Origin of the sequence: Sterolibacterium denitrificans (assembly GCF_900174485.1) — a bacterium.
Classification (GTDB): domain Bacteria; phylum Pseudomonadota; class Gammaproteobacteria; order Burkholderiales; family Rhodocyclaceae; genus Sterolibacterium; species Sterolibacterium denitrificans.
Genome location: NZ_LT837803.1, coordinates 1503305 through 1557557 on the forward strand (window position 1 = coordinate 1503305; position 54253 = coordinate 1557557).

General features: G+C 62.6%; 61 protein-coding genes (1 of these 61 only partly in view). 32 read left to right on the plus strand and 29 right to left on the minus strand.

Going from position 1 to position 54253, the window contains the following annotated elements; all coding sequences use genetic code 11:
- The 4 genes from SDENCHOL_RS06895 to SDENCHOL_RS06910 form a co-directional block, all read left to right on the plus strand.
- Nucleotides 1-1329: methyl-accepting chemotaxis protein (locus SDENCHOL_RS06895; RefSeq protein WP_231912931.1), on the plus strand; the 1329-nt coding region annotated here is incomplete at its 5' end.
- Between the two features lie 228 nt (nt 1330-1557).
- Nucleotides 1558-2022: a MarR family winged helix-turn-helix transcriptional regulator gene (locus SDENCHOL_RS06900; RefSeq protein WP_154716553.1), complete on the plus strand. Its 465-nt coding sequence runs from the start codon at nt 1558-1560 to the stop codon at nt 2020-2022.
- A gap of 138 nt (nt 2023-2160) precedes the next feature.
- On the plus strand, nt 2161-3363 hold the full coding sequence (locus SDENCHOL_RS06905; protein WP_197706870.1) for an HlyD family efflux transporter periplasmic adaptor subunit: 1203 nt from the start codon (nt 2161-2163) through the stop codon (nt 3361-3363).
- Nucleotides 3364-3399: 36 nt separating this feature from the next.
- Nucleotides 3400-4980: a DHA2 family efflux MFS transporter permease subunit gene (locus SDENCHOL_RS06910; RefSeq protein WP_154716554.1), complete on the plus strand. Its 1581-nt coding sequence runs from the start codon at nt 3400-3402 to the stop codon at nt 4978-4980.
- A gap of 18 nt (nt 4981-4998) precedes the next feature.
- On the opposite strand, the gene SDENCHOL_RS06915 is transcribed toward SDENCHOL_RS06910, so the two are convergent.
- From SDENCHOL_RS06915 to SDENCHOL_RS06995, 18 genes are all read right to left on the minus strand, one after another.
- Nucleotides 4999-5451, minus strand: a complete 453-nt coding sequence (locus SDENCHOL_RS06915) for a lysozyme inhibitor LprI family protein (protein WP_154716555.1) — start codon at nt 5449-5451, stop codon at nt 4999-5001.
- 158 nt (nt 5452-5609) lie between these two features.
- Nucleotides 5610-6137 carry a hypothetical protein gene (locus SDENCHOL_RS06920; RefSeq protein ID WP_154716556.1) on the minus strand — a complete coding sequence of 176 codons (528 nt, stop codon included), beginning with the start codon at nt 6135-6137 and terminating at the stop codon, nt 5610-5612.
- Nucleotides 6138-6158: 21 nt separating this feature from the next.
- Nucleotides 6159-6977 (minus strand): type II secretion system protein N, encoded by an 819-nt coding sequence (gspN, locus tag SDENCHOL_RS06925; protein WP_154716557.1) that lies wholly within the window; start codon nt 6975-6977, stop codon nt 6159-6161.
- 65 nt (nt 6978-7042) lie between these two features.
- Nucleotides 7043-7546 (minus strand): type II secretion system protein GspM, encoded by a 504-nt coding sequence (gene gspM / locus SDENCHOL_RS06930; RefSeq protein ID WP_154716558.1) that lies wholly within the window; start codon nt 7544-7546, stop codon nt 7043-7045.
- Entirely contained in the window at nt 7543-8847 is a 1305-nt protein-coding gene (gene gspL / locus SDENCHOL_RS06935; RefSeq protein WP_154716559.1) for a type II secretion system protein GspL, read from the minus strand. The genes gspM and gspL overlap by 4 nt, the downstream gene beginning before the upstream one ends.
- Before the next feature lie 46 nt (nt 8848-8893).
- Nucleotides 8894-9838 carry a type II secretion system minor pseudopilin GspK gene (gene gspK / locus SDENCHOL_RS06940; protein ID WP_154716560.1) on the minus strand — a complete coding sequence of 315 codons (945 nt, stop codon included), beginning with the start codon at nt 9836-9838 and terminating at the stop codon, nt 8894-8896.
- Nucleotides 9835-10602, minus strand: coding sequence for a type II secretion system protein GspJ (locus tag SDENCHOL_RS06945; protein WP_172955017.1), 768 nt, complete (start codon nt 10600-10602; stop codon nt 9835-9837). Before SDENCHOL_RS06945 ends, gspK begins: the two co-directional genes overlap by 4 nt.
- Nucleotides 10603-10638: 36 nt before the next feature.
- A complete protein-coding gene (gene gspI, locus SDENCHOL_RS06950; protein ID WP_154716562.1) occupies nt 10639-11073 on the minus strand; it encodes a type II secretion system minor pseudopilin GspI in 435 nt (144 codons plus the stop codon).
- Nucleotides 11070-11567 carry a type II secretion system protein gene (locus SDENCHOL_RS06955; protein WP_154716563.1) on the minus strand — a complete coding sequence of 166 codons (498 nt, stop codon included), beginning with the start codon at nt 11565-11567 and terminating at the stop codon, nt 11070-11072. Before SDENCHOL_RS06955 ends, gspI begins: the two co-directional genes overlap by 4 nt.
- Nucleotides 11568-11601: 34 nt before the next feature.
- Nucleotides 11602-12039, minus strand: coding sequence for a type II secretion system major pseudopilin GspG (gspG, locus tag SDENCHOL_RS14150; RefSeq protein WP_172955019.1), 438 nt, complete (start codon nt 12037-12039; stop codon nt 11602-11604).
- Between the two features lie 30 nt (nt 12040-12069).
- Entirely contained in the window at nt 12070-13323 is a 1254-nt protein-coding gene (gene gspF, locus SDENCHOL_RS06960; protein ID WP_172955020.1) for a type II secretion system inner membrane protein GspF, read from the minus strand.
- 25 nt (nt 13324-13348) lie between these two features.
- Nucleotides 13349-14866 (minus strand): type II secretion system ATPase GspE, encoded by a 1518-nt coding sequence (gspE, locus tag SDENCHOL_RS06965; RefSeq protein ID WP_154716564.1) that lies wholly within the window; start codon nt 14864-14866, stop codon nt 13349-13351.
- A complete protein-coding gene (gspD, locus tag SDENCHOL_RS06970) occupies nt 14863-17001 on the minus strand; it encodes a type II secretion system secretin GspD (RefSeq protein ID WP_154716565.1) in 2139 nt (712 codons plus the stop codon). Before gspD ends, gspE begins: the two co-directional genes overlap by 4 nt.
- A gap of 43 nt (nt 17002-17044) precedes the next feature.
- Entirely contained in the window at nt 17045-17503 is a 459-nt protein-coding gene (locus SDENCHOL_RS06975) for a type II secretion system protein N (protein ID WP_172955021.1), read from the minus strand.
- A 194-nt stretch (nt 17504-17697) separates the two neighbouring features.
- Nucleotides 17698-19191 carry an apolipoprotein N-acyltransferase gene (gene lnt, locus SDENCHOL_RS06980; protein WP_154716567.1) on the minus strand — a complete coding sequence of 498 codons (1494 nt, stop codon included), beginning with the start codon at nt 19189-19191 and terminating at the stop codon, nt 17698-17700.
- Nucleotides 19184-20020 (minus strand): HlyC/CorC family transporter, encoded by an 837-nt coding sequence (locus tag SDENCHOL_RS06985; RefSeq protein WP_154716568.1) that lies wholly within the window; start codon nt 20018-20020, stop codon nt 19184-19186. The genes lnt and SDENCHOL_RS06985 overlap by 8 nt, the downstream gene beginning before the upstream one ends.
- Nucleotides 20021-20044: 24 nt before the next feature.
- Nucleotides 20045-20587, minus strand: a complete 543-nt coding sequence (ybeY, locus tag SDENCHOL_RS06990) for an rRNA maturation RNase YbeY (protein WP_154716569.1) — start codon at nt 20585-20587, stop codon at nt 20045-20047.
- Nucleotides 20559-21545, minus strand: a complete 987-nt coding sequence (locus SDENCHOL_RS06995; protein WP_154716570.1) for a PhoH family protein — start codon at nt 21543-21545, stop codon at nt 20559-20561. Before SDENCHOL_RS06995 ends, ybeY begins: the two co-directional genes overlap by 29 nt.
- Nucleotides 21546-21743: 198 nt before the next feature.
- Between SDENCHOL_RS06995 and SDENCHOL_RS07000 the strand changes: the two genes are divergently transcribed.
- From SDENCHOL_RS07000 to SDENCHOL_RS07025, 6 genes are all read left to right on the plus strand, one after another.
- Nucleotides 21744-23171 carry an OmpP1/FadL family transporter gene (locus SDENCHOL_RS07000; protein WP_154716571.1) on the plus strand — a complete coding sequence of 476 codons (1428 nt, stop codon included), beginning with the start codon at nt 21744-21746 and terminating at the stop codon, nt 23169-23171.
- Between the two features lie 235 nt (nt 23172-23406).
- Nucleotides 23407-25200, plus strand: a complete 1794-nt coding sequence (gene aceK / locus SDENCHOL_RS07005; RefSeq protein WP_231912932.1) for a bifunctional isocitrate dehydrogenase kinase/phosphatase — start codon at nt 23407-23409, stop codon at nt 25198-25200.
- The gene (locus tag SDENCHOL_RS07010; RefSeq protein WP_154716573.1) at nt 25197-25784 is read left to right on the plus strand and encodes a pseudouridine synthase; all 588 of its coding nucleotides are present in this window, start codon (nt 25197-25199) and stop codon (nt 25782-25784) included. The genes aceK and SDENCHOL_RS07010 overlap by 4 nt, the downstream gene beginning before the upstream one ends.
- Nucleotides 25785-25926: 142 nt before the next feature.
- Nucleotides 25927-26328, plus strand: coding sequence for a DUF192 domain-containing protein (locus tag SDENCHOL_RS07015; RefSeq protein WP_231912933.1), 402 nt, complete (start codon nt 25927-25929; stop codon nt 26326-26328).
- A 255-nt stretch (nt 26329-26583) separates the two neighbouring features.
- Nucleotides 26584-27054, plus strand: coding sequence for a CBS domain-containing protein (locus tag SDENCHOL_RS07020; protein ID WP_154716575.1), 471 nt, complete (start codon nt 26584-26586; stop codon nt 27052-27054).
- A gap of 169 nt (nt 27055-27223) precedes the next feature.
- Complete coding sequence (locus tag SDENCHOL_RS07025) at nt 27224-27616, plus strand: hypothetical protein (protein WP_154716576.1); 393 nt, start codon at nt 27224-27226, stop codon at nt 27614-27616.
- A 34-nt stretch (nt 27617-27650) separates the two neighbouring features.
- Here SDENCHOL_RS07025 and SDENCHOL_RS07030 read toward each other — a convergent pair whose 3' ends face one another.
- The 5 genes from SDENCHOL_RS07030 to SDENCHOL_RS07050 all read right to left on the minus strand — a co-directional run bounded on the left by SDENCHOL_RS07030 (nt 27651) and on the right by SDENCHOL_RS07050 (nt 30662).
- Nucleotides 27651-28292, minus strand: coding sequence for a hypothetical protein (locus tag SDENCHOL_RS07030; protein ID WP_154716577.1), 642 nt, complete (start codon nt 28290-28292; stop codon nt 27651-27653).
- 35 nt (nt 28293-28327) lie between these two features.
- Complete coding sequence (locus SDENCHOL_RS07035; RefSeq protein WP_154716578.1) at nt 28328-29443, minus strand: hypothetical protein; 1116 nt, start codon at nt 29441-29443, stop codon at nt 28328-28330.
- A 16-nt stretch (nt 29444-29459) separates the two neighbouring features.
- Nucleotides 29460-29741 carry a DUF2249 domain-containing protein gene (locus tag SDENCHOL_RS07040; protein WP_154716579.1) on the minus strand — a complete coding sequence of 94 codons (282 nt, stop codon included), beginning with the start codon at nt 29739-29741 and terminating at the stop codon, nt 29460-29462.
- 34 nt (nt 29742-29775) lie between these two features.
- Nucleotides 29776-30123: a metal-sulfur cluster assembly factor gene (locus SDENCHOL_RS07045; protein WP_154716580.1), complete on the minus strand. Its 348-nt coding sequence runs from the start codon at nt 30121-30123 to the stop codon at nt 29776-29778.
- A 104-nt stretch (nt 30124-30227) separates the two neighbouring features.
- Nucleotides 30228-30662, minus strand: coding sequence for an RrF2 family transcriptional regulator (locus SDENCHOL_RS07050; RefSeq protein WP_154716581.1), 435 nt, complete (start codon nt 30660-30662; stop codon nt 30228-30230).
- Between the two features lie 113 nt (nt 30663-30775).
- Between SDENCHOL_RS07050 and SDENCHOL_RS07055 the strand changes: the two genes are divergently transcribed.
- Genes SDENCHOL_RS07055 through SDENCHOL_RS07070 form a run of 4 tightly spaced genes read left to right on the plus strand, consistent with a single transcriptional unit; the run spans nt 30776 to nt 32809 of the window.
- Nucleotides 30776-31075, plus strand: coding sequence for a DUF2249 domain-containing protein (locus tag SDENCHOL_RS07055; RefSeq protein ID WP_154716582.1), 300 nt, complete (start codon nt 30776-30778; stop codon nt 31073-31075).
- 19 nt (nt 31076-31094) lie between these two features.
- Nucleotides 31095-31925, plus strand: a complete 831-nt coding sequence (locus SDENCHOL_RS07060; protein WP_154716583.1) for a ferredoxin--NADP reductase — start codon at nt 31095-31097, stop codon at nt 31923-31925.
- Nucleotides 31926-31963: 38 nt separating this feature from the next.
- Nucleotides 31964-32437, plus strand: a complete 474-nt coding sequence (locus SDENCHOL_RS07065; RefSeq protein ID WP_154716584.1) for a hemerythrin domain-containing protein — start codon at nt 31964-31966, stop codon at nt 32435-32437.
- A gap of 39 nt (nt 32438-32476) precedes the next feature.
- Complete coding sequence (locus SDENCHOL_RS07070) at nt 32477-32809, plus strand: cupin domain-containing protein (RefSeq protein ID WP_154716585.1); 333 nt, start codon at nt 32477-32479, stop codon at nt 32807-32809.
- Nucleotides 32810-32821: 12 nt separating this feature from the next.
- Here SDENCHOL_RS07070 and SDENCHOL_RS07075 read toward each other — a convergent pair whose 3' ends face one another.
- Nucleotides 32822-34015: a trans-sulfuration enzyme family protein gene (locus SDENCHOL_RS07075; RefSeq protein ID WP_154716586.1), complete on the minus strand. Its 1194-nt coding sequence runs from the start codon at nt 34013-34015 to the stop codon at nt 32822-32824.
- Between the two features lie 86 nt (nt 34016-34101).
- On the minus strand, nt 34102-34665 hold the full coding sequence (locus tag SDENCHOL_RS07080) for a Yip1 family protein (protein WP_154716587.1): 564 nt from the start codon (nt 34663-34665) through the stop codon (nt 34102-34104).
- Between the two features lie 139 nt (nt 34666-34804).
- Here SDENCHOL_RS07080 and SDENCHOL_RS07085 point away from each other — a divergent pair, with 139 nt between their 5' ends.
- The 3 genes from SDENCHOL_RS07085 to SDENCHOL_RS07095 are packed head-to-tail and all read left to right on the plus strand — an operon-like array spanning nt 34805 to nt 35746.
- Nucleotides 34805-35221 carry a MarR family winged helix-turn-helix transcriptional regulator gene (locus SDENCHOL_RS07085; protein WP_154716588.1) on the plus strand — a complete coding sequence of 139 codons (417 nt, stop codon included), beginning with the start codon at nt 34805-34807 and terminating at the stop codon, nt 35219-35221.
- A gap of 26 nt (nt 35222-35247) precedes the next feature.
- Nucleotides 35248-35493: a hypothetical protein gene (locus tag SDENCHOL_RS07090; protein ID WP_154716589.1), complete on the plus strand. Its 246-nt coding sequence runs from the start codon at nt 35248-35250 to the stop codon at nt 35491-35493.
- Entirely contained in the window at nt 35486-35746 is a 261-nt protein-coding gene (locus SDENCHOL_RS07095) for a hypothetical protein (RefSeq protein WP_154716590.1), read from the plus strand. The genes SDENCHOL_RS07090 and SDENCHOL_RS07095 overlap by 8 nt, the downstream gene beginning before the upstream one ends.
- A gap of 219 nt (nt 35747-35965) precedes the next feature.
- Here SDENCHOL_RS07095 and SDENCHOL_RS07100 read toward each other — a convergent pair whose 3' ends face one another.
- The 3 genes from SDENCHOL_RS07100 to earP form a co-directional block, all read right to left on the minus strand.
- Entirely contained in the window at nt 35966-37735 is a 1770-nt protein-coding gene (locus SDENCHOL_RS07100; RefSeq protein WP_154716591.1) for an NTP transferase domain-containing protein, read from the minus strand.
- A 148-nt stretch (nt 37736-37883) separates the two neighbouring features.
- Nucleotides 37884-38441: an elongation factor P gene (efp, locus tag SDENCHOL_RS07105; RefSeq protein WP_154716592.1), complete on the minus strand. Its 558-nt coding sequence runs from the start codon at nt 38439-38441 to the stop codon at nt 37884-37886.
- 31 nt (nt 38442-38472) lie between these two features.
- A complete protein-coding gene (gene earP / locus SDENCHOL_RS07110; protein ID WP_154716593.1) occupies nt 38473-39639 on the minus strand; it encodes an elongation factor P maturation arginine rhamnosyltransferase EarP in 1167 nt (388 codons plus the stop codon).
- A 77-nt stretch (nt 39640-39716) separates the two neighbouring features.
- On the opposite strand from earP, the gene gloA reads away from it, so the two are divergent.
- From gloA to nagZ, 11 genes are all read left to right on the plus strand, one after another.
- Complete coding sequence (gloA, locus tag SDENCHOL_RS07115) at nt 39717-40106, plus strand: lactoylglutathione lyase (RefSeq protein WP_154716594.1); 390 nt, start codon at nt 39717-39719, stop codon at nt 40104-40106.
- 78 nt (nt 40107-40184) lie between these two features.
- Complete coding sequence (locus SDENCHOL_RS07120; RefSeq protein WP_154716595.1) at nt 40185-40787, plus strand: rhomboid family intramembrane serine protease; 603 nt, start codon at nt 40185-40187, stop codon at nt 40785-40787.
- A 157-nt stretch (nt 40788-40944) separates the two neighbouring features.
- The gene (lepA, locus tag SDENCHOL_RS07125) at nt 40945-42738 is read left to right on the plus strand and encodes a translation elongation factor 4 (RefSeq protein WP_154716596.1); all 1794 of its coding nucleotides are present in this window, start codon (nt 40945-40947) and stop codon (nt 42736-42738) included.
- A gap of 38 nt (nt 42739-42776) precedes the next feature.
- Nucleotides 42777-43574, plus strand: a complete 798-nt coding sequence (gene lepB / locus SDENCHOL_RS07130; RefSeq protein WP_154716597.1) for a signal peptidase I — start codon at nt 42777-42779, stop codon at nt 43572-43574.
- Nucleotides 43575-43612: 38 nt separating this feature from the next.
- The gene (locus tag SDENCHOL_RS07135) at nt 43613-43981 is read left to right on the plus strand and encodes a DUF4845 domain-containing protein (protein ID WP_154716598.1); all 369 of its coding nucleotides are present in this window, start codon (nt 43613-43615) and stop codon (nt 43979-43981) included.
- A gap of 3 nt (nt 43982-43984) precedes the next feature.
- Nucleotides 43985-44665, plus strand: coding sequence for a ribonuclease III (gene rnc / locus SDENCHOL_RS07140; protein WP_154716599.1), 681 nt, complete (start codon nt 43985-43987; stop codon nt 44663-44665).
- A 33-nt stretch (nt 44666-44698) separates the two neighbouring features.
- Nucleotides 44699-45586 (plus strand): GTPase Era, encoded by an 888-nt coding sequence (era, locus tag SDENCHOL_RS07145; RefSeq protein WP_197706871.1) that lies wholly within the window; start codon nt 44699-44701, stop codon nt 45584-45586.
- Nucleotides 45587-45628: 42 nt separating this feature from the next.
- A complete protein-coding gene (gene recO / locus SDENCHOL_RS07150; RefSeq protein ID WP_154716601.1) occupies nt 45629-46399 on the plus strand; it encodes a DNA repair protein RecO in 771 nt (256 codons plus the stop codon).
- The gene (pdxJ, locus tag SDENCHOL_RS07155; RefSeq protein ID WP_154716602.1) at nt 46396-47163 is read left to right on the plus strand and encodes a pyridoxine 5'-phosphate synthase; all 768 of its coding nucleotides are present in this window, start codon (nt 46396-46398) and stop codon (nt 47161-47163) included. Before recO ends, pdxJ begins: the two co-directional genes overlap by 4 nt.
- Complete coding sequence (acpS, locus tag SDENCHOL_RS07160; protein ID WP_154716603.1) at nt 47160-47537, plus strand: holo-ACP synthase; 378 nt, start codon at nt 47160-47162, stop codon at nt 47535-47537. The genes pdxJ and acpS overlap by 4 nt, the downstream gene beginning before the upstream one ends.
- A 23-nt stretch (nt 47538-47560) precedes the next feature.
- On the plus strand, nt 47561-48580 hold the full coding sequence (gene nagZ / locus SDENCHOL_RS07165; RefSeq protein WP_197706951.1) for a beta-N-acetylhexosaminidase: 1020 nt from the start codon (nt 47561-47563) through the stop codon (nt 48578-48580).
- On the opposite strand, the gene SDENCHOL_RS07170 is transcribed toward nagZ, so the two are convergent.
- Complete coding sequence (locus tag SDENCHOL_RS07170; protein WP_154716604.1) at nt 48561-48908, minus strand: hypothetical protein; 348 nt, start codon at nt 48906-48908, stop codon at nt 48561-48563. The genes nagZ and SDENCHOL_RS07170 overlap by 20 nt on opposite strands.
- A gap of 347 nt (nt 48909-49255) precedes the next feature.
- Between SDENCHOL_RS07170 and SDENCHOL_RS07175 the strand changes: the two genes are divergently transcribed.
- From SDENCHOL_RS07175 to SDENCHOL_RS07190, 4 genes are all read left to right on the plus strand, one after another.
- Nucleotides 49256-49462, plus strand: a complete 207-nt coding sequence (locus SDENCHOL_RS07175; RefSeq protein WP_154716605.1) for a hypothetical protein — start codon at nt 49256-49258, stop codon at nt 49460-49462.
- A complete protein-coding gene (locus SDENCHOL_RS07180) occupies nt 49459-49986 on the plus strand; it encodes a hypothetical protein (protein WP_154716606.1) in 528 nt (175 codons plus the stop codon). The genes SDENCHOL_RS07175 and SDENCHOL_RS07180 overlap by 4 nt, the downstream gene beginning before the upstream one ends.
- A 163-nt stretch (nt 49987-50149) precedes the next feature.
- Nucleotides 50150-50704, plus strand: a complete 555-nt coding sequence (locus SDENCHOL_RS07185) for a hypothetical protein (protein ID WP_154716607.1) — start codon at nt 50150-50152, stop codon at nt 50702-50704.
- 1 nt (nt 50705) lies between these two features.
- Nucleotides 50706-54253, plus strand: partial view of a calcium-binding protein gene (locus SDENCHOL_RS07190; protein WP_154716608.1) — the 5' portion only. It continues 385 nt past the right edge of the window; only the first 3548 of its 3933 coding nucleotides appear in the window; it begins with the start codon at nt 50706-50708; its stop codon lies beyond the right edge, outside the window.

The window sequence follows — 54253 nt, forward strand, 5'->3', positions numbered from 1 at the left end:
TCCCCCCCCCCCCCCCCCCGTAAAAACTTCTGGTCGATTATCGGGGCGCAAACCTCACTGCTTTCTGCCTATCGACGTTATGGCGGCTGGATTACCTTGGGTCTAGCAATCGCTGCTACTTTGATCGCAGTTGTTTTGTCCGATGTGGTGTATGGTTTTCTGGCCCGTCTGAATTGGGTCGGCGAGGATATGCACACTATCGTGACCAGCGTGACGGCAGTGAGTCTGGTGTTCTTTGGCCAGATTGTGCTCAACCGGCTGGTGTTGAAGCGCTCTTTTTCGCAGTATGTTCAGGCCGCTTCAGACTGGGCGAGCAACCGCCAGGATGTGCTCGATAATTTTGAAATCATGGCGCGGCAGTTGACGCTAGTGAGAACTTTCAACGAAGTGCTTGGTGGCCATTTGGTCGATGTGGTACGTGTCACCGAGGTTGCTGCGTTCGACATTGCCGGGCGACTGGATCATATCAATCAGGAAAGCCAGCGTCTGACCGAGGAAGTGCGGGTCTCAGTGGAGCATTCGAATGCGCTATCTACTCAGTCGGGCACCGAGATCGAGCGCAACCTCGAGGCTGTCCGGGCTCTGATGGATTACCGAGAAGCGCGGGAAAAAAGTCAGCAGTGCATGCAACAGAGCATTGCTCGGGTAGTGGCGGAAATCGGTTCATTGTCGCCGCTGGTCGAGCTCATCAAGAAAATCGCCAAACAAACCGACTTACTGTCGCTCAATGCCTCCATAGAAGCCGCACGAGCGGGAGCATCCGGGCAAGGTTTTGCTGTCGTGGCCGACGCGATACGCAAACTGGCTAATCAAACTTCCGAAGCAGCCACGGAAATTTCCACTGGTATTGAAGTGGTTTCAAGCGCCATCATGAAGGAGCTCAAAACAGCTTTTGCGCTCGATAACAGCGGTAGTGATCAGCTTCAACTTAATGAAATCACTGAGCGCCTGCACAATATGAGCGATCACTTTGCTGAAACCCTGACCTATTTGCAGCAACTGACGGGTTCTCTCAATCAGTCTACGGAAAAGATCAGTCACGATGTCCTGGATACTTTGGGTAACCTTCAGTTTCAGGACATTATCCGTCAGCAGCTCGAACAGGTGATTCAAGGCCTTGAACGCCTGAGCGGAGTGACTGACGATCTGGCTCAAGGCAGTCGTGTCGGTTTTGTGGCTCCGTTGCAACTTACGACGTTGCTGGAAGGGCATCTCGAAGAGCTCAAGCGCAGCTATGTCATGCAGGCACAGCATGATGTTCATGACAAAAAACAGCGTTGTGGGGAGGCAACTTCCTCTGTTGGTACCTCGCGTGTCGAATTATTTTGAGTTCTTTCCGACGCTAGAGGACCGTGGCTGCAAACTCGACTGCTGCTAGTCGAAGTGCGTCCCAAAGATCTGCTGCTGCGCAGATCGAAGCATGACACCTCAAATTGCAATGGCGTTATTTATACGATTGCCCTGTCAATCGACAGGCGCAATTTCTGTCTGGTGTTGCTATGCAGCTTGCGGGTGCAGGTATATACTTGCCAAGTCAGTGATTGACTGGGCAGTGAAATGAGCAAGACACCGGGTTTCTATCAGGCAAATACCTACCGCATCAATGACAGCATCGGTTATCTGGTCAGCCGCTTGACGCAGACGCTGGGGCGGGAGATCGATCGGCGCATGGTCGATCTGGGCCTGACCGATGCGCAGTGGAAGCCGCTGTTGCTGCTGCAGCAGGGCGCGTGCGCGACGGCGGCGGATATTTCCCGGATGGTTGGTCTGGATACCGGGGCGGTGACGCGTCTGCTGGATCGCGTGGAAAGCAAGGGCTTGATCCGGCGCGTGCGTTCGGCGGCGGACCGGCGGGTCGTCAATCTGGAATTGACGGCAGAAGGACGGCGCGTGGCGGACGAAGTACCCGGCATCATCAGCGGGCTGGCCAATCAGTTTCTGGAGGGTTTTTCCGAGGAAGAGTACCTGCAGTTCAAGGATTACCTGAATCGCGCCCTGGACAATCTGGGGCAGCTCGATTGAGCTGGCGACAGGGGTGATTTACCGATTCATTGATTCGTTGATTCACAGATACACGCCTCCAATTTTCCTGGTGCAACGTTCATGAGCAATGCAAATACTCCACGATCCGAGGCAGGCGGTTTATCGGGCGGCAGTTCCGTGAGTTCCCCCAATCCACCCAATCCGCGCCGGGGGCGAATGATTGCCTTCACCCTGCTGTGCCTGCTGCTGGCGCTGGGCTACGCACTGTACTGGGGCATGGTCGCCCGCCACAAGGTGTACACCGACAATGCCTATGTGCAGGGGAATGTGGTGCAGGTGACGCCGCTGGCCGGCGGGACGGTGGTGGCGGTGAACGTCAATGACACCGATCAGGTGCAGGCCGGGCAGGTGCTGGCCAGCCTGGATCCGCTGGATTCGCGGCTGGCGCTGGACCAGGCGGAAGCCCGTTTGGCGCAGACGGTGCGTGATACGCGGGCCTTGTATGCCACCGACAAGGCGCTGGCGGCGCTGGTGAGCGCGCGTCAGGCCGACGTGCGGCGCAGCGAGTTCGAGCGGTCGCGGCTGAAGACGGATCTGGCGCGGCGCGCGGGTTTGCTGGATGCGGGCGCGGTGTCGCTCGAAGAAGTGCAGCATTTGCGCACGGCGGTGGCCAACGCCAATGCGCTGCATGCGGCAGCCCTGGCCGCGCTGAACGAGGCGCAGGAGCAACTGGCGAAAAACCAGACGCAGACCGCGGGCGTCGAAGTGAGTCGGCATCCGCGCGTGCTGGCGGCGGCCGCAAGTTATCGCGAGGCCTGGCTGGCGCATCAGCGGCGGGAGATCGTCGCGCCCGTCGCCGGCACCGTCGCCCAGCGCCATGTCCAGGTTGGCCAGCGGGTGAACAGCGGCGTGCCGATTATGGCCATCGTGCCGCTGGATCAGGTGTGGGTCGATGCGAATTTCAAGGAATCGCAACTGGAAAAACTGCGCATCGGCCAGGCGGTGGAGCTGACGGCCGATGTGTATGGCAGCCGCCGCAAGTTTCACGGCCATGTCGCCGGCCTGGCCGCGGGAACCGGCGCCGTCTTTTCCCTGTTGCCGGCGCAGAATGCCACCGGCAACTGGATCAAGATCGTGCAGCGGGTCCCGGTGCGCATCCGCCTCGATGCGTCCGAATTGATCGAGACGCCATTGCGGGTCGGGCTTTCCATGGAGGCGAGCATCGACGTGCGCGACCAGTCCGGCCATGCCGTGACGGATGCCAGCGCCGGCCAGGCCGCGTCGGTATCGGCGACCAGCGTTTATGCCGATCTGGAACGGGCGGCGGATGCGCGCGTCGAGGCGATCATTGCCGGCAATCTCGGCCAGGCTGCGCCATGAATGATTGCCTGCCGTCCGCTTTGACGGGCGCTGCGCATGGCTGAAGCCGCAGCAGGCGCCGACGCCGCGACGATCTCCCGCTTCGATCCGCCACCGCTGACTGGCGGCAAGCTGGTGCTGGGCACGGTCGCCCTGTCGCTGGCGACTTTCATGAACGTGCTCGATTCGTCGATCGCCAATGTGTCGATTCCGGCGATTGCGGGTGATTTCGGCGTCAGTCCGAGCCAGGGCACCTGGGTCATCACCAGTTTCGCGGTGTCGAATGCGATCTCCGTACCGCTGACGGGCTGGCTGACCCAGCGTTTCGGCATGGTGCGTCTGTTTACCCTGAGCATCCTGCTGTTCGTCATCGCTTCGCTGTTGTGCGGCCTGGCGCCGAATTTCGCCACGCTGGTGGTCTTCCGCGTGCTGCAGGGGCTGGTGGCCGGGCCGATGATTCCACTTTCCCAGTCTTTGCTGCTGCAGAGTTATTCCAAGGAAAAATCCGGCATCGCACTGGCCTTCTGGTCGATGACCACGCTGGTCGCGCCGGTGATGGGGCCGATGCTGGGCGGCTGGATCACCGACAGTTATTCCTGGCCGTGGATTTTCTACATCAACATTCCGGTGGGCCTGTTCGCCATCGTCGCTACCTGGCTGCTCTACAGGGATCGCGAATCGCCGACGCGCAAGCTGCCGATCGATACCGTCGGCCTGGCGCTGCTGATCATCTGGGTGGGTGCCTTGCAGATCATGCTGGACAACGGCAAGGAGCTCGACTGGTTCGCTTCCGTCTGGATCATCGCGCTGGCGCTGATCGCGGCCATCGGTTTCGTTTTCTTCCTGATCTGGGAGATTTCCGAAGCGCATCCGATCGTCGATCTGAGCCTGTTCAAACGGCGCAATTTCTGGGCGGGCACGCTGTCGCTGTCGCTGGGCTACGGCATTTTCTTCGGCAATGTGGTGTTGCTGCCGCTCTGGCTGCAGCAATTCATGGGGTATACGGCGACCTGGGCGGGCTTGCTGATGGCGCCGGTCGGCATACTGGCGATACTGATCACGCCCTTCGTCGGCAAGAATCTGCAGAAAGTGGATCTGCGCATCATGGCCACCGTAGCCTTCGCGAGCTTCGCCCTGGTGTTCTGGATGCGGGCGCAGTTCAATGTCCAGGCGGACTTATTCACCCTGATGCTGCCGTCCATCATTCAGGGGATTCCCATGGCTTTCTTCTTCGTGCCGCTGATGGCGCTGATTCTCTCGGGTCTGTCGCCGGAGCGCATTCCGGCGGCGGCCGGGCTGTCGAATTTCGTCCGCATCACCGCCGGCGCCTTCGGCACGTCGATTTTCACGACGCTCTGGGAAGATCGCGCCGCCTTGCATCATGCCGGGCTGGTGGAGTCGATCAACGGCGCCAGCCTGCCGACGACGGAAGCGCTGCGGCAGTTTTCCGCGCTCGGCATGGAAGACGGGCGAGGGCTGGCCTACATCAATCGACTGATCGAGCAGCAGGCCTACATGCTGAGCGCGAATGACCTGTTCCTGGCTTCTGCCGGGCTTTGCCTGGGACTGATTGCCGTCGTCTGGCTCTCACGGCCGGGCGGCGCCGTCGGTGTGGCCGATGGCGGGGGCGCGCATTAGCGCGACGGCGGCAAAGCGCTACTGCGGGCTGCCGGTCTTGGCATGCTCGTCATCGACGCGGAGTTTTTCCAGCGTCGTCCGCATTTCGCCGAAGGTCCGCAGCATGCACTTGAAATAGACCTTGTTGGCTTCCAGCGAAAGCGGCTTGACGACATATTGTCCGCTGGCGGCCGAGGCTTCCATCAGGCATTGGTTGTTGCGGTAAAGCACCCAGCTTTCGCGGCTGGCCTTGAGCATTTCCTGCATTTTCTCGTTGCCGGCGAATTTTTCATGCAGGCGCTTGTAATCGCTTTCCATCCGGGCTTCCAGATGGCTGATCAGCGGGCCGCCGCATTGGTCGATTTCACTGCTCGAACGGGCCTGATCGAGACAGGGCGGTGTCTTGGCGAAGGCGGTGCCGCTGCCGATGAAAAACAGGGTGGCCAGCAGGGCCGTCAGAAGGTGATTGGCGTGTTTCCTGGACTGATGCATGAGGAACTCCCGGTCAATGTGCAACGTTGCGATGGGGATTGCGGCCTTGATTGCAGCCACGGATATGAGGGCATCCCCGGCATTTTCAAGCTGCGCGGCGTGCCGCGCCTGTACTGCCTGTGCCGCCCGCGTTACCCGGGCCGGCTGCAGTCGGCGAGTCAGCGCAGATTGCCTGCCCGCAGCGCGCGCAGCGCCAGGTAGGCGATCAGGGCGCAGATGAAGGACCAACTGACCAGCCCGTGCCGGCTATCCGGGTACCAGCCGCTGGCGGCAAGCAGCGCCAGGGAGGCGCAGGCCAGGCTGCCGACGGCCAGCAGGCCGAACTGTTTGCGCCGGCTCAGCTTGTGGAGCGGCAGGCTGTCATCGAGAAAATGGCCGATCGAATAGCGGGTCGCCGATACCGGCATGTGCCGCGTCGTCCGGCGCACGACGAGCTGCTTGAGCAGGTTGAGGGCGATGAATGCGAAGAGGATGATCCGTCCGTCGGCCTTGCCGATGACCAGCAGTGAGATCAGCGCCATGATGGCGAGTCCCCAGTGCTTCTGCTGGCGGAACAGGCGCTGGTAGCGTTCCTCGGAGTCGATGATGTAGCTTTTGCCGAGCATGCCGTTCGGATAGAACAGGCGTTGTCCATCGGCCGTGGTCTGGAATGAGCCCTTGGCGATGAAGTCGAAATTCAGGCGCATGGATGCGTGTCGCGTCTCGCGCTAGCGGGTCTGGCGATATTCGAGCAGGTATTTCCCGTCGCCTGCCGGGCGGCCGAGGGTGTTCAGCAGGGCAGCCAGAGGATTCGGCAGCCTGTCGTCGAGGGTTGCGGCGACCAGGGCGGGATCGGCTGCGACGGTTGCGATGGGTAGGCTGGGCGCGGAGGCCAGGCCGCTGAAATGCAGGCCGCCGTCGGCGGTGAATTCGCCGCTGCCGTCGATCTGCAGATGGCCGCGCAGGGTCTGCAGCCCGATTTTCGTGGCGGACCCTTGGCCGGTGAGCTTGATGTGGTAGTCCCCCAGTACGATGCCGGGGATTTCGCCCAGCGAGGCCTCGCGCCAGAAGATTTCCAGACCGCCCTGGCAGTCGCTGCCGGCCCAGTTGCAGCCGAAGCGTTCGCCATCGGCCCGCAACATGCCTTGCCAGCGGTAGCGGCCGAGCGCGCCGGGCAGCAGCGGGGCGATGGCTGCGGCCGGCAATCCCAGTTCGACGTTTTCCGCCTGCAGGCCGGAGATGCCCGCACTCAGGCGCAGCCGGCCCTGCTCCGGCGAAATATCCGCGACTAGCCGGCCGAGCAGCAATTCGGCCGGGCGGATTTGCCAGGTGATGTTCTGGATGTTGCGCCAGGGCGTATTTTTGTCGGCACGGGCGAGGAGCATGCCGGCGCCGTGCCAGATGCTGCCGCTGGGCGAGGTCAGGCGCCATCGATCGTTGCTGGCGCGTTCCAGCAGCGAGGCCAAGGTGGCGGCCGGCCATTGGCTGATGGCGGCCAGCAGCAACAGGGCGAGGAACAGCAGGCTGTAGCCGAGTCGTTTGCGCATGGGAATGGGAGTGTGGTCGCGGTCGGGATCGGTTGGGGGGCAAGGGCAGTCGGCGCCAGTTTGCCTCAGTTCGGCTCGGGCAGGCTGAACAGCGCGTCGATGCGCACCTGTCCGGGGCTGCCGGTGGCTTCCACCCGGCTTTGCACCAGGCGCAGCCGGGCATCGCGCTGCAGCAGGGCGAGCGCATCGAGCCAGCGTTCGAAGGGCAGCTCGGCCTGCAGCCGGAGCTGGCGCGCGCCGGCAGTTTGCAGTTGGCCGGCGCCCAGCTTCAGGCCGGCCTGAAGCAGCAGCGTTTCCGCCGTCTGCTGCAGGCTGGCTGCGCCAAGCGGCGGATTGACCGGCTGGCTTTGCAGCGCGCGGATGTCTGCCGCTTGCTGCTGCATGGCGGCCAGTTGCAGGCGCAGTTGCGGCAGTTGCTGACGCAGGTGCGCGCGCGCCTGATGGGCGTGCCACAGGCCGTTGATGAGCAGGGCGAGCACCAGGAAGACGGCCAGCGCGGCGAGAAACAGCCGTTCGCGCGGCGCGCGGGCTTGCCAGAAGGCGGCGAGCGCTTGCAGATACCGGCTCATGGATGGCTCCGCAGGGCAAGCACGGCTTCGATCGCGGCACCTGCGCTGCCGCTTGCCGGACGCGTATCGCGGATGACGACATCGAAACCACGGCGCGTCAGGCTGTCGCGCAGGTGTTCGACTGCGCCGGCATCGGCCAGGGTGAGCGTCAGTTCGAGGCGGCCCGTTGCATAGGTGATCAGGCGCAACTGAGCTGGATTCGGCAGGGAGGCGCTGGCGGCGGCAAGCAGGCTGAGGAAATCGTCCGCACCGGGTTGGCCGTGTTCGCGGCGCAACTGGTCGTGCAGGCGCTGCATCTGCAGGGGCGGATCGACGATGGTCTGCGCCTGCGGAAAGCTGCTGCGAAATTGCGCCGTCATTTGCTGGCGCAAGCGAGTTTCTTCGCGATTCAGCCAGGCCCATTCGCCGAAGCTGAACAGGCTGTAGATGAGCAGCGCCAGCCCGCCCAGCCACAGCGCCGGGCGCAGCGTGCCCCAGCCTTCGCCTGCCGTGCGTGGCGGGGCGAATTCGCCGGTCAATAGATTGCGCGCATCGTGGCCGGGCTGGTTGCGCCAGTCGTATTCGCCAGCCGGCTGCAAGGGGAGGCCGAGGGTCGCTTGCCAGGCTTGCAGTCGTGCCGCGTCGATGCTCACGCCGGGGGCGAGATGAATCTCGATGGCGGCAGGCAGGGTGCCGGCCTTGCGCGCGGCAGCGACCGCCAGGCGCAATTCCGCCGGCGGTTCGTGCAGGGCGTCCGGGGCCTCCGGGACGTTCGGGCCGCCGGCGAGGTCGAAACTGCAGCCCGCCTCGCTGGCCGTGCGCAGGAAGCCGGCCTGGGGCTTGAGGCAGAGCGTCCAGTTCGTGCTGGCGGGTAGCAGTTGCAGTTCGCTGATGAGGCGCTGCGGCTCGTAGCCGAGCGCGCGCAGCGTGGCGAGCAGCGCCTGCAGACGGGAACGGGCGATCGCCCAGACTGCCGTGCCTGTCGCCGTGCCGTCGGTTGCGGCAGCGTGTCCGGCAGGGCTGCCGACGACGAAATGTTCGTTCGCCGCATCGCCCAGCAGTTGCTCTTCGAGCGCATAGCCGATGACTTCCGCCGTGCGGGCGCGCGCCGTTTTGGGCAGGCTGACTGTAGCGAGCAGGCATTGTTCGGCCGTCAGCACCAGCTCGCAGCGATCGGCTGCCGGCCAGTGGCGCGGTTCGCCGTTGCCGCTTTGCAGCCGCGCGCCGCCGGCATTCAGCAGCAGCCACTCGCAACGCGTTTGCCGGCCGGGCCAGCCGGCCGGCAGGTAGAGGCGCAAGGTGGTGGCGGGCGGTTTGCTCATTGGCTCATCTACTCATCTGCTCATGGACGCGGCCTGGCTGCGCCATTCATTCAAACTTCTGCCAGACGATGCGCGGCCAGATGGCCGTGCGCTGCAGCAGCGCCTGGACGCGCGTGTCGGCATTGCCGTAGCGGGCGTGCAACGCGACGCTGAAGTGGCTGCTGCGGGTATCGAGGCGCTCGATGCCTGGCTGCATGATGTGTTCCTGATTGGCCAGGCGTTTGCGGAAATCGCCGATGTCGAGAAAGGGAATCCGCTCGCGCTCGGCAACGACCTGATGGATTTCCGTGACGGGAAAATCATGGAGAACGGCGCTCAGTACCAGCGCGCCGGCAGTATTGACGTTCAGCGGATTATAGCCGGGAAGCACGCTGACATAGGGCCGCAGGCGCTCGACGATGTCCGCCGTATAGCCGCGCACGCGCAGCAGGTTGTCGATGTCGGTGAGCTCGCGGTTGGCTGCGCGGTAGGGAGGCTGCAGGTTCAGGTAGTACGCGTCCTCGGCGCCATCCTCACCGTTCGCACCGGGCCGGTCGTCGGCGTCCAGCCAGTCGGCCAGGCTGCTGGCGAGTTGCGCCGGCAGTTGCAGTAGTTGCAGCAGACGGCGAAAAACCTGCAGTTCGGCTTCGTCGCGCCGGCCGTTGCGAACGAGGTTGTTGAGGTTGAATTTGCTCTGCTCGTCCGTGATGGCGCCGCCGATTTCGCCGCCTTCCGCCGGCATGGCCGGCACGCGGGTGGCCCAGGGTTCGCCGAGGTGGTCGTAGCGGCTTTTGCGCGCATCTTCGGCCAGCACGGCGCGCGCCCAGTCGATGCCGGCGCTGGCGAGCTGGCGTGCCTGGGCCAGGTCGCGGCGGGTTTCCATGCCGCGCAGCCAGGCGTTCTGCTGCCAGATCAGCGAGGTTGCCAGCAGCGTGGCCAGGGCAACCACCAGCAGCGCCATGATGAGCGCAGCGCCTTGCTGGCGCCGTGTCGGGGGCGGGCTGCTTTTCATGCGGGCAGGGCGAAGATGCGGCGCAGGCGCGTGCCGTCCTGCAGGATCAGTTCGATGGCGACGGCGCGCGGCAGCATGTCGTCGGGCGCGCCCTGAGGCGGCCAGTGATCCAGCCAGTTGCCGCCGTCGTCGAGATGCTCGAAGCGCAGGGCGCGGATGCCGTCGAGCAATGGATGGATGGCGGGGCGGGCGTTTGCATCCGGCGCCGGATAGGAATCCGTTTTTCTGTCCAGCACGGGCCAGAGCAGCAGTTCGAGCTGCGTACCGCGCAGGCGGTAGCCCAGGCGCAGCTCGTCGCGTCCGCTGGCCGACTTGCGGGTGAATTCGAGCGCGGCGCGGTCGCTCTCGTCCGCGGCATCGAGCGCGGCCAGCGGCAGTCCCTGCCAGGCCGGCAGCGTGGGCGCGTTGCTGTCATCGGCGCGTTGCGCCATGGCGCCGAGCGCGCTGGAATACATCGCGGCAAAGCGTTGGTTGAAATTGCCGTCCGCCGCCGCGCTTGCCTTGCCCGATCGGCCGTCGCGCGGCGCGCCGGTGTGGATGGGACGGCGTGCCGGCTGCGCCACGTCATTGCCGAAGCGATTGAAGAACAGGGCGATATCCTGCCAGCGCCGGCCGTCGTCGATCAGGTGATTGCCGTTGCGCGCGAGGTTATCCAGGCCGCGGTAGGCCAGGCTGGCGATGACGGCCAGCAGCGCGACGGCAACCAGCAACTCGATCAGCGTCATGCCGCCGCAGCCTTGGTGCCGGCGCCGGGAGCGGGTCATGCGGTGTGGAGATGTCGTGGCGCGGTGCATTTGCGATCAATAGCGTGGCTGGACGAGAAAGCCGCTCAGGCGGGCGAGAACGGGGCCGTCGGTGGTTCCTGCTCCGGCTTCAGCTTCGCCCTCGCGCACCTGGATGTCGATGCGGCGGAACTGGCTGTTGGCCGTGGGGCTGACGGTTTCCTGCCAGAGAAAGCGGCGGCCGCCTTGTTCGGCTTCGCCCCCGTGGTTGCCGGGTGCCGGCCAGTCGCGGCGGGCGCGATGTTCTTCGAGACGATCCTGGGCCACCCAGTCGGCCAGTTGGCGCCGTTGCAGTTCGGCGGCATGGTCGGCCGCTGCGGCGCCGGCGCGCAGCGCGGCCATCAGTGCCAGGGCGAGGACGGTCAGGGCGACGAGGACTTCGAGCAGGGTGAAGCCGTGATGCGCAGGCGGTTTGCCGAAGTTCATGCGGCCGCGCTCGATGCGCGTGCTCATTTTCCGTCCGTCACCGTGACGCGCCCGCTGGGCAGGCCGAGCACGGTGCTCGTCGCGACTGTCCGGTCTTTGCCGGCGGACAGGATGATGCGAAACAGCGGCGGATCGCCGCGCCGGAAGATCAGCAGTTCCCCCGCCGCCAATGCCTGGCCATCGACTTCGACGTGGCTGATGCGCACTTCGTCGTCGAGCCGGCGGCTGCGGAAACGATCATCCATGCCGACGGGCAGCCAGCGTGGCGTGGTGGTGAGCGCATCGTCGGCAAGCAGAAAATCGTAGCCGTTGTCGTGCTCGTGCATCGTCCAGGCCAGCCGGCGCTGGCCGGCCAGGGCTTCGGCATTGGCGCTTTCGAGCAGGCTGGCCAGGCGCACGGCTTCCGCGTCCAGCAGGCGGCGCGGGCTGGGGCTGATGCTGAGTGCGACGGCCGTGCTCAGGATGCCGATGATGACCAGCACCACCAGCATTTCGATCAGCGTGAAGCCGCGCTGCTGCATTGCAGAGGGTGAGGGTGGTGAAGAGCGTGGCGGGTTACAACTGCCAGTTGCCGATGTCGGCATCGAGTCCCGTGCCGCCGGGCGCGTTGTCGGCGCCGAAACTGAAGACGTCGATTTCACCGCGCAGGCCGGGATTCAGATATTGATAGGGATGGCCCCAGGGGTCCAGCGGCAGCTTTTCGACGTAGCCGCCGGGATTCCAGTTGTCGGCAGCGGGGCCGGCCTCGGGGCGGCTGACCAGCGCCTGCAGGCCCTGTTCCGTGGCGGGATAACGCTTGTTGTCGAGGCGGTAGAGCTTGAGCGCGCCGACCAGCGAGGCGATGTCCTGGCGCGCGGCGACGGCCCGCGCCTCGTCGGGGCGGCTCATGATCTTCGGCACCACCAGGGCGGCGAGGATGCCGAGGATGACCACGACGACCATGATTTCGATCAGGGTGAAGCCGCTTTGGCGGGGGGCAGGATGTTTGGACATGGCGGGTTCCCGGTGTTTGGACTGTTTGCACTATTGCAGAAGCATGTTGATTTCGATGATGGGCAGCAGCACGGCAAGAACGATCAGCAGGACGATGCCGCCCATGAACAGAATCAGCAGCGGCTCGAAGAGGCCGAGGGCGACGGCGGTGCGCCGGTCGAGTTCGGCCTGCTGCTGCACGGCGGCGCGCTCCAGCATGTGGGCGAGCGTGCCGCTGGCTTCGCCGCTGGCGATCATGTGGATCAGCAGGGGCGGAAAGAGTTTTTCCGCGCCAAGCGCGCGATGCAGCGGGTTGCCTTCGCGCACCAGGCGGATGGCCTGGTCGAGCGCGGCGCGCAGCACGCGGTTGGCGAGCACGTCGCGGGCGGTTTCCAGGGCGGTGAGCAGGGGCACGCCGCTGCCCACCATGATGGCCAGGGTGCTGGCCAGGCGGGCGCTGTCGAGAGTGCGCAGGTGGCGCCCGAGCAGCGGCAGTTCGAGCAGGCGGCGATGCCAGCGCAGTTGCAGGCGGTCGTCGCGCTGCAGCAGCCGGCGCGTGCCGAGGCTGGCGGCAATGAGCACGGGCAGCAGCCAGTAAAAATGGCTGCGCAGAAAATCGCTGATGAGGATCAGGGCGCGGGTGAGCAGCGGCAGGGTTTGCTTGCCCTGCTTGAAGACTTCGACGATCTGCGGCACGACGTAGGTGAGCAGGCCGACGATCACCAGCAGGGCGATCGCGCTGACCAGGGCCGGATAGAGCAGCGCCTGCAGCACTTTCTGCCGGGTGGCCTGCCAGGCTTCCAGATGATCGGCCAGGCGCAGCAGCAGCCGGGCCAGTTCGCCGGATTTTTCGCCGGCATTGACGACGGCGCGATAGATCGGCGGGAAGCTTTCGGCATGCTGGGCCAGGGCCGCGTGCAGCGTATGTCCGGCCAGGACTTCGGCGCGCACGCCGGCCAGCGTTTGCCGGATGCCGGCGGCACCGTGTTCGTGTTCATTCTGTCCGTTTTGCTCGATCAGCGCGGTCAGCGATTGTTCGACGGTCAGCCCGGCTTCCAGCAGTATCGCCCACTGGCGGGTCAGCAGGCTCAGGCTGCCGGCGGAGATTGCGCGCCGCGCCAGGCGCAGCGGCGCCGATGTCGCTGCACCTGCATTGCGCCCGGCGCCGGCAACGGGCGTGACGCTGATGGGGAACAACTGCCGTTCGCGCAACTGGCTGCGGGCGGCGCGGCTGGTGTCGGCTTCCAGCACGCCGTCGACCTGGCGTCCGCTGGCGTCGAGGGCCTGGTAATTGAAGGCTGCCATGCTGTGCCGCTTGCCTCGTCGACGGCTAGTCGCGGGTCACGCGGAGGATTTCTTCCAGCGTGGTTTCTCCGGCCAGCACCCAGCGCAGTCCGTCCTCGCGCAGGGGGCGGGTGCCCGCGCCCAGGGCATGCTCGCGCAGTGCCTGGTCGGCGCTGCCGGCATGGATCATCCGGCGCAGCGCATCGTCGACCTCGAGCAGTTCGTAGATGCCCATGCGTCCCTGATAGCCGGTGTGGTTGCAGCTTGGGCAGCCGTGCGGGTGGTACAGGTGGCGCGGCGCGGCAGTGGGATGGCCGGTGAATTGCGCTTCTTCCTCGGGCGTGGCCGGCCGCGCCTGCTTGCATTCCGGACAGAGGCGGCGCACCAGGCGCTGGGCGAGCACGCCGGCCAGGCTGGAGGCGAGCAGGAAGGGTTCGATGCCCATGTCGACGAGGCGCGTGACGGCGCTGGCCGTGTCGTTGGTGTGCAGCGTGGCCAGCACCATGTGGCCGGTGAGGCTGGCCTGCACGGCGATCTGCGCGGTTTCCAGGTCGCGGATTTCGCCGATCATGATGACGTCCGGATCCTGGCGCAGGATGGAGCGCAGGGCCTTGGCGAAATCCAGGCCGATGCGCGGATTGACCTGGGTCTGGCCGATGTGGGCCAGGTCGTATTCGACCGGGTCTTCCACCGTCATGATGTTCAGCCGCGTGGCGTCGAGGCGGCTGAGCGCGGCATACAGTGTGGTGGTCTTGCCCGAGCCGGTCGGGCCGGTGACCAGAAAAATGCCGTGCGGCTGGCGGATCAGGCGATCCACCTGGCCGAGCGTGTCGGCGGCCATGCCAAGGACGTCGAGATGCAGGCGGGCCGGGTCCTTGTCGAGCAGCCGCATGACGATGCGCTCGCCGTGGCTGGTGGGAATGGTCGAGACGCGCACGTCGATCGGCTTGCCGGCAATGCGGATGGTGATGCGGCCATCCTGCGGCATGCGTTTTTCGGCGATGTCGAGCTGGGCCATGATCTTGATGCGCGAAGCCATCGCCGCATGCAGCGCGCGGTGCGGGTGGATGACGTCGTGCAGCACGCCGTCGATGCGGAAGCGCACGGTCGAATGCTGCTCGAAGGCTTCGACGTGGATGTCGGAAGCCTGTTCGCGCACCGCCTGGGTGAACAGCGCGTTGATCATGCGGATGATCGGCGCGTCGTCCTCGCTTTCGAGCAGATCCTCGATGGGTGGAAGTTCCTGCACCAGGCGGCTCAGGTCCATTTCCTGGCCGATGTCGTCGGCCACCTCGGCGGCGGTCTGGTCGGTGCGGCTGTAGGTGGCGGCGAGTTGCTGCTCGAAGCGCGCCGGGTCGCACAGCGTCAGGCGCAGCGCGCGGCCGGTGTGGCGGCGCAGTTCGTCGAGCGCGGTCAGCGTCGTGGCGGCTGCGTCGTCGCGCACCTGGACGTGCAGGGCGGCATCATCATCCGCATCCGTGCCCGCATCATTGCCGACGACGATCAGGCCATGCGTTCTGGCGTAGCCGTAGGGCGGTCGCCAGCTTGCGCCGTTTGCCGTCATTCGCCGGCCTGCGGGGAGGCTGCCGGGCTGAATTCCAGCGCCTGGTTGAGTTTCGGCAGCAGGGGCGGCGCGGTTTCGTTGGCCATCAGGCGCACGCTGCCGGCGGCCTTCTTTTGCTCGCCGATGACGTAATCGTAGCGATCCCCGGTGAGTTTCCGGTAGCCGGCGGCATCGCGCACGATCTGCGGCCGCAGGAAGACCATCAGGTTGGTCTTGGTGCGCTTGCGCGTTTCGTAGCGGAACAGGGAACCGACGACGGGGATGTCGCCGAGCAGCGGCACCTTGTCCTTGCCGGCGCCGGCGCTGTCCTGGATCAGGCCGCCGATGACGATGGTCGCGCCATCGTCGACCACCACGGAAGTTTCTATGGAGCGTTTGTTGGTGCTCGGTCCGGAGACGTTGGACAGCGTGTTTTCCTGGATGCTGGAGGCTTCCTGGTAGATCTGCAGGCGCACCAGGCCGCCTTCGGAAATCTGCGGCCTGACCTTCAGCATCAGGCCGACATCCTTGCGTTCGTAGGTCTGGAAGGGCGTGGCCGTGACGCTGTTGCCGGTGGCCGCGTACTGGCCGGAAATGAAGGGCACGTTGCTGCCGATGACGATCTTGGCTTCTTCGTTGTCGAGCGTCAGCAGATTGGGCGTGGACAGGATGTTGGCATTGGCATCGTTTTCCAGCGCGCGCACCAGCACGCCCAGTCCGGCCGGATCCGAGATGATGCCGAGGTTGAGGCCGGGGGCCAGCCCCAGCGTGCCGGTGTTGCGCGCCTGGGCCAGGTTTTCGATGAAGCCGTTGAGGTTGCGGCTGCCCGCGCCGAAGTTGGTGCCGCCGACGACGGCGGTGTTCTTGCCGGAGCTGACGCTGCCACCCAGCCACTGGACGCCGAGTTCGCTGGCGCGATCCGAAGTCAGCTCGACGATGAGGGCTTCGACGAGCACCTGGGCGCGCCGCCGGTCGAGCATGTCGATGACTTGCCGCAGGTTGTTGTAGACCGGCTCCGGGGCGGTGATGATGAGGGCATTGTTGCTGGCATCCGCCTGGATGAAGCCGCCGGTCTGGGCGCTTGGATTGCCGGCAGCGTTGGTGGAATTGACGGGATTGACGAAATTGGCCGCGCCGGTCAGGCCATTGTCCAGCGCATTGCCGTCGCTGCCTGCCGCAGCGAGCGGGGCGGTGGCCGGGGATGCGCCGGCGGACGAGCTTGCCGCGCTGACGTCATTGCTGACGATGGCGCGCAGGGTCTGGGCAACTTTCACCGCTTCCGCATTCTTCAGATAGACGACATGGATGTTGCCGCTGTTGGCGGAAGGCTGGTCCAGGGAGGTGATCAGGCTGCGGACATGGCTGAGTTTGGTGGGATTGTCGGAACGCACGATCAGCGCATTGCTGCGGGTGTCGGCGTGAATGCTGACGCGCTGCTGCGGGTTGGCGACATTGCCGCCGTCGCTGCCGTAGATCCGGTTGAGCGTGTTGGCCAGGTCGATGGCCGAGCCGTGCTGGATGGCGATGATCTGCGGCTCCGTGCCATAGGGCGTATCCAGCGCGGCGATGATTTTTTCGAGGCGGTTCAGGTTGTCGGCGTAGTCGCTGATGACCAGGCTGTTGCTGCCCGGATTGGCGCTGACCGGATTGTTGGGGGCGACCAGCGGGCGAATGGCGGCGACCATGTTGCCGGCGGTTTCATGGCGCAGCGAAAACACGCGCGTCACCAGTTGATCGCCGCTGAGGCCGCGTTGCGTCGGGCCGGCATGCGTCTTGGCGTCCGCCTCGGGCATGATGCGCACGACATTATTGCTTTCCACGGCGGCAAAGCCCTGCATGCGCAGGGCCGAGAGCAGGTAGTGGTAGGCCAGCGACTGCGGAACGGGACGACTGGAGACGACATTCACCGTGCCCTTGACGCGCGGATCGAGCAGGAAGCTCTTGCCGGTGATCTGCGCGACGGCCTTGGTGACGGTTTCGATGTCGGCATTGACGAAGTTCAGGGTGACCTTGTCCTCTTCGGCATGGGCTGCCGTGGGCATCAATGGCAATGCGCCCAGCCACAGGCAGGAGATCAGCAGGAGAGCGGCCAGCGGGGCGCGGCGGCGCCGCGGCCCGGTCACGGATGGAACGATCTGTTTCGGCATGGTTGCCATCGGCTTGTCCAGTTTCTGGTTTCAGGCAGGGAGGTCGAGGAAGTCAGGGATTGCCGTGTTCCGGCAGGGACAGGGTGCGGGACCGACCGTGATGCAGCAACGTCACTTCACGCGCCAGAACGCGCTGCAGGACGATGCCGGGCGCGACTTCATCGCCTTCGCGCACGACTTCCGGCGGGCTGCCTTCGATGGCGATCAGCGCATAGGCCGGCCGGCCGTCTTTCTGGGCGGCGATGGCGCCGATGAGGCGGAGTTCGCCGGTCGCGCTGGATAGGTTGTCCGCACTGTTCGTGTTTCCTGTGCTGTCGGCGGTGCCGAACAGATGGTGCGCGCCGATGGCCTGGGCCAGACGCTGCGGGTCGGTTTCCAGCGCCGTCACCGGCGGCGTGCTCGTCGGCAAGGTCAGCGCCCAGTAGATGCTGGCGCATAGCCAGGCCAGCAGCATCAGCATCAGTCCGCTGGCCAGGTGACCTAGCCAGGGCGGCGGGGACAGCGGATTCATCGCGGATAAACGGGGCCAGGCAGGCATGGGTTTGCGAATGTGAGAATGCGTGAGTTCGTAAATTCGAGAATGTGCCGATGCGACGATGCGCACGTGCGGCCAGAGGCGGGCTGGGCAGTATAGCATCGCCATAAATGCTTTTCGGCCGGCCGGCGAAGCGGCAGGGCTGCGAGGTCTGCCGCTTGCAGCGGCGTTCAGCCGGTTCGGGCGTTGCGGCGCGCGCGCCAGGCTGGCAGCAGCGCCAGCAGGGCGAGTGTCACGGCCAGCTTGTTGCCCCAGCGCACATAGGGCGTTGTCCCACCGTAGCCCTGGACTTCCACCGTCAGTCCGGCGCTGATGAACGGTGGCAGCACGCCGATGATGCGGCCGTCCGGGGCGATCGCCGCCGTCATGCCGGTATTGGTGGCGCGCAGCATGGTGCGGCCGGTTTCCAGGGCGCGCAGGCGGGCGATCTGCAGATGCTGCGGCTGGGCCAGCGAATCACCGAACCAGGCGGTGTTGGACAGATTGATCAGCAATGTGGCTTGCGGCAGGGCGCGGATGATTTCCTCGCCGAACAGGTCTTCGTAACAAATGTTGGCGGCAATCTGCTGGCCGGCGATTTCCAGCGGTTTTTGCACGCGCGGCCCCGGGATGAAATCCGCCATCGGCATGTGCATCATGTCCATGAACCAGGCGAAGCCGGGGGGAATGTATTCGCCGAAGGGCACCAGGTGGGTCTTGGCGTAGTACTGCAGCTCTTGCCCCTGGCTGATGGCCAGGGCAATGTTGAGCGGGCCGCCGGGATAACCGGATTCGCGGGCGGTGGCGGCCACGCCGGTCAGCACCGGGCCTTTGTCCATCAGCATGGCCAGGTAATCGCGCGGAACGTGATCGAGAAGCATCGGCAGGGCCGTTTCCGGCATCACCACCAGTTGCGCCGGATGGGCGTGCAGCAGTTCGGCGTAGGTGGCCAGTGAGTAGGAGATACGGTCGGCATTCCATTTGCCGTCCTGCGGGACGTTGCCCTGCAGCAGGCTGACGGTCAGCGGCTCGCCCTGGGGTTGCGTCCAGTCCATGCGGGTCAGCAGCGCGCCGCAGGCGGGAATGAGCAACAGGACGGCGACGACCGCCATCCACGTGCCGCGTGTCTGGCGGCGCTGCAGGCCGAAGGCGATGAGCCCGGCCATGATGGCGGCGAACAGGCCGATGCCATAGACCCCGACGACGGCGGCATAGCCGGCCAGCGGGCTGGGCGGCGTATGGGCATAGCCGCTGGCCAGCCAGGGAAAGCCGGTGAGCAGCCAGCCGCGCAGCCATTCGCTCAGCGTCCAGCTGCCGGCGGCCAGCAGCGTGTCGGCAAACGGCCGGCCACTGCGCAGCCGCGCGAACAGCGCGCCGGCCAGCGCGGGAAACAGCGCCATGTACATGCACAGCGCCAGGGTCGCGCCAGCGGCGACCGGGGCGAACATGCCGGCCATGTCGTGCAGGCTGATGTAGACCCAGGAGACGCCGCAGAGGAAAACGCCGCAACCCCACAGCCAGCCCAGCCAGGCCGCGCTTCTGGCGGATGCGGCGCCGCGCCAGAGCAGGAACAGCGCGGCAAGACTGAGAACGGGCAGCGGGAACAGCGCGAACGGGGCGTAGCCGAGCACGCTCAGCGCGCCGAGCAGGAAGGCTGCGACGGGCAGGAGCCTGGCTCTATTCATCGAGCGGGATCAGGCGCTGCGGGTCGACCAGCAGCGTATGCACGCGCCGACTGTCGGCGCGCAGCACCTGGATGCGCAGGTTGCCGATCTGCACGACTTCGCCGCGCTTGGGCAGGCGGCCCAGATGCTGGAGGACCAGGCCGCCGATGGTGTCGAATTCCTCATCTGGCAGCTCGGTCTTGAAGGCCTGGTTGAAATCCTCGATTTCCGTCGTGGCCTTGACGCGGTAGCGGCCGGTGTTGTCGAGCACGATGTTGTCGCCGGCTTCGTCGAAATCGTATTCGTCGTCGATGTCGCCGACGATCTGTTCGAGCACGTCCTCGATGGTGACCAGGCCCGCCACGCCGCCGTACTCGTCGACGACGATGGCCATGTGGTTGCGCGAGACGCGGAATTCGCGCAGCAGGATGTTCAGCCGTTTGGACTCGGGAATGAAGACGGCCGGACGCAGGGTGTCGCGCAGGTTGAATTCCTTGCCGGCAAAGTAGCGCAGCAAGTCCTTGGCGAGCAGGATGCCGAGCAGGTCATCGCGGTTTTCGCCGATCACCGGAAAACGCGAGTGGGCAGCCTCGATGACGAATTCGGTGATTTTCTCGATGGGATCCTCGATGTCGACGACGTCCATCTGGGCGCGCGGCACCATGATGTCGCGCACCTGGATGTCGGAGACTTCGAGCGCGCCTTCGATGATCGAGAGCGCATCGGCATCGAGCAGGTTGCGCTCGAATGAGGTGTGCAGCAGTTCGAGCAGCTCTTCGCGATCTTCGGGAACGCGCGTCAGCAGCGCGGAAAGGCGTTCAAGCAGGGAAGGTCGACTGGATGGGTCCATGGGTCTGGTGAGTTGAAAGTGAAATCAGTGCGCGATCCGCTCGGCTCGATAAGGATCGGGAATGCGGAAGCGGGCCAGAATGCGGCGTTCCTCGTTTTCCATGCGCAGGGCGTCGGCATCGCTTTCGTGGTCGAAACCCTGCAGATGCAGCATGCCATGAATGACCAGATGGGCGAGGTGATGCCGCAGCGGCTTGTCCTGCGCCGTGGCTTCGCGCCGGACGACCGGTTGGCAGATCACCAGATCGCCGGCCAGTTGCGGCGGCGGGGCGTAGGGAAAGGACAGCACGTTGGTGGCATAGTCGCGCGACTGGCCCGCCTGGCTGCGGTATGCGTGGTTCAGCGCGCGGCCTTCCTCGGCATCGACGAAGCGTATCGTCACCGTGGCGCTATCGTTGACTGCGCTGGTTGCGCTGGCGGCGTTCAGTGCGGCACGCACCCAGCGGCGCAGTTGCGCGCGCGAGGGCAGCGCCGGATCCGCGCAGGCGTATTGGACGGCCAGCGACAGACGCGTTGAACGCTGCGCCCCGGGTCGGCCGTCAGGGATCTTCTTGCGCTGCCTGGTCATGGCTTTCGTAGGCGGCAACGATGCGCGCCACCAGCGGATGACGGACGACGTCCGCAGCAAGGAAATCGGTGAAGGCAATGCCGCGCACCTTTTCGAGGATGCGCCGCGCTTCGACCAGGCCGCTCTTCTGGCCGCGCGCCAGATCGACCTGGGTGACGTCGCCGGTGACCACCGCCCTGGCGCCGATGCCGATGCGCGTCAGGAACATCTTCATCTGCTCCGGCGTGGTGTTCTGCGCTTCATCCAGAATGATGAAGGCGTGGTTCAGGGTGCGCCCGCGCATGTAGGCGAGCGGGGCGATTTCGATGGCCTGGCGCTCGAACAGCTTGCCGACCTTGTCGAAGCCCATCAGGTCGTACAGCGCATCGTAGAGCGGGCGCAGGTACGGATCGACCTTCTGCGCCAGATCGCCGGGCAGAAAGCCCAGACGCTCGCCGGCTTCCACGGCGGGACGCGTCAGAATGATGCGGCTGACCTGGTCGCGCTCCAGCGCGTCGACCGCGCTGGCGACGGCGAGATAGGTCTTGCCGGTGCCGGCCGGGCCGATGCCGAAGGTGATGTCGTGTTCCTGGATCTGCTTGAGATACTGCACCTGGCGCGGCGTGCGGCCGTGCAGATCGGCCTTGCGCGTGATGAGTCCGCAAGATTTTGTGGCATTTGCGGCATCCGTTGACCTCGCGGCCGTCCCCTGATTGATGAGTTCGATCAGGTCGAGCTGGATGTCCTCGATCGGCAGCGGTTCCTTGCTCTTTTCGTAGAACAAGCGCAAGGCCGTTGCGGCGAGCCGGGCATTGTCGCCCTTGATGCGGAAGCGATCGCCCCGGCGGGTGAGCTGCACGTCGCAGGCTGTCGCGATCTGGCGCAGGTTTTCGTCGAGCGCGCCGCACAGATTGGCGAGCCGTTGATTGTCGGCAGGCTCGAGCTGGATCGAAAGCGAGGTTGCGGCAGAGTCCTTCAAGTGTCTTGGCGCGTATCCGGAAAAGCCAAATTCTGCCGGGAATCAGCGGCAATCGCAACACGCGCCATGCTCGCACGCCACGCATTGACAGCCTGCAAGGCTTCTGAAAGACTGCATACCTGCCGCATAGGATCGGCGTCGGACACCCGCTTGCAGTCAGCCCATCATCCCGTTTCATCACAGAAGGAAGGAGCCACCATGCAGAAGAACAGCCATTCCCCCTCCCTGGTTCGCCATGCCCTGCAGACACTGCCTGCCCTGGTTGCCGCCCTGTTTGCCGGCCATGCCGGCGCCTCGGGTTTCCAGTTGCTCGAACAGAACGCCAGCGGCATCGGCAATGCCTTTGCCGGTTCGGCCGCCGTGGCCGAGGATGCCAGCACGGTGTTCTTCAATCCGGCCGGCATGGCGTATCTGACGCCGAATAAAAAACATCTCGCCTTCGGTCTGGATTTGATCAAGCCGCAGGCAAAGTTCTCCGATCGCGGCAGCGTGGCCGCCTATCAACAGGTTCTGGGTAACGGCAACGGGGGAGATGCCGGCGATCTGGCGTATGTGCCGCATGCCTACTTCGTCATACCCCTCAGCCAGCAGATCAGCTTCGGCCTGGGGATGGGCGCGCCCTTTGGCTTGAAGACCGAATATGACCCCGACTGGAATGGCCGTTTCCATGGCATCAAGTCCGACGTCAAGACGATCAACCTCAATCCTTCCCTGTCTTTCAAGCTGAATGACCAGATTGCCATCGGCGTCGGCGCCAATTGGCAACGCCTGAAAGGGGAATTCAGCAGCGCGGTGAATTACGCCGCCTTGATCGGCTATCTGCACGGCCAACCTGGTCTGGGAGGCTTGGGCTTGAACGGCTTGATCCCAACGGCCGGTTACGGTTTTTCCAACATTAGCGGCGATGACTCCGCCTGGGGCTATAACCTGGGCGTCCTCTGGCAGGCCACTCCGGCCACTCGCCTGGGGTTGTCCTACCGCTCCGAAATGAAGTACCACGTCACCGGCACCGCCGGGTTCACTCCGAATGCCAACCTTGCTACGGCACTCGGTCTGATTGCCACCAACATCAGCCAGTCTACGGCGGACGCCATCGCCGCCGGCCTGCCGACGCGCGGTGGCGCGGTCTATATGGATATCAAGCTGCCGGATACCTGGATACTCAGCGCCCAGCACCGCCTGGATGATCGCTGGGAATTGCTGGGCGATCTGTCCTGGACCGGCTGGTCGAAGATCCAGTCGCTGGATTTCTATTACGCCAACGACAACTCCCTGCTTTCCGGCACGCCCGAACGCTGGCGCGACACCCTGCGCGTGGCGCTTGGAACCAACTACAAGCTGGACGGGCAATGGACTCTGCGCGGCGGCCTGGCTTTCGATGAGGCGCCCGTCCCCGACAGCACGCGCACGCCCCGCCTGCCTGACAGCGACCGTACCTGGCTGTCTTTCGGCGCCCAGTATCGAATGGATGCCGACAGCAACCTGGACATCGGCTATAGCCACCTCTTCGTGAAGAAATCCAGCATTTATGACGATGGCGGCAATCCCGCCAATTCCGGTGTCCTCATCGGGGGTTACAAGAACAGCGTGGACATACTCGGCGTCCAGTACTCGAAGCAGTTCTGAGGCGTCTCGCCTCCATCTTGCCCCTGGCGTTCCGTTGCCCGACGGTCGCCAGGGGCATCGTCGTTTACTGTTCGTTGTTTGATGCGATGCGCTGGCCGCCGCGAGTGTTGCACTGGCTGCGGCATGCGTACGGAGCGATGAAACGACGAAATGATGAAACGCAGCGCTCCCAGGGATTTTGGCCTGGACCCGCCTCGGCAATAGAATGCTCTGCTGTTCGATCTGAGGCATGAGCATGGATTTTTCTAGCCAGAACACCAAGGCGCGCGACATGGCGCAGGCGCTGGTTGCCGGTTTCGACCGGCACTACCGGTTGTTCCGTAATTGTTCGGCACAGGCCAAGGAATTGTTCGATGCCGGTGATTGGCAGGGCGTGCAGCGCGCGGTGCGCGAGCGTATCGCCTTCTACGATGATCGCGTCAGCGAAACGGTGCTGCGCATGCAGCGCGAATTCAAGGCGCTGGAGGATGATGACAACGTCTGGCGCCAGGCCAAGCTGGAGTTCATCGACCTGCTGCTCGACCACAAGCAGCCGGAGCTGGCCGAGACGTTTTTCAATTCGGTGTTCTGCCGGATTCTGCACCGTACCTATTTCAAGAACGATTTCATTTTCGTGCGGCCGGCGGTGTCGACGGAATATCTGGAGTCCGATCCGCCGATTTATCGCAGCTACTATCCGAACGACAGCGGTTTTCGCAGCGTGATCCGCAACATCCTGCTGGACTTCGGCTGGCAACGGCCGTTTGCCGACATGGAGCGCGATATCGACCACGTCTGCCTGGCGATGGAGCAGCACCTGGGCGAGTGGCCGGAGCGCGAATACAACCTGCAGGTGCAGGTGCTGCGCTCGGCCTTCTACCGCAACAAGGCCGCCTACATCATCGGCAAGGCGATCAACGGCGCCAATGAATATCCGTTCGCCGTGCCGATCCTGCATTCGGCGGAAGGCGAGCTGTACGTCGATACGATCCTGCTGGATGCCTGGCGCATCGGCACGCTGTTCTCGCTGTCGCGCGCCTACTTCATGGTCGATATGGCGGTGCCTTCGGCCTATGTGCAGTTTCTGCGCAGCATCATGCCGGGCAAGCCGCGCTCCGAGCTGTACACCATGCTGGGGCTGGGCAAGCAGGGCAAGACCACGTTCTTCCGCGATCTGATCGAGCATCTGCAGCATTCGCAGGATCAGTTCATCATCGCACCGGGGATACGCGGCCTGGTCATGCTGGTGTTTACCCTGCCGTCCTATCCTTATGTGTTCAAGCTGATCAAGGATGTGTTCGGCAGTTCCAAGGATGTCGATCACGCGACGGTGCGGCGCAAATACCAATTGGTCAAACAGGTCGATCGGGTCGGCCGGATGGCCGACACCCTGGAGTTTTCCAATGCCGCGCTGCCCAGGGCGCGGTTCTCGCAGGAACTGCTCGACGAGTTGCAGAGGCTGGCGCCTTCGCTGATCGAAGAGGAGGGGGAATACCTCGTCATCAAGCATCTCTACATCGAACGCCGCATGCAGCCGCTCAACATGTATCTGGAAAAGGCCGAGCGCGAGGGGCGCGAGGATCGCATCGAGGATGCCGTGCGCGAATACGGCAACGCGATCCGAGAACTGGCAATCGCCAATATCTTTCCCGGCGACATGTTGTGGAAGAACTTCGGCGTGACGCGCTATGGCCGGGTCGTCTTCTATGACTACGACGAAATCGAATACATGACCGACTGCAATTTTCGCCGCATCCCGCCGGCGCCCTATCCGGAGATGGAAATGTCCGGCGAAGTCTGGTATTCGGTTTCGCGCAATGACGTCTTCCCCGAGGAGTTTTCCACCTTCCTGCTGACTTCGCCGCGTATCCGCGCGGCCTTCATGCGCCATCATGCCGACCTGTTCGATGTGGCCTTCTGGCAGGAAACCAAGGAGGAAATCAGCCGTGGCGTGGTCAAGGATTTCTATCCCTATCCCGAGGCCATGCGTTTTTGCAACCTGTATGGCCCGGGCTGTACGGATTGCGCGGGCAGCGGCAGCAAGGCATGAGCAGGCTCATCCTGTTCAACAAGCCACATGGCGTGCTGACCCAATTCACGGCTGCCGATGGCCGGCGGACGCTGAAGGATTACATCCCGATTCCCGGCGTCTATGCCGCCGGCCGGCTCGATGCGGACAGCGAGGGGTTGCTGTCGCTGACCGACGATGGCCGCCTGCAAAGCCGCATTGCCGATCCGCGCCACAAGCTGCCGAAAATCTACTGGGCGCAGGTGGAGGGCGTGCCGGACGCGGCGGCGCTGCGGCGCATGGCGAGCGGGCTGGATCTGGGTGATTTTCGTACCCGCCCCTGCCGCGTGCGGCCGATCGACGAGCCGGCCGGACTCTGGCCGCGCGATCCGCCGATTCGTTATCGCCAGGCGATCCCCACCCAGTGGCTGGAGATCGAGCTGCGCGAAGGCAAGAACCGCCAGGTGCGGCGAATGACGGCGAAGATCGGCCATCCGACCTTGCGCCTGATCCGCTGGGCGATTGGCGCCTGGACGCTGGCGGGGCTGGCGCCGGGGCAATGGCGTGAAGCCGATGCCGCAGAGTTGGGGTTGAGCTTGGGCCTGGGCTCGACAACAAGATTTTGAAACCGCCGAAGTTTTGCAATAGGCTATCGAGCCGGCTTTTTTGATTATTTTCCCCTTACGATTCTCCTGCGCCATGTGGAACCTATCCTTGAAACCATTGCTGCAAATTCTCGGGTTCCCGATCGCTGCAGTCGTTGCGGTTTTGGGCCAATCCGCTCCGGCCAGAGCCGAGGGCTTGCTCGAACTCAACATCGGCATTCATCGCATCCATGCCGAAGTTGCCAACACTCCGTCCAGCCGTAGCCAGGGCTTGATGTATCGCAAGCAGTTGCCGACCAATCACGGCATGCTGTTCGTTTTCGTCCAGCCCGCCGTGCAGTGCATGTGGATGCGCAATACCCTGATTCCTTTGTCGGTTGCCTTTATGGACGCGCAGGGGCGCATCATCAATATCGAGGAAATGCAGCCGCAGACCGAAGATCAGCATTGCGCCGGGCAGCCGGCGAAGTACGCCCTGGAAATGCCGGGCGGCTGGTTTGTCCAGCGTGGCATCAAGGCGGGCATGCCGATTGACGGCGTTGACGGCGCGTCAGCCGGTTTCTGATCGGTTCGCCTCCCTGCCCAATCGCCCGGTACCTGGGTTTTCTGCCGGCAGCGCCGTTTCGGCCTCGGGGGGAAGGGTGTACCTTCCTCTTTCGTGGGCTACAATCAAGTTGCAGGTGCCGGTTGCCTTGGGCTTGACGACATCGCGGGGTGTTGTGCCGATGGCCGCGCGGTGTGAATGAGCGCAACGGCCGTGGCGACGATAACCATGGCGATAACCGCGCCGATAACCGATAACGACGAGGAGGAACGGCAGATGAGACCCATATCCTATATCCTGAAGGCCAGGTCCAGCCGAACGGTCCATTCGACCACGCCGGACGCCACGGTATTCGAAGCCCTGCGGCTGATGGCCGAGAAGAATGTCGGTGCCCTGCTGGTGATGCGGGGCAAGGAGATCGTCGGCATTTTTTCCGAGCGCGACTATGCCCGCAAGATCGCCCTGTTCGATCTTTCCTCGCGCGATACGCCGGTGAGCAAGATCATGTCCTCGCCGGTGATTTTCGTTTCGCCGGGCCAGACCAACCAGGAGTGCATGACGATCATGACCAGCAATCGCCTGCGTCACCTGCCGGTGCTGGAGGATGGCGAACTGGTCGGCATCGTGTCGATCGGTGATCTGGTGAAGGACATCATTGCCGAGCTGGAGTTTTCCAATGACCAGCTGGTCGATTACATCCACGGCGGCCACGGCGTCAGCGACTCGCAGACTCAGCAGTTGTCTTAGCGGAAACGCTGAACACTGAGGGCTCGACACTCGAATACTGCACACAAGCGGCAACACGGTAGTGGCACCGTGTTGCCGTTCCCGTTCATTTCAGCCACGACGAAAATGGACGAAACCGGTTTCGTTCAGTCGCGGGATCGGCGCACCGTCCATGCTGGAGGAGATTGCTATGGACAAACCCATGACCCAGGCTCTGGCACGGTTCTGTGTCGATCAGAGCGATTGTTTCAATGCGCGCGACTGGCTGCGGCTGGTTGAAATCGATACGAGAGTCGTCGCCCTGGCGGCGAAATATCTGTCGATGACCAGTTGGTACGGCCATGAAGACGATCTGGCCGAGATTGCCGAGCGGCTGTATGACTTCGACGATGACAGCGCGGCACTGTACCGTGAGTCGCGCATGCTGGACTTCGACCTGCCGTATTTTTCCTCTGCGGTGCGCTTCGGCATCGCTCGGTCGCATGGCCTGGTTGCTGCGGATACGGATACGCGCGGCAAACTGGCGATGCTGCGCCGAACGGGACGCTCGCGCCGGCGTTTCGACGGGGTTGCGGCAGGCTGAAGCCAGGCGGGCGGGCTCGGTTGGGTCGGTTGCCTCAGTTAGGCTCGCCCGGCCGGATGATGAACACCTTCGGGTCGTCGCCGTGTTCCAGCAGTATGCGGCGCACGCGCTGCTGCCAGGCGGTGGCGAATGAGCGTCTTTCCTCGGCGCTGGCTTCGTTCTTCAGGCAGCGTTGCATGAGGCCGGGAACGTTCGGTTCGCCGGGCACCTGGCGCAGGTTGGCTGCTGCATCGATGTACGCGTGGGAAGCGGCGTTGCCGCTCTCCATGTCCAGGCGGGTATAGCGGATTTCCAGCGGAATATCGGCATTGAAGGCGAGCAGGTTGCGCCGATCGTAGCGGCCGGCCAGACCCTTGAAGCCGGTGTCCACGGTTGCGCCGGTCAGCATGGAGACGACGTTGGCGATGACGCCGGTCACGCCATCCAGTTGATCTTCGCGAAATTCGACGCGGATTGCGCCGCGCTCCGGAAGTTCGTTGGCGCCGTACAGCGCGTGCAGCGCCTGGCGCGTCAGCCAGTAGGCGCCGGCCACGGTCGGGCAGGAGTGGCCGGCCAGTTTGACGGCATCGAGATAGCTGTATTCGATCAGGCCGCCTGTCGTGGCGCCCAAAAACTCTGCCAGCGGATCGCGCAGTGTCAGTGTGGGGACGACGGAAAAGAACTCGGGTGTCTGCATGGTGAAATCCTGAAAATGGCGTGTTACACGTTACGTTACTGTGTAGCGCGTTGCATAGTGCGCTTGCGCCGGGCGGTTCTCAGCACGGCGAACAACATGGTAACGATGAACAGGGCCAGGGCGATGCCGTTCATGATGCCTGCCGGCGCGCGCAGGTCGATGGCGGCCGGGAGCAGGTCGGCGATCACCCGCAGCAGCAGCGAGGCGTGCAGCAGCAACCAGGGAACGTAGAAGAATGGATGGTAGTCGATCCTGACCTTGGCGACTGCCGGAAAGATGATCGGCGCGTGGCCGAAGATCATCGAGAAAACGAAGCCGAGGAAAATGCTGTGCAGGGCCGCATCTCTCAGGGGCGTGCCCGCGGCGCTGCCGGCAAAGCCGCCCTGGACGCCCAGCAGCCCGCCGACGATGAGCCAGAGATAGCCGCCCAGCAGGCACAGGGCGATGAAGCGGGTGAGGCCGGTTTGCTTGACCGTGCGCCGGGCAATGTCGTTACGCAGTAGCCAGATGGATAGCGCAACCAGGCCGGCGGCGAACACGCCGAGGCCATCGGCTTCTGCCCAGAACGCGAGCGTCAGGCCGGCCAGCATGGTTGCGATGATGACGGCAAAGCTGCGCTGCACGATGCGGGTGGTCGGCAGAAAGCGGGTCAGTTCCAGGCGTTCGCCGGCGATGGTCAGGATCAGAAAAGCCATCCACCAGGGAACGGCCGCAAAAATATTGCCGCTGAGCCACCAGGCCAGGTTGCCGATCAGCCAGCTCAGGGCGCCGAGGGCGAGGGTGGCCAGATAGAGCGCCGGGTGACGGAAGAACAGCAGGCTACTGCCGAAGCTCAACGTGGCGCCGGCCAGGCAGAACAGCAATTGGGCGACGGAAACCGGCCGCCCGGCGAGCAGCGCCAGGCCGCCCAGACCGGCGGCCAGCGGCGCCAGAAAGGCCCAGCCGCGCATCAGGGCCACAGCCCGCTCCAGGCTGATGACCGTACCGAGAAAGGCGGCGATCATCAGCGCGCCATGGACGCCGGCATGGCTGGCGACCGCTGTCGGAATATCCACTGCCAGCCGCGCCAGTCCGGCCAGTACGCCGACGATCAGCGAGAGTACGCCGAGTATCAGCAGGGGCAGACGGGCAGCGGGTGGCAGGGGAGGCATGCAGGTCTTTGTCGTCTCAGTGTCCGCAACCGCGCGCGCTGGCCGTCGTGCCGGCCGCCGCCTTACCGATGCGCACGCGCCAGACGGCCGGGCCTTGTTCCAGATAATCCCAGGTGAATTCGCCCTTGGATTCGGACTGGAACTGGTAGAACAGCGGCTTCGGGTCATGGTCGTTGACCAGCAGCAGGCCCTCGCCCGCGGACAGGCCGTCATAGGTACTGAAAATCAGCGGATGACGCTCGCGCGGCGGGATGGTGCGCACGTCGATGGTGGTCTTGATGTTTTCTGCGGTGCTCATGAGCTTCTCCTGTGGGGATGGGATGAATCGCGGATCACCAGCCATAGTGCGCGCGGGCGTCCTTGCTCATCATCGAGGGATGCCACGGCGGCTCCCAGACCAGCCGGACTTCCGCCTGCACGTTCTCCGGAAGCTGGGCACGCAGGACGGCTTCGACGTTCTCGACGATCATTTCACCCATCGGACAGGCCGGCGAGGTCATGGTCATCTCGACCCGCACCGACTTTTCGTCGTCGCTGGCTTCGACGCGATAGATCAAGCCGAGGTCGACGATGTTCATGCCGACTTCGGGGTCGATCACTTCGCGCAGGGCGTGAAGCAGGGCTTCGAGATCGATGGGAGCGGAAGCCGTGGTGTCGGTGGTTTGGTTGGCTTGGGACATGGCTATGAAGATGTATCAAAGATACATGTACAAGGCTATCACCGGCAAACCTTAAAAGCAATACAAAAAATATATCTTAAAGGACGGTGGCTCAGGCTGTGGGCTCAGGCTGTGTTCAGCAGCCTGGCGAAGGCGTGTTTCTTGCCCATCAGATCGGCCAGTGTGTACTCGTCCAGCGTGTCGAACAGGGCATTGAAGGCGCGGGTCAGGATGCTGTTGAGCTGGCAGGCGGGTGCGACGCAGCAGGTGTTTTTGGCGGGATCCATGCACTCGACGATGGGCGCATCGCCTTCGCTGGCACGCACGACCGCACCCAGGCGAATTTCTTCGGCCGGTCGCGCCAGGCGCACGCCGCCGCCTTTGCCGCGCAGGGATTCGATGACGCCGCTGCGGGCAAGCTGGTGCACGACTTTCATCAGGTGGTTTTCGGAAATGTCATAGGCTGCGGCGATTTCAGGGATGGTCGCCAGCCGCTCGGGTTCGAGCGCCAGGTACATCAATACCCTCAGGGTGTAGTCGGAAAAAGTGGTCAGGCGCATGGCGATGTCCAGTAAAGATGTAAGCGCAATATTGCTTTAAGCGGATTTGGTTGCTAACATTAAGTTGTATCTGGAATATACCTTATGTCGTCGCCGAGCAGGAGGGCAATACCATGGATCAGGAATCTCATCGCGACGTTACCGTCGATTTGCGCAAGATCGTGGCGGCTGAGCGGCGGCCGCTGGTTTTCGACAAATTCCTTCACATGCAGCCCGGCGAGACGCTGGAGCTGGTGCATTCCCATCATTCGACGCCCTTGCGCTATCTGCTGCTGGCCGAGGCGCCGCGCGGTTTTACCTGGGCATATCTGGAGCAGGGGCCGCAGTTGTGGCGCATCCGCATACGCAAGGAACCGCACATGACGAAAGCCGCTTCCGGCGCCGATGCGGCGGAAATTTCCGCATTGCATTGAGTGTTTCCGGATTGTGACCATGAACAAGCCAGTCGAAACGCCATTGCTGGGATTGTCTGCCGGTGCGCAGTCGAAGTGGACCGAGGAGCGCATCCTCGACATCAGGCGCTGGACGCCGAAGCTGTTTTCCTTCCGCACCACGCGTCATCCGGGCTTCCGTTTCGTGCCGGGGCAGTTTGCCCGACTGGGTTTGCCGCTGACCGCCGATCCGTGCGGAGAGGCGGTGTGGCGCGCCTACTCGATGGCCTCGGCAAGTTATGACGAACACCTGGAGTTTTTCTCCATCGTGGTGCCGGGGGGTGAATTCACGACGCGACTGGCAAGCCTGCAGACCGGCGATTGCATCCTGGTCGAGAAAAACAATTATGGTTTTCTGACGACGGATCGTTTCGTTGGCGGGCGCGATCTGTGGCTGCTGGCCAGCGGGACCGGGATCGCGCCTTTTCTGTCGATACTGCGCGATCCGCAGGTATGGCAGGATTACGAAAATCTGATCCTGGTCTATAGCGTGCGCGAAGCGCGGGATCTGGCCTACGAGGCAGAGCTTGCCGCGTTGCCGCAGCATGAGCTGCTGGCCGGGCTGACCGAAGGCAAGGCGCGTCTGCACTATGTGCCGGTGGTGACCCGCGAGCGCGTGCCGGGCATGCTGGACGCCCGCATCACGCAATTACTGGCGGATGGCCGTCTGGAAGCCGCCACGGGTTTGCCGCTCGGCGTGGAGCGCTCGCGCGTGATGGTTTGCGGCAATCCGCAGATGGCGGCCGATCTGCGCAAATGCCTGATGGAGCGCGGTCTTCAGGTTGGCCGGCGCGGCAAGCCGGGGCAATTGGCATTTGAAAACTATTGGTGAATTGCCGGTCGAGGCATCGAAGAAAGGAGTTGAGCCGCATGCGACGCAGTCCGCATTTGTTGCAGCTGTCCCGCGAGCACCACACGGCATTGGTGCTGGCCAAGCGTGCCCAGCGTCTGGCCAGGGGAACGGCGGCGGCAGCACAGGAATTCATGGACGAACTCCCGGCGGTGTTCGAGCATGAACTGGAGCCGCATTTCCAGGTGGAGGAAATCGCCCTGCTGTCGGCCTTGCGGGATGCGCAAGCGGCAGATGGCGCGGAGGATGTCGTGTCCATGGTCGAGCGCACGCTGCTCGAGCATGCCGGCTTGCGTGAGCTGGCGCGCAGGATCGGCGGGCAGGATTTCTCCTCTTTGGCCGTCTTCGGCGAACTGCTCGATGGTCACGTGCGCTTCGAGGAGCGCGAACTGTTCAATCGCGCGGAATCACTGCTGTCGCCCGAGGCGTTGGCGCGGATCGACGAGGCGCATCGGCAGATGGGCGCCGGCTGTCGCTCCACGCTGCCTTCATGAGCGAATTGTCTTCAGACAAGAAAGATCGAGGAGGAAATCATGTCCATATCCCATGCCGCTTCCGGTGAGTTGATCGATGTGCGCCCGTTGGGCGACGGGTTTCACGACAAGGCTTCGGCAACCCTGGTGCGCGCGGAGCATCTGGAAGTCTTCCGCATGGCGCTGCCGGTGGGCAAGGTGCTGCAGGAGCATCGGGCCTCGGGAACGATCACCATACAGTGCATCGAAGGCGCGGTGGAGCTTGAGGCGCACGGCGGCAGGCAGCGGATGTATCCCGGCAGCATGGTTTATCTGACGGATGCCGAGCCGCATGCGGTGACGGCGCTGGAGAATTCATCGCTGCTGATCACCGTGCTGCTGCATCGAGCCTGAGATACGGCCGGCTCAGTCGAGTCCGGCCAGCGCCTGTTCGAGATCGGCAAGCAGATCCGCCGGGTCTTCAAGCCCTACCGAAATCCGGATCATGGCATCGCTGATGCCGCGCCGCAGGCGTTCTTCCGGAGAAAAATCGCGATGCGAGGTGGTGCTTGGCTGGGTCGCCAGGCTTTCGACGCCGCCGAGGCTGGGCGCCAGGCGGATCAGGCGCAGCCGATCGACGACGCGGCTGGCTTCCGCGCCGGAGCCGTCGATTTCCACGGTCAGCATGCCGCCGAAGCCGCTCATCTGGCGTTTGGCCAGTTCATGGCCGGGAAAGGAGGGCAGGCCCGGATAGAGCACGCGCCGGATTTTCGGATGCCGCTCCAGCGCGGCGGCGATCGTGGCCGCATTCCGGTTCTGGCGCTGGACACGTACTTCCAGCGTGCATAGGCTGCGCGAGAGCAGGTGCGCCGTTTCCGGGGCGATGATCTGGCCGAGATTCTTGCGCCAGGCGGCGATGGGGGCGAGCAAGGCCGTGCTGCCGCTGACCACACCCGCCGTGATGTCGCTGTGGCCGCCGAGGTATTTGGTCGCGCTCTGCACGACCAGATCGACACCCAGCAGGTGAGGCTGCTGATTCACCGGCGAGGCAAAGGTGTTGTCCAGCGCGACCAGCGCGCCATGGGCATGCGCCTGGGCGGAGATTGCCGCGATGTCGATGATTTCGAGCGTCGGATTGCCCGGCGACTCGAAATACAGCAGGCCGGTGCCGCGCTTCAGCAGTTCCGCCAGACGATCAAGCTCGCTGCCGAGCAGGGCCTCGGTGTGGATGCCCAGCAGGGAAAGTTGCTCGCTGAGCAACTGCCATGTGCCGCCATAGACGTCGCCCACGCAGATGACGCCGCGCCGGCCGTGCGCCAGAAAGAGCGCGGAGATGGCCGCCATGCCGGCGGCGAAGGCGAGCGCTGCTTCGGCATGGTTGAGCGATGCCAGTTTGGCTTCGAGCGCGTTGATGGTCGGGTTGCCGCCATAGCGCGTATATAGGCAGCCCGGTTTGCGCCCCTCGACGACATCCAGCAAGTCGGCAGTCGTGTCGAAACTGAAGGTGGTCGTCGAATACAGCGGGGTGCGCGGAGAGCCGTAGGCGTCGGAAATTTCTCCCGCGTGGATGGCACGGGTGGGGAAACCGTGGTGGCCGTCTTCGTCGTCGGTTTTTGACATCGTTCGCAGTGCGCAGGCGGGCGGGTCGTTGCCGTCCCGCCGCGCTTCACCTCAAGGGGAAAGGTGACGATTCTGCCATGCCTGAATCAGACCGGCAGCATCACCAGCGACAGCAGCAAACCCCAGACGAGCATGCCGGCACCGAAGACCACCTGGGTGATGGTGGCCGCCTCGATGTCTTCCTTGACGGCGCACAGCGCGCGCACGCCTTGGTAGATCAGGGCGCACGACAGGCAGAGCGCGACGAAGGACAGCGCCACATTCACTGCGAGGCTGGCGACCAGCAGACCCAAGGATGAGAGCCACAGCGGGATCGGCGCAATGGTGGCGAGCAGATAGGCGTTGCGGTAGCTGATCTTGCCATGCCAGTTATCGGCTGCCTGGTGAATCAGCCAGCCCATCAGGCTGACCGAGAGGATTTCGCCAAGAAAGAAAATGACGGCGATGCTGCTCCAGGATCTGCTCTCCAGGCCCTGGATGAAGGCGTCGCTGTAATGGCTGCCGGCAAGATAGATCATGGCGGGCGGCAGCAGCGAAAGCGGCAGAACCAGCAACAGGAACAGGCGGGCGACTTGCGAATCTACCTTCGCGATCTCCGGCCAGACGGCTTTGGAGGAGAAGGGCATTCTGGAAATGGTGGCGATCTTCATGGTGGTCTCCTGTCTTCAGGTATGCTTGCCGGGCGGCGTCATGGGCCATGGCCCATGGACTGCAGCTTCAAGTTCGCGATGAAATATATCACGACGTGATACAATTTGACGCATGGCGTTTGTTTTGTCAAGTAGGAATATGGCTGAAACATCGGATCTGACGAAAGAGGACTATCAGCGGCTGGCGCATTTTCGTTATCGCCTGCGCTGTTTTTTGCGGCTCAGCGAATCCTTGTGCCAGGAAAGCGGCATCACGCCGCTGCAGTATCAGTTGCTGCTGCAGTTGAAGGGCGGTTTGGGGCGGGAGTGGGCAAGCATCGGCGAGCTGGCCGAGCAGTTGCAGGCCAAGCATCATGGCGTCGTGGCGCTGGTCGATCGCTGCGTGAAAGCCGGCATGGTCGAACGCCGCGCGGGGCGCGAGGATCGCAGGCAGGTGGAGGTGCATTTGCTGCCCGCAGGAGATCGACTGGTGAGGCGCATTGCCATGCTGCATCAGGACGAGCTGAAACTGTTGCGTGAGGAATTCGCCGCGCCCGGCTGGTTGCCGGCGCAGTGACGAGGTGACGGGAAAGGAGACCAGCGATGGCCGGGGGATCATGGAGCTGTCCACACGAGGTCGATGGCCTTTGCAGCAAGGTCAACCATCTGCCCTGCGATCCGGGCATGAAGGGCTGCGTGCTGGCGGGACGCTATTTCTTTTTCAGCGATGACAAGAAAAATGAGCGACTGCGCACCAAGCGGGCGCGCGAGGCGGTGCAGGCCGGGGACGAAGGTGCGGACGAAGCACTCTCACCTGCTCACGCAAGACAGGGCGATGAACATGAATGAAGTCCCGCGCATCAAGGGCTGGCAGTGCATCGGCTGCGGCAAGGTCGAGGCGCCGCAACCTTGCATCGGCGTGTGCCAGGATCGTCTGGTGGAACTCGTCGACGCGGCGAATTACGACCTGGCGCTGGAGCGGATACGCGCGCTGGAGGCCCTGTTGAATCGGGTGGTATTGATCACGCCGCGCGCCGGCGAGTGGGAGCGCTCCTATCGCCTGCTGCAACGCCAGGCGCGCGAGGCGCTGGGCAAGCAGTAAATCAGCGGATAACCGGCAATAAAAACGCCGCGATCAGCGTTGCATGATCGGCGGCGTTTTTGTCGGTGCAATCGGTACCGACGATGGTCTGCCCGCAGGCAGTTTCAGGTATCGGCTACGCGGACAAGCGCAGATTGATACGAATCATCAACGTCGCAGCTTCGATAGACTCTCCCCTCCGTAGTTGATATTGTGGTGACGCCTTGCGAACTCATGGGTTCACGGGGTGTCACGCTTTTCTTTATAGCCGGGATCCGGCGAAACGCCAGGATGATTTTTCAGGCTGGCGAGATCCTGCGGCGTGTCGATGTCCATGAGTACGGCCGGATCATTCATGTCGAGCGTGATGACTTCGTGGTGGTGCTGCTGCAACAGGCTGCGCGCGCCCTGGTCGCCGGTCAAAGTCAGGATCTGCGGGAAAAAACGGCGCGGCCAGAGCGCCGGATTGCCGCGCCGTCCGGCATGGAGTGGGACGATGATGGGAGCGCGCTCCAGGTACTGGCCGTAAGCCTCGATCAGTCGATCGAGATGGGCGGCATTGACATGCGGCATGTCGGCCAGCAACACCAGCACGGCTTCGGCATCGTCGGGCAGGCTGCGGATGCCCAGGCACAGCGAGCTGGCCATGCCTGCGGCGTAATCCGGATTGTGGACGCGGGTGAGACGCGGGTTGTCGCCGCCGGCGAGGGCAGCAATTTCTTCGCCGCATTTGCCGGTGATCAGCGTGACCGAGCTGGCGTTCGAGGCCAGGGCGGCATTGACGGCGCGCAGTACCAGTGGAATGCCGTCGATCTCTGCTAGCAGCTTGTGCTGCTCACCCATGCGCTGCGATGTGCCGGCGGCCAGGATCAGCGCGGCAACCCTGGGCGGCTGCGGACGGCGCGCAGCCATCGGCAGACGGGGCAGAGGCGATTCGGTATCCGCAGGGTTGCCTGCAGTATCGCTGAGTGAGTCGCGGAATGCGCCGGGCTGCTGGCGAATCAGGCCGCCGACGCCCATGCTGGCGATTGCTTCGGCATCCAGCGGCAGATTGGCGATCAGGCGCTGCAATACCCAGTCCAGGCCATTGAGGCGCCGCGAGCGGGCGCAGCCGGGCAGCACCAGCAGCGGCAATTCGCCGAGGCGTGCAAGCAGCAGCATGTTGCCGGGCTCGACCGGCATGCCGAAGCGTTCGATCCGGCCGCCGGCCGCAATGATGGCGCGAGGCACGAGATCCCGCCGATCCTTGGTGCCGGCCGCGCCGCTGATCAGGATCAGATCGCAACCGGCGGCTTTTGCCTGGCGAATGGCGGCAGCAATGGCCGGTTCCGTATGCCGGCAATGCAGTTCCAGGGCCAGCCGGCTGTGCAGGCTGGCCAGGCGCTGCCGCGTCACCTCGATGATGGCGGCGGGCGATGGTGCGCGCTGTTCGGGCAATTGGGTGACGATCAGGGCGGCCCGTCTGGGATGCAGCGGCGCAACCCGCAGGGGCGGCACGGCGAGAATTTCGCTGCAGGCGGCCAGCGTCCGGCGCGCGATGGCGGCCGGAACGATCTTCACCGTGGCGATGACCTGTCCCTTGCGTACCTGGGACCAGGGCGGCAGCGTGCCGATGGCAACGGTTTCGGCCAGGAGATTGGCACGGATCACGCGTTCGCCGTCGACGACCAGAATGCCGGCCTGCGTGGCATGCAGATTGCAGCGCCCACCGACGGCCGTGCGCGGCGCGCTATGCGGCCCGGCGAGAAGCGCTGCCACGCTGGCGGCGGCAGGATTTTCGGCAATGACTTCCGGGCCGAGCCGCGCGCCGCTGACGGTGGCGATGCCGGCGGCCTGCAGCATCGCCACATCGCCGGCCGTGAGCAAATGTCCCTTGCGCAGACGCAGCGCTGGTGTGCCGTCGTCCGTCGGCCGCAGATTCAGACTGTGGGCGAGCAGGATGCCGACCGCTTCTGCAACGGGAAATTCACCGAAGAGAAACGGGTCTGGTTGGGAGGCGGGGGGCGGCATGCGGGTGTGCTGTTGCGGCAGAACCTGGGGCAGGGGACGTATCTTACGGTTTTTGCCCGAGGCGGCAAATTTTCGGTTGGTAGAATCGGCAAAGGGTAAAACAAAGGGCAGCCATGGCTGCCCTTGGTTCTTCCGAGCGCGGCGGCGCTTATTTCACGCGGTTGCGGTATTCGCCGGTGCGGGTGTCGATTTCGATCTTGTCGCCGATGTCCACGAACAGCGGTACCGAGATTTCGAAGCCGGTACCGATCTTGGCCGGTTTCATGACCTTGCCGGAGGTATCGCCCTTGACGCCGGGCTCGGTGTAGGTGATTTCACGCACCACCGAGGTCGGCAGTTCGGTGGAGATGGCCTTGCCATTGTAGAAAACCACTTCGCAGGCCATGCCGTCTTCCAGGTAGTTGAGGGCATCGCCCATGTTCTCGGCATCGACTTCGTACTGGTTGTAGTCGGCGTCCATGAAGACATAGGACGGTTCGGCGTAGTAGGAGTAAGTGACTTCCTTGCGTTCGAGAACCACCACTTCGAACTTGTCATCGGCCTTGTACACCGTTTCGGTGCCCGAACCGGTGAGCAGGTTCTTCATCTTCATCTTGACCACGGCAGCGTTGCGGCCGGATTTGTTGTACTCGGACTTCAGCACCACCATCGGGTCGGCGCCGACCATGATGACGTTGCCGGTACGGATTTCCTGTGCGGTTTTCATAATCTATCCTGCCTCAAAAGTCAGCCCAAAATTATAGCAAATTTTCACAAAAAGACACCAGACGGCTGGCCAGATCCGGTTGTGCGGCTTGCTGTTTGCTCCAGCTTCTGGCGTGAGTTGCGTACTCGCTCAGATGTCGAGCGTAGGACTGCCAGGCCGATCCGGCAGCCAGGCTGTCCGCAGCGTCTGCAGTGTTGACCGTGTTCCAGGCTTGCCAGAAGTCGCGCAGGGCGGTGGCGGCGGCCGTCGGCAGGCCAAGGCAGTAAAGATCGAGAAAAGCCTGCAGTTTGGGCAGATGCGCCGCTTCGGCCTGCGGGTAGAGCTGCCAGACCAGCGGCCGACCGGCCCACAGCGCGCGCGCGAAGGAATCTTCACCGCGCACGAAGTTGAGATCGCAACTCCAGAGCAGCAGGTCGTAGTCTTCCTGGCGGACGAAGGGCAGGGCATGCAGGCTGAGCTGCCCATGGCGATGGCTATCCGGCGCCTGCAAGTTCGGCCTGCCGAGTATGGCCGAGGCTTGTTCCAGCGCGCGGCCTTGCGGCACCAGGCAACGCACCGGTTGCCCGCCTGCCGCCCAGGTCTGGAGCAAAGCGGGCAGTGCCGGATTTTCGTAGCAGAACAGTGAGATGGTGAGCTGTTCCGGATCCGGGGCGGGCAGGCCGAGCCGATTGTTGGCCGCTGCCGGATCGGCTTGCCAGGCGTCGCGTCGCTCCAGTAGCCGGGTTTCGCGCAACAGACCGCCGCTGGCGCCGTCGAAGCCGGGAAAGAAGAAATATTTGGTCAGCGGCAGGCGCGGGTGCGGCGAGGCGAGTCCGTGGCAATCGCGGGTCCAGCGCTCGGCGCTCAGGTATTCCAGGTTGATCCAGATCGCCGGCCTGCCGCGTTCGGCCATGGCGGCAAGATAGTTCTGCGGCAGCTCGCAGGCGAAGGCTTCGATGACGACGTCGGCAACATCGCCCGGCTCGAAAGGAGGAAAGGCCGCTGGCCAGCGGCGGATATCGACGCCGTGCAAATATTGTTGCGGTTGTGCCGGATCGAGTTCGGGGCAGAGTGGCTGGAAGCTGGCGAGCTCATCCACCCACAAGCGCACCCGCAAACCGTGTTCGGCCACCAACTGGCGCGCCAGTCGCCAGCAGACGCCAATGTCGCCATAGTTGTCGATGACGTTGCAGAAAATATCCCAGCGTTTTTGCGGCATTGCTGGACAGCGTCCTGTCGAAGAGGTCAAAATCCCAAGATTCCAGATTTCCGCTGGTTTGGCAAGAAGGAGAGGCCATGCGACTGCTGCATACGATGATCAGAACCGGCAATCTCGAGCGTTCCATCGAGTTCTACACCCAGGTGCTGGGCATGCGCCTGCTGCGGCGCAAGGATTATCCCGAAGGGCGGTTTACCCTGGCCTTCGTCGGTTATGGCGATGAAGAGGCGCATACGGCCATCGAGTTGACGTACAACTGGGGTGTCGACAGCTATGAGCTGGGTACTGCTTTCGGTCATCTGGCCATCGAAGTGGCGGATGTTTATCAGGCCGTCGAGGAGATTCGCCGCAAGGGCGGCCGGGTCGTGCGTGAAGCCGGACCGATGCAGGGCGGCGCGACGGTGATTGCTTTCGTGGAAGATCCGGACGGCTACCGTATCGAGCTGATCGGCAGGAAGACTGCCTGAAAAACTTCACGTTCCACACGCTACTCTCCACACCCATCTTTCATCACCTTCCATCGAGACGATAAGTCCCGCTACCCCATGCTTGCCAATTTGCCGCCGCTGACACGGATTTTGATCATTGCCAATATCCTGGTTTTTCTTGCCCAGGGATTGTTCGGCCCCGCGCTGATTGCCTGGTTCGGCCTCTGGCCGCTGCCGGTGCCCGGTTTTGCCGGCTATCCTTCCTTTCTGCCCTGGCAACTGTTGAGTTACGGCTTTCTGCATGGCGGGCTGACGCATCTGTTGTTCAACATGTTTGCCCTGTACATGTTCGGCAGTGAGCTCGAGCGCGTATTTGGCAGCCGGCGCCTGTTCAACCTGTATTTCGTCAGCATCGTCGTCGGCGGCCTGACGCAACTTCTGGTCTTGAGCGGCACGGATGGCGTGCCGGTGCCTACCGTCGGCGCTTCTGCCGGCGTTTTTGGCTTGCTGCTGGCTTTCGGCCTGTTTTTCCCGCGTCGCACGCTGGTTTTGCTGTTTCCGCCGATTCCGCTGCCAGCCTGGCTGTTCGTCACGCTGTATGGATTGCTGGAATTGCTGCTGGGCGTTTTTTCCAGCCAGTCGGGGGTGGCGCACTTTGCCCACCTGGGCGGCATGCTGGGTGCCTGGCTGGTAATCCGTCAATGGGCCAGAAGACGCTGAAGCAGGGGCGCATTGACTTTCACGCTATAATCAGCGGCTTGCAAAAAAGCCGGCGCGACCTGCGCATAACCTGAAAAACATAATTAAAACAGTGCATTTCCGCTCGGTGTCCGCTGCAATGCGGGTGTGGATGCGGAATGCCGGAACGATTTGACCGATGCAGCATATCCGCAACTTTTCCATCATTGCCCACATCGACCACGGCAAATCCACCCTGGCCGATCGCATCATCCAGTTTTGCGGCGGCCTGTCCGATCGGGAAATGGAAGCCCAGGTGCTCGATTCCATGGCGCTCGAACGCGAGCGCGGCATCACCATCAAGGCGCAGACGGCCGCGCTGCGCTACAAGGCGCGTGATGGCCAGATCTACAACCTGAACCTGATCGATACGCCGGGTCATGTCGATTTCTCCTATGAAGTGAGCCGCTCGCTGTCGGCCTGCGAAGGCGCCTTGCTGGTCGTCGATGCCTCGCAGGGCGTGGAAGCGCAGACCGTGGCCAACTGCTACACGGCGATCGAGCTGGGCGTCGAAGTGGTGCCGGTGCTCAACAAGATCGATCTGCCGGCGGCCAATCCGGATGGCGCGCGGCAGGAAATCGAAGACGTCATCGGCATCGATGCGACGGATGCCATCCTCGCCAGCGCCAAGACCGGCCAGGGGGTGGAAGACATCATCGAAGCGGTGATCGCCCGCATGCCGCCGCCCCAGGGGGATCCGGCAGCGTCATTGAAAGCGCTGATCATCGATTCCTGGTTCGACAGCTATGTCGGCGTGGTGATGCTGGTGCGCGTGGTCGATGGCATGCTGCGTCCCAAGGACAGGATCCGCCTGATGGCCGGCGGCAGCACGCACCTGTGCGAACAGGTCGGCGTATTCACGCCCAAGTCGCAGGCGCGCGAGCAGTTGTCGGCCGGGGAAGTGGGCTTCGTCATCGCCGGCATCAAGGACATCAAGGTGGCCAAGGTCGGCGACACCATCACCCGCGTCGATCTGCCGGCCGCCGAACCGCTGGCTGGCTTCAAGGAAATCAAGTCGCAGGTCTTCGCCGGCCTGTATCCGGTCGAGCCGAATGAATACGACAGCCTGCGCGATTCGCTGGAAAAGCTGAAGCTCAACGATGCCTCGCTGAACTACGAGCCGGAAGTCTCGCAGGCGCTGGGTTTCGGGTTTCGCTGCGGTTTCCTCGGCTTGCTGCACATGGACATCATCCAGGAGCGGCTGGAACGCGAGTTCGATCAGAATCTGATCACCACCGCGCCGACCGTGGTGTATCAGGTGATTCTGCGCGACGGCACGGAGCTGTTCGTCGAGAATCCCTCCAAGCTGCCGGACGTCGGCAAGATTGCCGAGACGCGCGAGCCCATCATCACTGCCACCATCTTCGTGCCCGAGGAATATCTCGGCGCGGTGATCACCCTGTGCGAACAGAAGCGCGGCAGCCAGGTGAATCTGCAATACCGTGGCCGCCAGGTGCAACTGACCTATGAAATGCCGATGGCCGAAGTGGTGATGGACTTCTTCGATCGCCTGAAGTCGGTCTCGCGCGGCTATGCCTCGCTGGATTATGAATTCAAGGAATATCGCGCCGCCGACGTGGTCAAGCTGGACGTGCTGATCAACGGCGACAAGGTCGATGCTCTGTCGGCCATCGTCCATCGCCTGAATGCGCAGTCACGCGGCCGCGCCCTGGCGGCCAAGATGCGCGAACTGATCCCGCGCCAGATGTATGACGTGGCGATCCAGGCGGCGATCGGCGCCAACATCGTGGCGCGCGAAACCATCAAGGCGCTGCGCAAGAACGTGCTCGCCAAGTGCTATGGCGGCGACATCACGCGCAAGAAGAAACTGCTGGAAAAACAGAAAGCCGGCAAGAAGCGCATGAAGCAGGTCGGCAGCGTCGAAATCCCGCAGGAAGCCTTTCTCGCCGTGCTGCGTGTCAATGACAAGTGATTCCCTAGTATCCTAGACGATTCTTTCAGGCGCCTGCCATGAATTTCGCTCTCATCCTCTTCGTTCTGGTCATCGTTACCGGCATCATCTGGTGCCTGGATCACTTCTGGCTGAAGAAACGCCGTCCGGCCGATGCCAGGGATCCCTGGTGGGTGGAATATGGCGCCAGCTTCTTCCCGGTGATCCTGGTGGTCTTCTGTCTACGCTCCTTTGTCGCCGAGCCGTTCAAGATTCCCTCGGGGTCGATGATTCCGACGCTGCACGTCGGCGATTTCATCCTCGTCAACAAATACGCCTATGGCGTGCGCCTGCCGGTCATCAACAAGAAAATCATCGAAGTCGGCTCACCCCAGCGTGGCGACGTGATGGTGTTCCGCTATCCGGAGAACCCCTCGCTCGACTACATCAAGCGCGTGGTGGGCCTGCCGGGCGACAGGATCGCTTATCTCAACAAGCGCCTCAGCATCAATGGCGTCGAAGTGCCGGTCAGGCCGCTCGATGATTTCCTCGACAAGGATCGGCTGACCTACGTCCCGCGCTATGCCGAAACGCTGGGGAATGTCGAGCACCAGATCCTGGTCGAGCCGGAGAGCCCAGAGGCGCCGGCCTTCATCCGCCAGGTGGCGCCGTTCCCGTTCCGGGAAAATTGTCTTTACAATGCCGAGGGCGTTGTCTGTGAAGTGCCGGCCGGGCATTACTTCATGATGGGAGACAACCGCGACAACTCGCGTGACAGCCGTTTCTGGGGTTTCGTGCCGGATGAAAACATTGTTGGCCGGGCCTTTTTCATCTGGTTCAATTTCAACGATCTGCAGCGGATCGGTGCGTTCCACTGAAGCGGCGTGATTCGATAACAAGCGCAGGGGAGGAGTTGATGAGGCAGACGCTATACAAGCAAAAAGGCATTACCCTGACCGGCCTGCTGTTCGTCGGCGTGGGTTTGGTGCTCGTTGCTGTGCTGGCCATGAAGGTGGTGCCGGTCGTGGGCGAGTATTACACGACAGTGGATATCGTGAAGGCGACGGCGAATGATACTGCGCTCGCCAGCGCCGGCATGGCGCAGATACGTTCGGCCTATCAGCGTCGCGCGTTGGTCGCCGACGTCGATTCGGTGGGGCCGGATGATCTGGATATCGGCAAGGAAGGTGGCCGTATCGTCATTTCTTTCGCCTACGAGAAAAAAGTCCATCTGTTCCGCAACGTCAATTTGTTGTTCGAATTTACCGGCAGCAGTGCCGAGTGAGCGATGCGGACCGAGCGGCTGGAGCGCCTGGAACGCGCGCTCGGACATACCTTTCTACGTCGCGAACTGCTGCAGCAGGCGGTAACTCACCGCAGTTACGGCACGCCACACAATGAGCGCATCGAGTTTCTCGGCGACAGCGTGCTCAACTGCGTGATTGCCGCGCGCCTCTTCGAACTCTTTCCAGGCTTGCGTGAAGGTGAACTGTCGCGTCTGCGGGCGAATCTGGTGCGCCAGGAAACCCTGTTCGCGATCGCTCAGGAGCTCACGCTGGGCAACTATCTGCGGCTGGGCGAGGGCGAATTGAAGAGTGGGGGTTTTCGCCGTCCGTCGATTCTGGCCGATGCGCTCGAAGCGCTGTTTGGCGCAATTTTTCTCGAGGCCGGTTTCGAGGCGGCGCGCAGTGTGATTCTGCGTCTCTACGACGCTCAATTCAAAGCCATCGACCCGCGCCAGGCCGGCAAGGATCCGAAGACCGCGCTGCAGGAAATATTGCAGGGGCGCCGCCTCGCCTTGCCGCAATACGTGCTGCTGACGACGCGCGGCGAAGCGCATGCGCAGGAATTCGAGGTCGAATGCCGGGTGGCGGAACTGGATGTCTGCGTTCGCGGCATCGGCAGCAGCCGGCGCAGCGCCGAGCAGGAAGCCGCGCAGCAGGTCTGCCGGATACTCGACGGCAGATGACTGGATGATGGGATGATGCCGGAACGTCCTTCCATGACGCAAGAATTCCGCTGCGGCACGCTGGCCATCGTCGGGCAGCCCAATGTCGGCAAGTCCACGCTGCTCAATCAACTGGTCGGACAGAAGATCAGCATCACTTCCAAAAAGCCGCAGACGACGCGTCACCGGGTGACCGGCATCCTGACGACGGATGAAGGCCAGTTCGTTTTTGTCGATACGCCGGGCTTCCAGACCCGTCATGGCGGTGCGCTGAATCGCACCATGAATCGCAGCGTGACCCAGGCCCTGGCCGAAGTCGATGTCATTCTCTGCGTCCTCGAGGCCGGCCGCTGCGGCCCCGCCGACCGGGCCATTTTCAAGCTGCTGCCGGTGGAGCGGCCGGTGCTGCTGGTCATCAACAAGGTCGACCAGCTTGCCGACAAGGGCAAGCTGCTGCCCTTCATCGATCAGATCAAGGATGAGTTCGATTTCGCCGAAATCCTGCCGCTGTCGGCCATGACCGGCAAGGGAACCGACGTGCTGCTGCGCACCGCGCTGCGCTACCTGCCCGAGCAGCCGGCATACTTTGAAGAAGATGAAATCACCGATCGCAGCGAGCGCTTTCTGGCTTCCGAACTGCTGCGCGAAAAACTGTTCCGCAGCCTGGGTGACGAGTTGCCCTACGGCATGGCGGTGGAAATCGAACGCTTCGAGCAGGAAGGCGGGCTGCGTCGCATCTTTGCCGCCATCATCGTCGACCGGCCGCAACACAAGGCCATCGTCATCGGCAAGGGCGGCGAAAAGCTCAAGGCCATGTCGAGCGATGCGCGGCGCGACATGGAGCGCCTGTTCGGCGGCAAGGTCTATCTGGAAGTCTGGGTCAAGGTGAAAAGCGGCTGGGCCGACGATGAGCGTGCGCTGAAGAGCCTCGGCTACGAGTGATGCGCAGGCGGCAGACGATCCCGGACGACACGAGATAGCGTCATGAGCGGCAACAAACAGCGCATCGACGGACAGCCGGCCTATATCCTGCATAGCTATCCCTATAGCGAGACCAGCCTGATTCTCGATGTGTTTACGCGCGATCATGGCCGTCTACCGCTGCTCGCGCGCGGGGCGCGCCGCCCGCGCTCGGCCTTGCGCGGCGTGCTGCAGGCTTTCCAGCCGCTGGAGCTGGGCTGGTTCGGCAGTGGCGAAGTGCGCACCCTGGCCAAGGGCGAATGGCAGGGCGGCATGCCTTTGCTGGGCGGTACGGCCCTGATGCTCGGCTATTACCTGAATGAATTGCTGCTGCGTCTGCTGCCGCGCGATGATGCGCATCCGCTGCTATTCGATGCGTATGTCGCGGCCTTGCAGCGCCTGAGCGGAATGCGCGCGGGTGATGAAGCGGTGACTGCACTGTTGCGGCGTTTCGAAAAAAACCTGCTGGGCGAGCTGGGTTACGGTCTGACGCTGGAGCGCGATGCCGAGAGCGGCCGGCCCATCGAGGCCGAACGCTGGTATCACTATCGCCTTGAACGCGGCCCGGTGGAATTGGGGGCGATGGAAGAAAACATGGGCCTTGCCGGCACGACGAGCAGCCAGCGCATGCAGGCGATCCGCGGCAAGACCCTGCTTGATCTGGCGCGCGACGACTACACCGATACCCGTACCTTGAGCGAAAGCAAACTGTTGATGCGCTTGCTCATCAACCATCATCTTGCCGGGCAGCCCCTGCAGTCGCGGCGCGTTTTCATGGAGTTGCAGGAACTGTGAATCAGCATTCCCATCCCCTTCCCCTCGAACTGGGCGTGAACATCGATCACGTCGCCACGCTGCGCCAGGCGCGCGGCACCTCCTATCCCGACCCGGTGCGCGCCGCCTTGCTGGCCGAGGCCTGCGGCGCCGATGCGATCACGCTGCATTTGCGCGAGGATCGTCGCCACATCCAGGATCGCGACGTCGAAATCCTGCGTGAGCGGCTTGCCAAGCGGATGAATCTCGAAGCGGCGATTACCGGGGAAATGCTCGCCTTCGCTTGCCGCATCAAGCCGCATGATGTCTGCCTGGTGCCGGAAAGACGCGAGGAGCTGACCACCGAAGGCGGGCTCGACGTGCGTGGCCGCCTTGCCGAGGTGACGGCCGCCTGCGCGCGTCTGGCTGCGGCGGGTTGCCGGGTTTCCCTGTTCGTCGATCCGCAGCGGGAACAGCTCGATGCCGCGCGGGCTGCCGGCGCGCCGGTGGTCGAACTGCACACCGGCCGCTACGCCGAAGCCGTTGCCGCGGATGCGCAGCAAGAGGAACTGCGGCGCATCGTCGCGGCGGCGGCCCATGCGGCTGAAATCGGCCTCAAGGTGAATGCCGGCCACGGCCTGCGCTTCGACAATGTCGCCGCGATTGCGGCGATTCCGCAGATTGCCGAATTGAACATCGGTCATGCCCTGGTGGCCGATGCCATTTTCATGGGCTGGGAAAACGCCATTCGCGAAATGAAGCGGGTAATGCTGGCCGCCCGCGCTGCAGCGGCATCCGCCAAGTGATCTTCGGCATCGGTACCGACATCGTTTCGGTGCGGCGTTTCGAGCGGCTCTGCCAGCGCCACGGCGAGCGCGCGCTGAAGCGCATCCTGGCGTCTGCCGAACGCGACGACTGCCGCGCCAGCCCGGTGCCGGCGCGTTTCCTGGCCAAGCGCTTTGCCGCCAAAGAGGCGCTGGGCAAGGCGCTCGGCACCGGCGTGCGGGCGCCGCTGTTGCTGCCGGCCATCCGCATCGTGCATGATGCGCTGGGCAAACCCGGCTTCGAATATTCCACCGCGCTGGCGGCACATCTGCAGGCACGCCAGCTCGTGGCCCATCTGTCCATCAGCGATGAGCAGGATCAGGTCATCGCCTTCGTCATTCTGGAGCAACGATGAATTCCATGCACCGCCCCTTGTCCTTGCCCCTTGGGCCATTGATGATCGACATCGCCGGCATCGAGTTGACCGAACTGGATCGCCAGCGCCTGTCCCATCCGCTGGTTGGCGGCATGATCCTGTTTGCGCGCAACTATGAGAATCCGGAACAATTGACCTGCCTGTGCGCCGAGATTCACGCCTTGCGCACGCCGCCGCTGCCCATCGCGGTGGATCACGAAGGCGGCCGCGTCCAGCGTTTTCGCGAGGGCTTCACCTGTCTGCCGCCGATGCGCGCGCTCGGCGACTGGTGGGACAGGGAGCCGGAAGCCGCGCTGGCGGCAGCCCATGACATCGGCTACGTATTGGCCACGGAGCTGCGGGCGCGGGGCGTCGACCTGTCCTTCGCGCCGGTGCTGGATCTGGACTACGGTGCCAGTGAAGTCATCGGCAATCGCGCCTTTCACCGCGACCCGCGGGTCGTGGCCGCGCTGGCCGGCGCCCTGATCGACGGCCTGCACCAGGCCGGCATGATCGCCTGCGGCAAACACTTTCCCGGCCATGGCCACGTTGCCGCCGATTCGCACGTGGCGATCCCACGCGATGAGCGCAGCCTGGACGAGCTGGCCGAGGACATGGCGCCGTATCGCGGCCTGGCGCTCGACGGCGTGATGCCGGCGCATGTCATCTATCCTTGTGTCGATGCGCAGCCGGCAGGCTTTTCCTCACGCTGGCTGAAGATACTCCGCGAGGAGCTGAACTTCGACGGCGTGATCTTCAGCGACGATCTGTCCATGGAAGGCGCCAGCGTCGCCGGCGACATCGTCGCTCGCGCCGAAGCCGCCTGGGCGGCGGGTTGCGACATGCTGCTGATCTGCAACGATGCCGATGCGGTTGCAGCAATCCTGGCGCGCTGGCAGCCCGCGCAGGACGACGCACGCTTCCGGGAAAGCAGCCAGCGCATCGCTCGCCTGCTTCCATGCGGCCCGGCACCCGTCTGGGCAGCCCTAGCGCAGGATGCCGTCTGGCAGCGGGGGCGTCAGCTCATTTCCAGTCTGGCGTGATGGCGTAATCGACGCTACGCCGCTGCACCCCTGCGCCGCTGCGCAGGGCTGACGGAAAACCAATTTTCCCCGGCAGCCTGTTTGGGGGGGCTGGCCGCTCTACCGGCGGCAATGTTGCCATTCTGCCCATCTCAGGACTGAGCTTCCCTCGGTTCCTTGTCTGCCAAAGAGCGGCTTCATCCATCCAGGTTTCGATCTCCGAGGGCGGCAGATCAAACGCACGGCTTGCTTTCGACACCGTAATCTTGCCCTGCGGAATTTGAATCACCAGCGCGCTCTTGCGCTTGGCTGTCCAAGGCTTGATTTTTCCTTCCATCACCATGCTCATTGTTAACCTCCTTCAAGGTTAACGCCCGAGCAGGTTTTTCCTGGGCCAATACACAAACCCACGGCGGCAAATGACGCAAGCTGGGCGCAAGCGGCGTGACGCAGATCTCATGCGGGATGCAAATCTATAACTTTCGCCATATTGAAATGGCATCGTGCCTCAGGTAATCTGGCGGCCTGCAAATCGAGACTCATCGTCAGGCGAGCGAGCCTCCCGGCAAGAGGCGCAAGACCGACCCTTGCGCTAGCGAAGAACGAATAACAACAACATGGAAACGCAGACGATGCAGTGGGTTGGGCGGCAAACCAACGATAAACAAACGCGAACGGCGCTATCAATGAAGCTCGGTGCTGGCGGGACGACACAGCAGCGAATCAAAGCTGGAGGGCGGCAATGTGACTGCCGAGTGTTTCGCCCAGACCGTCAACCGGCTCAAGGACAAAGCCGTGATGATTTTCATCAACCTTCAGATGCCCAAGGGCTTACTGGTGAATAAGATGATGAATATGGACAGGTATGCGGTGTATGTGATTTTAGTGAGGGAGGAAATGTGATCAACAAACAAGCGATTGATAGAGTTTATGAACTATCACAGATTTGTACCATTGGCTCTTTAGTAGTGTTAATTCCATTTCTTGCTTACGGTATATGGAGTGATTCGATTCGGTATCCAGAACCGATTCCTAAAATTTTTCATGATGTCAAATTTCGGGTTTCTGGAGCTGCAAGATCCCCGGCTACCATTATTGTTGCCGACAGTGAAGGAAAAATGTTTTTCTCCGATTGTAATGGTCTGGGGACATTGGTTTGTAGTGATGAAAAGTACTGGAAAATGTGGCATTCAGCCAAACAAATTGAAGCTATTGAGGTAGGGCCGAGACGTGGAATAATCAAATCCATTTTAATGGATACAAGTAGAACCATATCGATCGACAACACAAAAGTGAAAGCATGGCTTACAGACAGTAACCGTACTCTATGGCAGGGAATTTATGGCTTGTCAATAGTATTTTGTTTGTCAATTACATTTCTCTGTATTTCTCGTCAGTTACGCTCCACAATTTTTGGAGAAGAGTAAAAATGTCTAACCCAACCACCGTAACACTTATTCTCAGCAATTTAGGCGGCAAGCGGATGCGATCAATGGAACAATTGCTGCCTCAGCTAAACAGACAGCAATTGTACTCCTCTGAATATAAAGAAAACTCCATATATATGGGTTTGATAAAATAGGAGTCACAATGATCGCCCCAATTCCATTAGTCAAAGTACTAAAAAAATCGGCAGGACTAGTGCAAGCAACCTGCATTACCCTAATACCACTAAGTATTTTTGGGTGCAATCCACCAGAGCCCGAGCATTTAATAATCAAAGATCTTAAAGAAAAGGTCAGCAATTTTTACGAAAGTAAAAGCCTAACTGAACTTCTCCGTATAAAAACGGTTTTAGCGGGAAAGGAATTGGAAGGCTTCTGTGTATTAGGCGCTTATGAAGGAAGGGTAACACCAGATAGTGACAAAGTAATTCCCGTTAATGATTTTCTTGGAAAATACCGACTGGTAGGACAAGAAAATTACTGGCACCTTATCGTGAAGACAAGCGATGGGCTTCGATTTGTCAGGTTTAATACCGCTAAAACTCCACTAATTTCACCTCGGCCGGCATATGAAGGGAAAAATTGTGTCGCAACAAGGTCAATTATCTTTTCCAAGAAATCAGTTTTGATAGGAGGAGCACCCCTATTAGGGGGAGGGGGTAATAAAAAGATCGTTATTAACGTTCAACCAGGAGATTGACATGCCTGTTCCAAATTATTCTGATTTGGCTCGTTATACAAGTGAAGCAAACGAAGCCGCGCACCAATTTGGGCTTGACCCGGCAGGCGCCCACAATGAGGACTGGGATGCTTTCCGCCATGCTTATGCAAGTGCTGAGATGACCAGAGAGTATGGTGAGGGCTGGGCACGTTTACTGGGAGATGCAAATGAACTCAAGCGGCCAGGGGGCTTCTTCGATGGGGAAGCCAACATGGACCTCTGGAACAACGCTAGGGGGAGAGAAATTGGAAGAGAGTCGACAAGCAAGGAAGATAGCGCCCGTCGTGTCAAGGATGCGCTTGATCGGGGCGATCTGATGCGCAACCCGAGTGATCCTCGGGTCCGGTATGGTGATGACTACGACGGGTATCCATCGGATTCCTCCAAGGCTGAAGATATTAAGAAAAAAACCGAAAACGCTTCCACTATCCCCTCCCCAATCGCCTTCGACCTAGACGGCGACGGCATCGAAACGATATCGGTCGCCCACGGGGTCCTGTTCGACCACGCCGCTGACGGCTTTGCCGAGCGTACGGGCTGGATCGGCAGGGATGACGGCCTCTTGGTGCGCGACATAAACGGCAACGGCAAAGTCGACTCAGGGCGCGAGCTTTTCGGCTCCGAAACCCTGCTAGAAAACGGCAGCAAGGCCGCAAATGGCTTTGAGGCGTTGACGGAGCTCGACGTCAACGCCGATCGTGTGATCGATGCTAACGACGTAGCATTTTCGGAACTGCGCGTCTGGAAAGATACCAACAGCAATGGCCACACAGATACAGGGGAACTGCTCACCCTGGCAGAGGTCGGTGTCCAGTCTATCAATTTGACCTATACGAATTCCAGCTACGTCGATGCACAGGGCAACGCCCACAAACAGGTGGGCAGCTACACCACTACCGATGGCCAGACCCACACCGCTACCGATGTGTGGGTCAAGACCGATACCATCTACAGTGTGCCAACCGAGTGGGTAAACGTTCCGGAAAATATCGCCGCACTTCCCGACGCGCAGGGTTACGGCAAGGTGCGCGACCTGCGCCAGGCCATGGCGATGGATGCCACGGGCGAACTCAAGGCGCTGGTTACAGCATTCACCCAAGCCACAGCGCCTGAAGATCGGGACACGCTGGTCACGCAGATCATCTACCACTGGGCAGGTGTGCAGGATGTCGATCCGATGAGCCGTGCCGCGACCATGATTTACGGCAACGCTATAGGGGACGCCCGTAAGCTCGAAGCCTTGGAAGAGTTCATGGGCGAGGAATGGGTAGGTGTCTGGTGCTGGGGAACGCGTGATCCCAACCCGCATGGCCGAGCCGCGCCTGTGTTGTTGGCCGCTTGGGATGAACTCAAGGGATTGGTCTATGGCCAGCTCATGGCGGAAAGTCATCTTAAACCGCTGCTCCAGAAAGTCGCCTACCGTTGGGATGAGGTTGTCGGAGGAATCGTGGGAGACTTGTCTGCAGTGGCCGCCGCTTTGACAGAACAAATCCAGATTGACCGCGAGACGGGACTCACTGCGTTGAGGGACTTTCTGCACACGCTTAAAGGTACAGGGCTACTCAAGCGGTTGGATGTGGTGGGTTTCAAAGCTGCTCTTGTGTCACTGGGTGCCGATGTAGTGCAAACCATGAGTGTGGCACTGGCTGGCTGGACTCCAGGCAGTACACCTACAGAAGGCAGTGACGTACTACGTGGCAGCAATTTCGATGATTTGCTCGACGCCCTAGGCGGCAATGACGTACTTGATGGGCGTGGAGGTAACGATGAGTTGCGTGGCGGCTCTGGTTCCGACACCTACCGTTTTGGCCGTGGCGACGGCCACGACACCATTGTCGAAGATTATTCGTGGGGTCCAAGCGAGATTGACCGTATCGAATTCAAGGCTGGGATTTCTCCGGAGGATGTGCACCTGGCGCGGGTGAGTACCGTGAATGGCTGGCGGGTCAGCGACGACCTGAAAATCACTATTCGCGATACCGGCGAGACGTTGACCGTCAAAAACCATTTCAGCGAAAACGACCACTATGCGGTAGAGGAAATCGTTTTTGCAGACGGCACGCGGTGGGATGTGGAAATGATCAAGTCCAGCATTTTGCTGGGTGAAGCCGGTAATGATGAGTTGCATGGCTTCAACAAGCGAGATGACGTGATCGATGGCGGCGCAGGCGATGATGTGCTGGAAGGTGGCACTGGTTCCGACACCTACCGTTTCGGCCGTGGTGACGGTCACGACCTCATTATCGAGGACACGTGGATTCAAGGCGAGACCGACCGCATCGAGTTCAAGGCGGGAATTTCCCCGGAGGACGTGCACCTGGCGCGGGTGCGCACGATGAATGGCCGGCTGATCAGCGACGACCTGAAACTCACCATTCGCGACACCGGCGAGACGCTCACCGTGAAGAACCATTTCAACGAGAGCAACCGCCATGCGGTGGAGGAAATCGTCTTTGCCGATGGCACGCGGTGGGATGCGGAAACGATCAAGTCGCTCAGCCTGCTGGGCGGCGCCGGCAACGACGAACTGCGCGGCTTCAACGGGCGGGATGATGTGCTGGCGGGTGGTGCAGGCAATGACACGTTGGCGGGCGGCTCGGGTTCCGACACCTACCACTTCGGCCTGGGCGACGGCCTGGACATGATCGACGAGGGCTACACGGCTGGCGAGGACACGGTGGCGCTGGGCGCTGGCGTCACACCTGCCGATGTCACCGTGCGCTGGACGATGCAAGGCGACATGACGATCACCCTGTCCGATGGCAGCCGCCTGACCGTGCGCGGTCAGGCGGATACCTGGTCGCTCGAGCGGGGCATCGAACAACTGCGCTTTGCCGACGGCACGGTGTGGGATCGGGCTGCGCTGGCCGCCCGCGCGCTGGCGGCGACCGACGGCAATGACGTGATCGTCGGCAGTTACGAAGACGACATTCTGGATGGCGGCGCGGGCAACGACCACTTCCAGAACCTGGGCGGCGATGACACCTATCTGTTCGGCGTGGGCGACGGCCAGGACGTAATCGAACCAACCTATGGTCGCCTGCTGTTCAAGCCGGGTATCGGCCAGAACGATGTGAGCTTTGCCCGCGACGGCAAGGATCTGATCGCCACCGTCGCCACTTCGGGCGATGCGGTGCGCATCAAGGCCTGGTTCAACAATTACAGTTGGCAGCGCATTGACCGTTTCGACTTCGACAACGGCGCAAGGCTCAATGTGAGCGACGTGTTCGACAAGCTCGGTGTGAGCGAAGATCAGGAAATCCTCTACGGTTCGCCGGGCGATGATGTGCTGACCGGCACCGAAAAGGACAGCACGCTCCATGGCCGCGAAGGCAACGACACGCTGGTCGGTAGCGCGGGCAGCGACATTTATGTTTTCAACAGTGGCGATGGTGTGGACATCATTGAGGATTCGGCAGGCCAAGATCGCATTTTCTACGCCGGAATCCAGTTGACGGGGGGCGGAGCGATTGTTGAATCCGGGTCGGTCTGGCAGCAGAAATCGGGCGAAATGATCTTTACCTACAC

What these genes read in the sequence shown, in the direction of transcription:
- gspF (WP_172955020.1), bottom strand. Translation starts at nt 13,323, where the DNA reads ATGGCAGCCTTCAATTACCAGGCCCTCGACGCCAGCGGACGCCAGGTC.
- recO (WP_154716601.1), top strand. Translation starts at nt 45,629, where the DNA reads ATGAGCGGCAACAAACAGCGCATCGACGGACAGCCGGCCTATATCCTG.
- lepA (WP_154716596.1), top strand. Translation starts at nt 40,945, where the DNA reads ATGCAGCATATCCGCAACTTTTCCATCATTGCCCACATCGACCACGGC.
- lepB (WP_154716597.1), top strand. Translation starts at nt 42,777, where the DNA reads ATGAATTTCGCTCTCATCCTCTTCGTTCTGGTCATCGTTACCGGCATC.
- gspK (WP_154716560.1), bottom strand. Translation starts at nt 9,838, where the DNA reads ATGAAAAGCAGCCCGCCCCCGACACGGCGCCAGCAAGGCGCTGCGCTC.
- aceK (WP_231912932.1), top strand. Translation starts at nt 23,407, where the DNA reads ATGGATTTTTCTAGCCAGAACACCAAGGCGCGCGACATGGCGCAGGCG.
- gspD (WP_154716565.1), bottom strand. Translation starts at nt 17,001, where the DNA reads ATGGCAACCATGCCGAAACAGATCGTTCCATCCGTGACCGGGCCGCGG.
- SDENCHOL_RS07100 (WP_154716591.1), bottom strand. Translation starts at nt 37,735, where the DNA reads ATGCCGCCCCCCGCCTCCCAACCAGACCCGTTTCTCTTCGGTGAATTT.
- SDENCHOL_RS06920 (WP_154716556.1), bottom strand. Translation starts at nt 6,137, where the DNA reads ATGCGCCTGAATTTCGACTTCATCGCCAAGGGCTCATTCCAGACCACG.
- SDENCHOL_RS07030 (WP_154716577.1), bottom strand. Translation starts at nt 28,292, where the DNA reads ATGCAGACACCCGAGTTCTTTTCCGTCGTCCCCACACTGACACTGCGC.
- SDENCHOL_RS07000 (WP_154716571.1), top strand. Translation starts at nt 21,744, where the DNA reads ATGCAGAAGAACAGCCATTCCCCCTCCCTGGTTCGCCATGCCCTGCAG.
- ybeY (WP_154716569.1), bottom strand. Translation starts at nt 20,587, where the DNA reads ATGACCAGGCAGCGCAAGAAGATCCCTGACGGCCGACCCGGGGCGCAG.
- SDENCHOL_RS07040 (WP_154716579.1), bottom strand. Translation starts at nt 29,741, where the DNA reads ATGAGCACCGCAGAAAACATCAAGACCACCATCGACGTGCGCACCATC.
- SDENCHOL_RS06975 (WP_172955021.1), bottom strand. Translation starts at nt 17,503, where the DNA reads ATGAATCCGCTGTCCCCGCCGCCCTGGCTAGGTCACCTGGCCAGCGGA.
- SDENCHOL_RS07010 (WP_154716573.1), top strand. Translation starts at nt 25,197, where the DNA reads ATGAGCAGGCTCATCCTGTTCAACAAGCCACATGGCGTGCTGACCCAA.
- gspG (WP_172955019.1), bottom strand. Translation starts at nt 12,039, where the DNA reads ATGTCCAAACATCCTGCCCCCCGCCAAAGCGGCTTCACCCTGATCGAA.
- gspL (WP_154716559.1), bottom strand. Translation starts at nt 8,847, where the DNA reads ATGAGCAAACCGCCCGCCACCACCTTGCGCCTCTACCTGCCGGCCGGC.
- SDENCHOL_RS06955 (WP_154716563.1), bottom strand. Translation starts at nt 11,567, where the DNA reads ATGCAGCAGCGCGGCTTCACGCTGATCGAAATGCTGGTGGTGCTGGTC.
- SDENCHOL_RS07020 (WP_154716575.1), top strand. Translation starts at nt 26,584, where the DNA reads ATGAGACCCATATCCTATATCCTGAAGGCCAGGTCCAGCCGAACGGTC.
- SDENCHOL_RS06900 (WP_154716553.1), top strand. Translation starts at nt 1,558, where the DNA reads ATGAGCAAGACACCGGGTTTCTATCAGGCAAATACCTACCGCATCAAT.
- SDENCHOL_RS06985 (WP_154716568.1), bottom strand. Translation starts at nt 20,020, where the DNA reads ATGGACCCATCCAGTCGACCTTCCCTGCTTGAACGCCTTTCCGCGCTG.
- SDENCHOL_RS07025 (WP_154716576.1), top strand. Translation starts at nt 27,224, where the DNA reads ATGGACAAACCCATGACCCAGGCTCTGGCACGGTTCTGTGTCGATCAG.
- gspN (WP_154716557.1), bottom strand. Translation starts at nt 6,977, where the DNA reads ATGCGCAAACGACTCGGCTACAGCCTGCTGTTCCTCGCCCTGTTGCTG.
- SDENCHOL_RS07185 (WP_154716607.1), top strand. Translation starts at nt 50,150, where the DNA reads ATGATCGCCCCAATTCCATTAGTCAAAGTACTAAAAAAATCGGCAGGA.
- SDENCHOL_RS07120 (WP_154716595.1), top strand. Translation starts at nt 40,185, where the DNA reads ATGCTTGCCAATTTGCCGCCGCTGACACGGATTTTGATCATTGCCAAT.
- SDENCHOL_RS07060 (WP_154716583.1), top strand. Translation starts at nt 31,095, where the DNA reads ATGAACAAGCCAGTCGAAACGCCATTGCTGGGATTGTCTGCCGGTGCG.
- SDENCHOL_RS06915 (WP_154716555.1), bottom strand. Translation starts at nt 5,451, where the DNA reads ATGCATCAGTCCAGGAAACACGCCAATCACCTTCTGACGGCCCTGCTG.
- SDENCHOL_RS07095 (WP_154716590.1), top strand. Translation starts at nt 35,486, where the DNA reads ATGAATGAAGTCCCGCGCATCAAGGGCTGGCAGTGCATCGGCTGCGGC.
- gspI (WP_154716562.1), bottom strand. Translation starts at nt 11,073, where the DNA reads ATGAGCACGCGCATCGAGCGCGGCCGCATGAACTTCGGCAAACCGCCT.
- SDENCHOL_RS06910 (WP_154716554.1), top strand. Translation starts at nt 3,400, where the DNA reads ATGGCTGAAGCCGCAGCAGGCGCCGACGCCGCGACGATCTCCCGCTTC.
- SDENCHOL_RS07085 (WP_154716588.1), top strand. Translation starts at nt 34,805, where the DNA reads ATGGCTGAAACATCGGATCTGACGAAAGAGGACTATCAGCGGCTGGCG.
- SDENCHOL_RS07135 (WP_154716598.1), top strand. Translation starts at nt 43,613, where the DNA reads ATGAGGCAGACGCTATACAAGCAAAAAGGCATTACCCTGACCGGCCTG.
- gspE (WP_154716564.1), bottom strand. Translation starts at nt 14,866, where the DNA reads ATGACGGCAAACGGCGCAAGCTGGCGACCGCCCTACGGCTACGCCAGA.
- SDENCHOL_RS06945 (WP_172955017.1), bottom strand. Translation starts at nt 10,602, where the DNA reads ATGACCCGCTCCCGGCGCCGGCACCAAGGCTGCGGCGGCATGACGCTG.
- gloA (WP_154716594.1), top strand. Translation starts at nt 39,717, where the DNA reads ATGCGACTGCTGCATACGATGATCAGAACCGGCAATCTCGAGCGTTCC.
- SDENCHOL_RS07035 (WP_154716578.1), bottom strand. Translation starts at nt 29,443, where the DNA reads ATGCCTCCCCTGCCACCCGCTGCCCGTCTGCCCCTGCTGATACTCGGC.
- lnt (WP_154716567.1), bottom strand. Translation starts at nt 19,191, where the DNA reads ATGAATAGAGCCAGGCTCCTGCCCGTCGCAGCCTTCCTGCTCGGCGCG.
- SDENCHOL_RS07070 (WP_154716585.1), top strand. Translation starts at nt 32,477, where the DNA reads ATGTCCATATCCCATGCCGCTTCCGGTGAGTTGATCGATGTGCGCCCG.
- gspM (WP_154716558.1), bottom strand. Translation starts at nt 7,546, where the DNA reads ATGAGCCGGTATCTGCAAGCGCTCGCCGCCTTCTGGCAAGCCCGCGCG.
- SDENCHOL_RS07055 (WP_154716582.1), top strand. Translation starts at nt 30,776, where the DNA reads ATGGATCAGGAATCTCATCGCGACGTTACCGTCGATTTGCGCAAGATC.
- SDENCHOL_RS07090 (WP_154716589.1), top strand. Translation starts at nt 35,248, where the DNA reads ATGGCCGGGGGATCATGGAGCTGTCCACACGAGGTCGATGGCCTTTGC.
- SDENCHOL_RS07065 (WP_154716584.1), top strand. Translation starts at nt 31,964, where the DNA reads ATGCGACGCAGTCCGCATTTGTTGCAGCTGTCCCGCGAGCACCACACG.
- SDENCHOL_RS07075 (WP_154716586.1), bottom strand. Translation starts at nt 34,015, where the DNA reads ATGTCAAAAACCGACGACGAAGACGGCCACCACGGTTTCCCCACCCGT.
- rnc (WP_154716599.1), top strand. Translation starts at nt 43,985, where the DNA reads ATGCGGACCGAGCGGCTGGAGCGCCTGGAACGCGCGCTCGGACATACC.
- SDENCHOL_RS07045 (WP_154716580.1), bottom strand. Translation starts at nt 30,123, where the DNA reads ATGTCCCAAGCCAACCAAACCACCGACACCACGGCTTCCGCTCCCATC.
- era (WP_197706871.1), top strand. Translation starts at nt 44,699, where the DNA reads ATGACGCAAGAATTCCGCTGCGGCACGCTGGCCATCGTCGGGCAGCCC.
- SDENCHOL_RS07050 (WP_154716581.1), bottom strand. Translation starts at nt 30,662, where the DNA reads ATGCGCCTGACCACTTTTTCCGACTACACCCTGAGGGTATTGATGTAC.
- earP (WP_154716593.1), bottom strand. Translation starts at nt 39,639, where the DNA reads ATGCCGCAAAAACGCTGGGATATTTTCTGCAACGTCATCGACAACTAT.
- efp (WP_154716592.1), bottom strand. Translation starts at nt 38,441, where the DNA reads ATGAAAACCGCACAGGAAATCCGTACCGGCAACGTCATCATGGTCGGC.
- SDENCHOL_RS07080 (WP_154716587.1), bottom strand. Translation starts at nt 34,665, where the DNA reads ATGAAGATCGCCACCATTTCCAGAATGCCCTTCTCCTCCAAAGCCGTC.
- SDENCHOL_RS07170 (WP_154716604.1), bottom strand. Translation starts at nt 48,908, where the DNA reads ATGAGCATGGTGATGGAAGGAAAAATCAAGCCTTGGACAGCCAAGCGC.